The sequence below is a fragment of the Bacillus sp. MBGLi79 genome, assembly GCF_002953915.1.
Genome location: NZ_CP026521.1, coordinates 965,310 through 1,018,711 on the forward strand (window position 1 = coordinate 965,310; position 53,402 = coordinate 1,018,711).

The following is a 53,402-nucleotide window of genomic DNA, read 5'->3' on the forward strand; positions in this document are numbered from 1 at the left end:
CGTAAATATAGGATATTATGTTAATTCGTATTTCGATTTTTAATTGAACCTGCAATTGCAAAGCCGTTTAACACTGTCTTGATTCTTTCTTTTTCTGATACACAAGCTAATTTTGTCACTTTTTTGGTCTCTCACGCATTTCGAGGGAGAACTTACTATAACTCTTTCAGTCTTTTCTATGTATGAGATAAAGTTTATGTCTTGTTGAGATTCGAAGAGATATACAACTTTAACAAGGTGGTCAACAAGAACAAATTTAACTCTTTGTTAAGAGTATCTCGTGTGGAACATGAGAAGAATAACGTGTTTTTTTAGGTAAACATCAATTAAATGTAAGAATGAAATATTATAAGGGAAAATGAGGGCTGTCAAGTTTCTCGACAGCCCTAGGTATTCCTCTCCTTTTCATTTCGCCCGTAATTTCGGACATAGTCCCGTCGGCAGGCACATTGGCTTCTGGTCGATCGGGCTTCTCATGATGCAGCATTCCAAGCCGAAGACTTCACGGAAAAATGGCTGGGTAAATACATCTTCCGGCGTTCCGGCATTATATATTTTTCCATCCAGCACACTGATCAGATAGTCAGCATATTGAGCGGCTTGGTTTAAATCATGGAGCACCATGACAACGGTGCGGCCATGATCGCGGTTCAGCTTTTTCAGCAGCTCAAGCACTTCAATTTGATGTGAAATGTCTAAGTACGTGGTCGGCTCATCAAGCAAAAGCAAATCGGTTCCTTGCGCAAGTGCCATGGAAATCCAAGCTCTTTGTCTTTGGCCGCCTGAGAGGGCGTCCAGCGTCCGCTCCTTCAGCTCGATCATTCCCGTTGCGTTCAGCGCCCACTCTACCATGTCGTGATCCTCTTGGGTATGCTTGGATAACAGCTTTTTGTGAGGATGTCTGCCGAAATAGCATAATTCCTCTACCGTTAATCCTTCAGGAGCCTGAGGAGATTGTGGAAGAATGGCCAGTTTTTTTGCGACTTCTTTTGACGGCTGGCGGTGGATGTCTTTTCCTTCTAATAGCACTGTACCGCTTTTCGGGGCCATCAGCCTGGCAAGCGATTTGAGGATTGTTGATTTACCGCAGCCATTGGCGCCGATGAGCGCAGTGATTTTTCCTTCTTCTATCTTTAAGTCGACTCCGTCAATAATCACTGTGCTGTCATATGAAAGAGTGAGCTGGTCTGCAGCCAGTTTTCCCATGGTATCCTCTCCCTACTGTTTCCTCGCTTCGAATTTCAATAAATATAAGAAATAAGGCGCGCCGATCACGGCTGTCAGTATTCCGGCAGGTATTTCAACCGGGGGCATGAGGCCGCGCCCTAGAGTATCTGCAATTAATAATATAATAGCACCAATCAATGCCGATGCAGGCAGTAAATATTTAGCTTTTTCTCCGGCAAGCCGTCTGGCAATATGCGGTGCAAGCAAGCCGATAAAACCGATTGAGCCGACGACGGCTACACAGCTTCCCGCCAGCGCAACCGCGGTGAAAATCAGGATGAATCTCAGCCGGTTTGCGTTTTCTCCGAGACCCTGTGCAAGCTCATCACCGAGTGACATAAGATCCAGTTTCGGTATGAGAATGCAGACGATCGGAAAAAGAATCAAAAGCCATGGCGCAAGCAGCTTGACTTCTTCCCAGTTTCTTCCCCAGAGGCTGCCTGTCAGCCAAATGAGTGCAGCATTCACGTCGCCCGGAAACTTGACCATCATATATTGCATTCCGGCGTGGCAGACCGCGCCTAAGGCAATGCCTGATAAAGCCAGTGAAGAGGGCTGAATGCTCTTTTTTCGGGCTATCATTAACAATAGTACAGCAATAATGGCTGCTCCGGCAAATGCGGAGAACGGAAGCACGTATACCGGCGACTCAGGAAAGATGAGAATCACAGCCATCGCCGCAAGTCCGGACCCTTTTGAAATGCCGACAACGTCCGGGGAAGCGAGCGGATTTCGGATCACGCCCTGTAAAATCGCTCCGGCAGCGGCAAGACCTGCACCGGCCAAAATCGCTAAGATAATGCGGGGAAGTCGATATTGCTGAATGATAAATTCAAAGGAATGATCCAGACCCAGCAAATTCGTCACCACCGCCTCAGGTGAAATGTATAATGCACCGATTCCGATGCTGATGACGGACAGAACGATCAAAATCACGGCCAATATGAGTATCGCCAGCAAGGGGCGTTTTTGTTTTCTGGTTGTTTTCTTCATTTCAGGTGTCGCCCTTTCCTTGCCAAATATAAGAAAAACGGCGTTCCGATAATCGCGGTGACAATGCCGACCGGTGATTCATAAGGAAATGCAATCCATCTGGCCAGAACATCTGCGTACACCAGCAAAATGGCACCGAACAGTGCAGAAAACGGAAGCACGTATTGATAATGTTCTCCGATCAGCTTGCGGACAATATGCGGGACGAGCAGCCCGACAAAGCCAATCGGCCCGGCGACGGCTACGGAAGCGCCGGAAAGGATTAAAATAATCAAACTGATCAGAATCCGGATGCCGTTCATATTTTGTCCAAGCCCTTTTGCTGTTTCGTCTCCGAGACCGAGAACAGAAATAGAACCGGAAAATACGAGAGCAAGCCCGATGCCAATGACAGAAAACGGAGCGATGGTCAAGACGTCCTGCCAGTTGCTGCCGTCGATTGCGCCTGTCATCCAGTACAGAACATCCTCACCTGACTCATTTAAAATAATGATGGCCTGTGTCATGGAGGAGAGGAACAAGTGCACGGCCATTCCTGACAGCGCCAGCTTGACAGGTGTCATTCCGCCGGATGAGGCAATCATATACACAATCGCGCCGCCTGCTGCCGCACCCGCAAAAGCGAAAAGAACAGATGAATAGGGCGATGCCGGCAGAATGACGAGAGAAGCAACGACAAAAAGCGATGCACCCGCATTCACACCGAAAATTTGGGGTGAAGCCAGAGGGTTTCTCGTCATAGCCTGCATTAGCGCCCCTGCTACAGCTAGGCTGGCGCCGACAAAAACGCCGATTAATGTGCGGGGAAGGCGAAGAGTAGAGATGATGAGCTGTTCCTTTGAACCGTCCCATACAAAAAGATATTTCAATGAATCTATGATGCCGATGTCTGAGGCTCCTACTGAAAGATTCAGCCCAAGCCCAAATATAAAAATGATCAGTGCAATGATGAACATCATCAGTCTTGATGATGAGCGCCGTTTGGCTGAATGATACAACAGTCTCACTTCCTTACTGCGTCTGGTTGCAAAAACGAAGAAGCAAGGATTTCCCCTCGCTTCTCATTTGTCTTATTTATTATACACTTTTTTTAGCACATCTTTGGCGCTTGTTTCACTAGACTTGATGCCTCTGAATCTTGTCCAAGTGTCACGGTCCGCATCATAGACTTGTCCATTTTTCACTGCTTTGAGATTTTTCCAGAGCGGGTTCGTTTTCCATTCGTCTACAATGGTCTTGCCTTCGTTGGCTGAGATGAACAAAATATCTGGATCGATTTTGCTCAATTGCTCGAGGCTGACCTCTTGATAGGCGTTACCTGACTTCACAGCGTGTGTAAAGCCGAGCATTTTAAAGATTTCTCCGTCATAGGATGATGATGTATGGAGCTGGAAGGAATCCGCTCTTGCAACGCCGAGAACGATGTTGCGCTTTTCATCTTTCGGAAGTTCGGCTTTCAGGCCGTTGATGACTTTTTTGTGATCGGAAAGCTTTTCTTTTCCTTCATCTTCTTTATTTAATGCTTTTGCAATGGTTGTAAAGCTGTCGATGGTTTCGTCATATGTCGCTTCACGGCTTTTTAATTCAATCGTCGGGGCGATTTGTTTCAGCTGTTTATAAATGTTTTTATGGCGTTCAGCGTCAGCGATGATTAAATCAGGCTTCAAGGAACTGATGACTTCAAGATTCGGTTCGCTGCGTGTGCCTACAGATGTGTAATCAATGGAGCTGCCGACAAGCTTTTTAATCATATCTTTTTTGTTGTCATCGGCGATGCCCACCGGCGTCATGCCGAGATTGTGTACGGCATCCAAGAATGAAAGCTCAAGCACAACCACCCGCTTAGGTGTGCCGCTTATTGTCGTTTTTCCTTCTTCGTCATGGATCACTCTGGAATCCTTAGACTTGCTTCCGCTGCTTCCGTTGTTATTCTGGCTTGATGAACAGCCGGATACAATGAGGCAGGCGAGCAATAAAACACTCATGATGGCAATCAACTTGTTAGAATAGGTGCGCATGTCATTCTTCCTTTTTTTAGTTTTAGTAATGAGAATCATTATCACATGTAACACTATAATAGCATGGCTTATCATGTCAATATTTTTTTAGTAAAGAAAGCCGCTTTTTCACTGCTTTCTCATAAAAGCATCATCAGATACAAATAAGTGGTATGCAGCGTTACCGTGTCTTCGAGACAAAAACGCATGGGCATTGGCTTTAGAGGTTTCGAACATCTCAGCAGTGACATAAGGGAGGAGAGTGTTAAGATAACCGGACAATTTCGTTTCTATTTCGTCCGCAAGCGCAAACTCAATATCGCCGATATTCATAATAATCGAGAAAACAAAGTCGATATCGATATCAAAATGCTCCTCGGCAAAAACTGCAAGCTCGTGAATTCCTGGCGAACATCCGGCACGCTTATGGAAAATCTGTTTGACTAAATCACTTACAATCCAAGCATTGTATTGCTGTTCTGGTGAAAAATATTGCATTAGACATACCTCCTGCTCGTACGGATAAAGGCAGCAATTCATGGTCGTGTGCTCCGTGCAGCGGCTTCTCTTAGATTTTGACTTTTCTGAAAATAGGTCCCGATCCTATCACTTTACCATGGACGGAAAATAAATAGCTACTACCATTCTTCCTGTTTTTCTCTTCAATGTTCTGGAATCTGTTTCAGGTACAGACGAACGGGTATGAAAGAAATATAGAAAACAAGAAGGAGGAATATCGAAATGAAACCAGTTGTAAAAGAGTATACAAATGACGAACAGCTCATGAAGGATGTAGAGGAATTACAGCAAATGGGTGTGGCGAAAGAGGATGTATACGTCTTAGCTCACGACGATGACAGAACGGAACGCCTGGCAGACAACACGAATGCCAACACGATCGGAGCCAAAGAAACAGGTTTGAAGCATGCGGTAGGAAATATCTTCAATAAAAAAGGAGACGAGCTCCGCAATAAAATTCACGAAATCGGTTTTTCTGAAGATGAAGCCGCTCAATTTGAAAAACGCTTAGATGAAGGAAAAGTGCTTCTCTTTGTGACAGATAACGATAAAGTGAAAGCTTGGGCATAAAGCAGGGGAAAAAACCAAAGGGCCAATGGCGGCCTTTTGGTTTTTTTTGCGGTCTTTGCGGCGGATCTTCTGCAGAATGCCGCAATAAGATAGCGGAACATTTTCGGTTCTGGATGTCCCTCAATTTGCTATTATATTTTTGTGAGAAATTGGAATAAAATCTCACAAAACAGAAAATGGGGGTACATAGTGAATGAAAAAAGTGATGTTAGCTACGGCTCTGTTTTTAGGGTTGACTCCAGCTGGCGCGAACGCAGCTGATTTAGGCCACCAGACGTTAGGATCCAATGATGGCTGGGGCGCCTACTCAACCGGTACGACAGGCGGATCAAAAGCGTCATCTTCGAATGTGTATACCGTCAGCAACAGAAACCAACTTGTCTCGGCATTAGGGAAGGATTCCAATACAACACCAAAAATCATTTATATCAAGGGAACGATTGACATGAACGTAGATGACAATCTGAAGCCGCTTGGCCTAAATGACTATAAAGATCCGGAGTACGATTTGGACAAATATTTGAAAGCCTATGATCCTAGCACGTGGGGCAAAAAAGAGCCGTCGGGCACACAAGAAGAAGCGAGAGCACGCTCTCAGAAAAACCAAAAAGCACGGGTCATGGTGGATATTCCTGCAAACACGACAATTGTCGGTTCAGGGACTAACGCCAAAGTCGTGGGCGGAAATTTTCAAATCAAGAGTAATAACGTCATTATCCGCAACATTGAATTCCAGGATGCCTATGATTATTTTCCACAGTGGGATCCGACTGACGGAAGCTCAGGGAACTGGAACTCACAATACGACAACATTACGATAAACGGCGGCACGCACATCTGGATCGATCACTGTACGTTTAACGATGGCTCGCGTCCGGACAGCACATCACCGAAATATTATGGAAGAAAATATCAGCACCATGACGGCCAAACAGATGCTTCCAACGGTGCTAACTATATCACGATGTCTTACATCTATTATCACGATCATGATAAAAGCTCCATTTTCGGATCGAGTGACAGCAAAACCTCTGATGACGGCAAATTAAAAATTACGCTGCATCATAACCGCTATAAAAATATTGTCCAGCGCGCGCCGAGAGTCCGCTTCGGGCAAGTGCACGTATACAACAACTATTATGAAGGAAGCACAAGCTCTTCAAGTTATCCGTTCAGCTATGCATGGGGAATCGGAAAGTCTTCTAAAATCTATGCCCAAAACAATGTTATTGACGTACCGGGACTGTCAGCTGCTAAAACGATCAGCGTGTTCAGTGGGGGAACGGCTTTATATGACTCAGGCACATTGCTGAACGGCGCACAGATCAACGCATCGGCTGCAAACGGGCTGAGTTCTTCTGTCGGCTGGACGCCGTCTCTGCATGGATCGATTGATGCTTCTGCTAATGTGAAATCGAATGTTATAAATCAAGCGGGTGCGGGTAAATTAAATTAAGAAAGTGAAAAACACAAAGGTTGCTAACCTTTGTGTTTTTTAATTAATTAAAATGTTTATTAACTTAGTTAAGGAGTAGAATGGAAAAGGGGATCGGAAAACAAGTATATAGGAGGAGACCTATTTATGGCTTCAGAAAAAGACGCAGGAAAACAGTCAGCAGTAAAGCTTGTTCCATTGCTTATTACTGTCGCTGTGGGACTAATCATCTGGTTTATTCCCGCTCCGTCCGGACTTGAACCTAAAGCTTGGCATTTGTTTGCGATTTTTGTCGCGACAATTATCGGCTTTATCTCCAAGCCCTTGCCAATGGGTGCAATTGCAATTTTTGCATTGGCGGTTACTGCACTAACTGGAACACTATCCATTGAGGATACATTAAGCGGATTCGGGAATAAGACCATTTGGCTTATCGTGATCGCATTCTTTATTTCCCGGGGATTTATCAAAACCGGGCTCGGTGCGAGAATTTCGTATGTATTCGTTCAGAAATTCGGAAAAAAAACCCTTGGACTTTCTTATTCACTGCTGTTCAGTGATTTAATACTTTCACCTGCCATTCCAAGTAATACGGCGCGTGCAGGAGGCATTATATTTCCTATTATCAGATCATTATCCGAAACATTCGGATCAAGCCCGGCAAATGGAACAGAGAGAAAAATCGGTGCATTCTTATTAAAAACCGGCTTTCAGGGGAACCTGATCACATCTGCTATGTTCCTGACAGCGATGGCGGCGAACCCGCTGATTGCCAAACTGGCCCATGATGTCGCAGGGGTGGACTTAACATGGACAAGCTGGGCAATTGCCGCGATTGTACCAGGACTTGTAAGCTTAATCATCACGCCGCTTGTGATTTACAAGCTGTATCCGCCGGAAATCAAAGAAACACCGGATGCGGCGAAAATCGCAACAGAAAAACTGAAAGAAATGGGACCGTTCAAAAAATCAGAGCTTTCCATGGTTATTGTCTTTCTTTTGGTGCTTGTGCTTTGGATTTTTGGCGGCAGCTTCAACATCGACGCAACCACAACCGCATTGATCGGTTTGGCCGTTCTCTTATTATCACAGGTTCTGACTTGGGATGATATCAAAAAGGAACAGGGCGCTTGGGATACGCTCACTTGGTTTGCGGCGCTTGTCATGCTGGCCAACTTCCTGAATGAATTAGGCATGGTGTCTTGGTTCAGTAACGCCATGAAATCCTCAGTATCAGGATTCTCTTGGATTGTAGCATTCTTAATCCTAATTGTTGTGTATTTCTATTCACACTATTTCTTTGCGAGTGCGACAGCACACATTAGTGCGATGTATTCTGCATTCTTGGCTGTGGTCGTGGCAGCGGGCGCACCGCCGCTTTTAGCAGCGCTGAGTCTCGCGTTCTTCAGCAACCTGTTTGGATCAACGACCCACTACGGTTCTGGAGCGGCCCCGGTCTTCTTCGGAGCAGGCTACATCCCGCAAGGCAAATGGTGGTCCATCGGATTTATCCTGTCGATTGTTCATATCATCGTATGGCTTGTGATCGGCGGATTATGGTGGAAAGTACTAGGAATATGGTAGAAAGAAAAAGGCAGACGCGGTCTGCCTTTTTTTTATTTTCACTCCTTCGCAAGAAAACGGATTTTGAAAAATGAGAAAATTTCCTGTGAAAAATGGTATGATCTAGGTAGAAAGGACGGCTGGTGCTTGGTGAAAAAGCGGTTCCATTTTTCCCTGCAAACAAAAATAATGGGGCTGATTGCGGCTCTGCTGGTCTTTGTCATTGGTGTGTTGACCATTACGTTAGCCGTTCAGCATACACAGGAAGAACGGAGGCAGGCGGAGCAGCTGGCGGTTCAAACGGCGAGAACTATTTCCTATATGCCGCCGGCTAAAGAGCTCATTGAGAGAAAAGGCGGACATGCCGCTGAGACGCAAGACGTCATTGAACAAATGAAAGAACAGACTGGCGCGTATGCCATTTATATCTTGGACGAAAAAGGAGACATTCGCAGCGCCTCTGGAAAAAGCGGTCTAGAGAAGCTGGAGCGCAGCAGAGAGATTTTGTTTGGCGGCTCGCATGTTTCTGCAACAAAAGCGGATGGACGGAGAGTGATCAGAGGGAGCGCGCCGATTATGAAAGAGCAGAAGGGATACAGCCAAGTGATTGGCAGCGTGTCTGTTGATTTTCTGCAAACGGAGACAGAGCAAAGCATCAAAAAACATTTAAGAAATTTGAGCGTGATTGCCGTGCTTGTGCTGCTGCTCGGATTTGCTGGCGCCGCCGTGCTGGCCAAAAGCATCAGAAAGGATACGCTTGGGCTTGAACCGCATGAGATCGCGGCGCTATATCGTGAGAGGAACGCAATGCTTTTGGCGATTCGAGAAGGGATCATTGCCACCAATCGTGAAGGCGTCGTCACCATGATGAACGTGTCGGCGGCCGAGATGCTGAGGCTGCCCGAGCCTGTGATCCATCTTCCCATAGATGAGGTCATGCCGGGAGCCGGGCTGATGTCTGTGCTTGAACAAGGTGAAATACCGCCGAACCAAGAGGTAAGCGTCAACGATCAGGTGTTTATTATCAATACAAAAGTGATGAACCAAGGCGGGCAGGCGCATGGGATTGTTGTCAGCTTCAGGGAGAAAACAGAGCTGAAGAAGCTGATTGACACATTGACAGAGGTTCGTAAATATTCAGAGGATCTCAGAGCGCAGACTCATGAGTTTTCAAATAAGCTTTACGCGATTTTAGGGCTGCTTGAGCTTGGGGAATATGATGAAGCCATTGATTTGATTAAAGAGGAATACGCGATACAAAATGAGCAGCATGATCTTTTATTCCATAACATCCATTCGCAGCAGGTGCAGGCGATTTTGTTAGGGAAAATAAGCAAGGCATCTGAAAAGAAGGTCAAGCTGGTGATTGATGAAAACAGCTCACTCGCGCCTCTTCCTGCACATATCGGCTTGTCCCATCTTATTACGATTATCGGCAATTTAATTGATAACGCTTTCGAAGCTGTAGCGGAGCAACGCGTGAAGGAGGTTTTGTTTTTTATCACGGATATGGGCCGTGACATTGTCATCGAAGTATCAGACACAGGGACGGGTGTGCCGCCAGATAAGATGGAAGCTGTGTTTGAGAGAGGCTATTCTTCAAAGGGGATGAAGAGAGGCTACGGTCTGGCCAATGTGAAAGACTCAGTGCGTGAACTGGGCGGCTGGATCGAACTGGCGAATCAAAAAAACGGCGGGGCGGTTTTCACTGTGTTTATACCGAAGGATAAACAAGGGGGGAATCCATTTGATTCACATCGCGATTGCGGAGGATGATTTTCGAGTTGCGCAAATCCATGAGAGATTGATTAAACAGCTTGATGGATTCAAGATTATCGGCAAAGCGGCCAACGCCAAAGAGACAATGGCGCTTTTGAAGGAACACAAGGCTGATTTGCTTCTGCTGGATATTTATATGCCGGACGAGCTTGGGACCGCATTGATTCCTGAAATACGAAGCCGATTTCCTGAAGTGGACATTATGATTATCACAGCGGCAACAGAAACCCGTCATTTGCAGGAAGCGCTAAGGGCGGGGATTGCCCACTATTTGATCAAACCCGTAACGGCTGACAAGTTCAGGCAGGTGCTGCTTCAGTATAAAGAAAAAAGAAAGCTGCTCATGTCTCAGCCGGAGGTCAGCCAGTCCATGATCGATCATATTTTTGGAAACGGTGTGAAGACATCTTTGCCGGCAGAGAATTTGCCGACTGGCATTAATTCGATTACACTGCGAAAAATTAAGGAAGCGCTTCAGACTGCGTCAGAAGGATTGACAGCGGAGGAACTTGGGGAAAAAATGGGGGCGTCACGAACAACTGCCCGCCGTTATGCCGAGTACCTTGTGTCAAAGGAAGAAGCAAGAGCCGAGCTTGAATACGGGATTATCGGCAGGCCGGAGAGAAAATATTATTTGGCGGCGGATTAGATATGAAAAAATCTATAATCCTATTGATTATTCTATTGATCTTTATGCAGGGTGATATCAGGCAGGCGGCTGCGCCGCGCCTGCCGGACGGGCCGATAGAAATTGTCGTCCCCGCTGAGCCTTCCGGCGGCTGGGATGTCACAGCGCAGGCGATTCAATCGGTTTTGAGCAAGAAGCAGATTGTGAAGGGGGATGTTCAAATCGTCTATAAACCAGGCGGCGGGGGAGAGAAAGGCTGGAAATATGTCAACAATAGCAGCAAACAAACCATCAGCATGACGTCCAGCCTCATATTGAGCAATGATCTTCTCGGGCAAAGCAAATTAAAAATGGCCGATTTTACGCCGCTCGCCATTCTCTCCAAGGAATGGCAGACAGTTGCATTGCCAAAAGGATCAGCGTTAACAAACGGCAAGGATGTGCTAAATGAGATCAACATGCATCCCGGCAAGGTGAAAATCGGCTTTGCCCCGGGGTTTGGCAATGATGATCAGCTTTCGTTCGCCAGAGCGGCCGATATGTACGGCATTGACCCTTTTGACATTCAATTTTTACAGTATGACAGCAGTGAACAGCTCATTCAGGCGCTGATCAGACATGAGATAGAAGCAGCTTCCATGACCCTTTCTGAAGCGAAACCATATGAACGAAACGGCGATATTACGTTAGCCGCTGTAACATCTGATAAAAGACTTCCCGGTTTTCCAAAGGTACCGACGTGGAAGGAGCAGGGAATCCCGTTTGTTTTTTCTCATTGGAGAGGGATTTTGGGCCCGAAAAATATGTCTGAGGAAGAGATTTCTTACTGGGATCAAGCGCTCAAGAAGGTCACCTCCTCACCTGAATGGAGGCGGAAAATAAACGAACAGGACTGGGAAAGCTTTTATTTGAACAGCAGGGAAACGAAACGGTTTCTTGAACAGCAATCTGCTATTTATCAAAGCATAATGACAGGAAATTAAGATCCCGGCATCCCGGGATCTTTTTCATGCCGGAAAATGATCAAAAAGAACAAAACGGTTTTAAAAAATTAAAAATACAAAAAAACCAAATTATTTACTTGCGGTTGGTTTTCCCATACGATGGCAAAAAGGCAAGACAAAAGGGGAGTAAGGGATAAAAATGTAAGCGGATTCATTTAAGGGGGAATGGATGTGTTAGCAATCTTAGGCTTTCTCATGATGCTTGTGTTTATGGCATTGATCATGACAAAACGGCTTTCTGTTTTAACAGCATTGGTTTTAACGCCGATTGTGTTTGCGCTGATCGCCGGATTTGGATTTACTGAAGTTGGGGACATGATGATTTCGGGGATTCAGCAAGTCGCGCCGACAGCTGTCATGATTATGTTTGCGATCTTATATTTTGGAATTATGATTGATGCAGGACTGTTTGATCCGATGGTTGGCAAAATTTTAAGCATGGTCAAAGGGGACCCTTTAAAAATTGTTGTCGGGACAGCGGTTCTGACGATGCTCGTCGCATTGGACGGAGACGGTTCGACAACGTATATGATTACGACAAGCGCCATGCTTCCGCTCTATTTGCTGCTTGGTATTCGGCCAATTATCTTGGCGGGAATCGCGGGCGTCGGCATGGGAATCATGAACACGATTCCATGGGGTGGCGCGACGCCGCGGGCGGCTAGCGCGCTGGGGGTTGATCCGGCTGAGCTTACAGGGCCGATGATTCCTGTCATTGCAAGCGGGATGCTTTGCATGGTGGCGGTTGCGTATGTGCTTGGAAAAGCGGAACGAAAACGCCTTGGTGTGATTGAACTGAAACAGCCGGCAAATGCCAATGAACCGGCGGCTGCGGTTGAAGATGAGTGGAAACGGCCGAAGCTTTGGTGGTTCAATTTATTGTTGACGCTTTCTTTAATAGGATGTTTAGTATCGGGTAAAATCAGTTTAACCGTTCTGTTTGTCATTGCGTTCTGTATTGCACTGATTGTGAATTATCCCAATCTCGAGCATCAGAGACAGCGCATCGCGACGCATTCCAGCAACGTGCTGGCTATTGGTTCAATGATTTTTGCGGCCGGGGTATTCACGGGGATTTTGACAGGCACGAAAATGGTTGATGAAATGGCGATCTCGCTCGTGTCCATGATACCGGAACAAATGGGTGGATTGATCCCGGCGATTGTGGCCTTAACAAGCGGCATTTTTACATTCTTGATGCCGAATGACGCGTATTTCTACGGGGTGCTGCCGATTTTATCAGAAACAGCAGTCGCATACGGCGTGGATAAAGTTGAAATTGCCAGAGCCTCTATTATCGGCCAGCCGATTCATATGCTGAGTCCGCTTGTGCCATCCACTCATTTGCTTGTCGGGCTTGTCGGGGTTTCTATTGACGACCACCAAAAATTCGCATTAAAATGGGCAGTTCTCGCAGTGATCGTCATGACGGCTTGCGCTCTATTGATCGGTGCGATCTCTATTTCCGTATGATAATTCAGGCGTAATGACACACACTAACGGCATACAACATTCCGGAGGTGTCATTATGAGTGATCCTTATATGCCGCTGACTTCGGTCAGAAGCGGAACGGGGTTCGAAGCGGCAAAAGGGGTGCACGGCTTGACTGTGCAAATTGCGAATGTCTATTTTATTCAGCTGCCTTCTGAACCTCACTCATTTGTTTTAATTGATGCCGGCATGCCCCAATCAGCCGGCATGATTGTCAATGAAGCCAAGCAAAGATTCGGTGAAGGTTTTCAGCTGAAGGCTGTTATCCTTACACACGGGCACTTTGACCATATTGGGGCAATCGAAGAGATCCTTGAGCATTGGGATGTACCTGTTTATGTCCATTCTCGGGAAATGCCCTATGTAACAGGTAAAGAGGATTATCCTCCGGCTCGTCCTGACAGCAAGAGCGGGCTGGTCGCCAAGCTGTCGCCGCTGTTTCCGCGGCATTCCATCGATATTTCCTCACAGGTACATGAACTGCCGGAAGACGGCTCAGTTCCATTTCTTGACGAGTGGATGTGGATCGCGACACCGGGACACACGCCGGGCCATATTTCGTTATTCCGCGATGACGGTCGCGTGCTTGTGGCAGGTGATGCTGTTATTACGGTGGAACAGGAGAAAATGGCTGACGTCTTGATTCAAAAACAGGAGCTTCACGGGCCGCCGGCTTATTTCACGCCTGACACAGAGACGGCCGCGGAGTCCATTCTAAAGCTGGCCGCTCTTGAACCGGAAGCGTTATTGACCGGGCACGGCATACCGATGACCGGCAAAAACTTTCGTCACGACTTAACTGAATTGGCAAACCGTTTATCGTCTATTTGACACCTGCACTACGCGGGTGTTTTTTATTGTTTTCCTAGAAGTTGCAGAAAAATCATTGTCTTGCCGCTTAAAAACGATACAATGAAAAGCATGAAGTGAAGTGAAGGGGAGAGTTTGTTGGAAGAAAAAGAAATACTCTGGAACGAAGCGAAAGCGTTTATTGCCGCATGCTATCAGGAATTGGGAAAGGAGGAGGAAGTGAAAGACCGTCTTGCTGACATTAAAAGTGAAATTGACCGGACCGGAAGCTATGTACATACGAAGGAAGAGCTGGAGCACGGAGCGAAAATGGCTTGGAGAAACAGCAACCGCTGCATCGGCAGGTTGTTCTGGAATTCGCTGAATGTCATCGACAGACGAGACGTCCGGACGAAGGAGGAAGTGCGTGACGCCCTCTTTCACCATATTGAAACCGCCACCAATAACGGGAAAATCAGGCCGACCATTACGATTTTTCCTCCGGAAGAGAAAGGTGAAAAGCAAGTCGAGATCTGGAATCATCAGCTGGTCCGGTATGCCGGATATGAGTCAGACGGAGAAAGAATCGGCGACCCGGCTTCCCGTTCCCTGACAGCAGCCTGCGAAGAGCTCGGCTGGCGCGGAGAGCGAACGGATTTTGACCTGCTGCCGATCATTTTTCGCATGAAAGGCGACGAGCAGCCGGTCTGGTATGAGCTGCCGCGCTCACTTGTGATCGAGGTTCCAATCACACATCCCGACATCGATGCGTTTTCTGACTTGGAGCTGAAGTGGTACGGCGTGCCTATCATTTCTGATATGAAGCTTGAGGTTGGCGGCATTCATTATAATGCCGCGCCGTTTAACGGCTGGTATATGGGCACGGAGATCGGAGCGAGAAACCTCGCAGATGAAAAGCGGTACGACAAGCTCAAAAAAGTAGCCTCCGTGATCGGCATCGCCGCTGATTACAATACGGATTTATGGAAGGATCAAGCGCTTGTTGAATTGAATAAGGCTGTGCTGCATTCGTATAAAAAGCAGGGGGTCAGCATCGTTGACCATCATACAGCCGCAAGCCAGTTTAAACGGTTTGAAGAACAGGAGGAAGAAGCGGGCAGAAAGCTGACGGGGGACTGGACGTGGCTGATTCCGCCGATTTCACCCGCCGCCACGCATATCTTCCACCGATCCTATGACAACTCAATCGTTAAGCCGAATTACTTTTATCAGGATAAGCCTTACGAGTAAACAATGGAAAATCGATGATGGCCTTCGAGTCTGCGGGATTCAGTGACAGAGATGTCGGTAACCTTTGAGAAAGGGCTTCCTTTCTTTACAGCCTCAAGAAACGATTGCAGGGCGTTTTCCGGCCCCTCTGCCAACATCTCAACACGCCCGTCATCACGGTTTTTGACCCAGCCGGCCAGTTTTCGCTTATCAGCTTCCATTTGAACAAAATAGCGAAAGCCCACACCCTGAACCCGGCCGTCTACAATGATTCGGTATTGAAGCATGTAAAAACCACCTTTTCTTTTTATGATAATCAATTATTTTACAGCCTGTAAAGGGGATGTGTTCGCATGAAACCAGAGCGCTATACAGTTCTTTCTCTTAATCTGGGAAAACCGCAGACGCTTGAATATGACGGAAAGAAGATCGAAACCGGCATCATGAAGCGGCCGGCTGATTCCGCCGTTATGCTGCACCGCGAGAATTTTGAAGGAGACGGACAGGCGGACATCGTCAACCATGGCGGACCTGATAAGGCTGTTTGCGTCTACCCGGCGGAGCATTATCCGTTTTGGGAAGAGTTCCTCTCAAGACCGCTGCCAAGCGCCGCATTTGGAGAAAATTTGACGGTCGCGGGCCTGACTGAGGAGACAGTTTGCATAGGGGATGTGTTCAAGCTTGATGAAGCTGTTGTTCAGGTCAGCCAGCCGCGCCAGCCGTGTGTAAAGCTGGCGAAAAAGTTTGGCGTAAAAGAAATGGTGCTGAAGGTTCAGCAAACAGGCTATACAGGGTATTATTTTCGCGTGCTGGAGGAGGGCAGGGTGTCACCAGGCGCCAAGCTTGAATTGCTATCCAGAGGAGAGAAAGGCATCTCCGTCCAGTTCGCCAACCGCATCAACTATCATGATGCAAAAAATCTCACCGCCATTGACCGGATTTTAAGTGAGGATGCCTTATCGAAAAGCTGGAGAGCGTCCTTTATGAAAAAAAAGGCCAGGCTGCTGCCGGTTGAATAGAAAAAAGCCGCGCATATCAACGTGCGCGGCTTTGCTATCTTTAAGATTGTTTTTTCTTTGTTTCAAGCAGGTTGGCAAGAAAATAGGTTTTATAGCTTTGAAGCTTTCTTCCCTCATGGTGCGTGATCCCCTGCTTTTTTAGTTCTGCCACATACCAGCCTTTACTGCCGTAATGCATGTTAGAAAACTCCTTTCCCTATCTGATTTCGAAACGATTGGCATTGTAACATCTATAAAAAGATGCTGAAAAGAGATGTGGGGAAAACTGAGCCTTTCGCACTAGATATGCGAATGTTCTTCTGTATGTATATGCGGAGTAAAAGCCGAATATGATTTAATGGCCGGTCAATTTGAGCATAACAACGCCAAATGTCATAATGGCGAAAACAATGCCGATATATGTGAGCATCCCGTTTTTTTTCTTTACACCGTAAACGGTTATTAAGATGCCTTCAATGAAAAAAATGATGCCGAAAATTATAAACCACATGCAGATAAAGGCTCCTTTCACAGACATAATAGTAGTGTAGCATATCTGGAAGAGCCGGGCTGTGACAATATCAAGAAAGCCGGGCGCATATATCGCCCGGCTCATGTTTTATTGTTTATCAACCAATTTGACCAGAAGCTGTGCCAAATGTGTTTTCTCATTTTCGTCCGCAATGCTCCAAAGCTCTTGCAGCAGCATTTCTTCACCGTTTTGCGGCTCTTCATGCTTTGCGAGGTAGTCTCCCAGGATGGCGGCGCTTTTCACCAGCTTGCCGTCATCCAATCCCAGCTTTTTGCCTCGATTGACTTGTTTTTTCAAGTAGTCTTTAAATTCCTCAAAGTCTTTTAAAATGTCTTCTTTTGTTGTGCCGTGCATCGCGTTCATTTCGTTTTCAATTTGGATTTTTTCTTGATCTCTGTTCATTGCAAGTCCTCCTCGTGCAGAATAATGTTGTTTTACCTGCAATTCGAGGAGGCTAAACCTGCCGGAAGTCCGGAATGTGTTTTACAGCTTCGTCAGGATAATCGGTTCGTCTTTTGTGATAACGATCGTGTGTTCAACTTGGGCAACCATGCTTTTATCCGGCGTCTTGAACGTCCAGCCGTCTCCAGCTTCAACAATCGTTTCCGCTTTCGTAGAAATAAACGGTTCAAGCGCGATCACTGTGCCGTTTTTGAAAAGCGCGTTATCAAACGGATCATAATAGTTCATGATGTGGTTCGGCGCTTCATGCAGGCTTCGGCCGATTCCGTGGCCGGTCAGTGTTTTGATAACGGTAAAGCCTTGAGAGCGTGCTTCATGATAAACGGCTCTTCCGATCTGGTTTTGGCGCTTGCCTGCTTTTGCCTGCTGAAGGCCCTTTTGAAAAGCGTCTTCCGCGCATTGGCAAAGCTTATGAAGGCGTTCTTCTCCATCACCGAGTACAAATGAGATGCCTGTGTCGGAATAGAACCCGCCAAATTCAGCAGAGATGTCGATGTTGACAAGGTCCCCTGCTTTTAAAATCTTGGAAGTGCTTGGTATGCCGTGAGCCACTTCATCATTTACGCTGATGCATGTCACACCTGGAAAATCGTATTCCTTCTCAGGAGCTGAAACGGCGCCATGCTCATCAAGCACAGCTTTTCCGATAAGGTCAAGGTCTTTTGTGCTCATGCCGGGCTCTGCTTTTCGCTTCATTTCTTCACGCGCAAGCGCGACGATTCTTCCGATTTTTTTCAGGCCTTCTAATTCTTGATCGTTTGTTACAATCATCTGTCATTCCCGCTTTCTTTTTAAATAATCTAGATTAAGCTTACCACAACTGTCTTAAAAATAGGAAACACACGGACCTGGGAAAAAAGAAATGCCTTGGGAAAATTGGTATAGATCACTAGATATCTTATATGGTATATTTGAAAAAAAAGGGTATGAGGGGGATGGGTATGCTTGCATTTTTACAAAAACTCGGGAAGTCATTTATGCTCCCGATTGCGGTTCTGCCTGCGGTTGGAATCATCCTTGCGCTTGGCAGAGAGGATGTATTTAATATCCCGTTTGTCTATCAAGCGGGGACGGCGGTTTTTGATCATCTGCCGCTTATTTTCGCGATTGGAATTGCCATCGGCATTTCGAAGGACAGCAATGGGGCCGCGGGTTTATCAGGAGCGATATCGTATCTGATGCTTGACGCGGCGACAAAGACAATTGACAAAACAAATAACATGGCGGTGTTTGGGGGAATTATTGCCGGTTTAATTGCCGGTTACACCTATAACCGCTTCAAGGATACAAAGCTGCCAGAATATCTTGGATTCTTCAGCGGAAGACGGCTTGTGCCGATTATAACTGCCATCATTACGATCATTTTAGCCGGCATATTCGGAGTCGTCTGGCCGCCGATTCAATCGTGTATAAACTCATTTGGAGAGTGGATGCTCGGGCTCGGTGGCATCGGGGCAGGCATATTTGGCCTTTTCAACAGGCTGTTAATTCCGCTTGGCCTTCACCATGTGCTGAACAATATTTTCTGGTTTCAATTCGGAGAATATAACGGAGTGACAGGGGATCTGGCGCGCTTTTTCGCGAAAGATCCGACAGCGGGCACATATATGACCGGATTCTTCCCAATCATGATGTTCGGTCTTCCGGCGGCATGTCTGGCTATGGTTGTGACTGCGAAGCCGTCAAAACGGAAAGCTACGGCTGGAATGATGATTGGGTTTGCTTTAACGGCGTTTATCACAGGGATTACGGAGCCGATTGAGTTTGCATTTATGTTTTTATCTCCGCTTTTATACGCTGTTCACGCGATCTTAACAGGGTTATCTTTATTTATCGTCAACTGGCTCGGTATCCGCTCAGGCTTCTCTTTTTCAGCCGGAGCTATTGATTATGTGCTTAGCTACGGAATCGCAGAAAAACCGCTGCTTCTGCTTTTTGTAGGTATATGCTATGCGGCAGTATACTTTATCGTGTTTTATGTACTGATTAAGGCTTTGAATTTAAAAACGCCGGGACGGGAAGATGATGATGTGGATGAAGTGCTGGATGAAAATACGGTTCAGGATGTAAATGAAAACATCATGCTGAAAGGGCTCGGTGGAAAAGAAAATCTTCAAACCATTGATCATTGCGCCACAAGGCTGCGACTGACTGTGAAGGATACCGCTTTGGTGGATGAAGCGCTTTTGAAGAAAGCAGGCGCAAAAGGGGTTGTCAAATCTGGCGGACAATCGGTTCAAGTCATTATTGGGCCGAATGTGGAATTTGCAGCTGAGGAATTGAGAGCTAACGTCAAATAAAAAAGCGGAGAGGGCAACCTCTCCGCTTTTTCTTATTTATCTTCGTTATCCTTTGACGTTTCGGAAGAATCTTCGTCATGTTTTGTGTAATCATAATCAGAAGGATTTACCTTCTTAAAACCTTTCGGCTCGTAGAATCGCAGTAGGTCTCCGTTTATGATTTTATCGGACATTTCAAGTTCCTTCTTGACGAGTGAGTCTTCTGACTTGTCGATTTCGGATTCATCGAGTTCTTTGCCGGTTTTCGTATCGTAATACTTACCGGATATTTTCGTGTACTTCGGTGAAATAAAGTCTCCGTTTCGGAACGGAATCACTTCACGGTGTTCTTTCGATAAAATATCAGACCCGGACATCAGATAGTCTTTCGTATCCACTCCGAGCAGATGCAGAATGGTAGGAGCCACATCGACGTCTCCGGCATATTTATGAACCTTCTCGCCCTTCACGCCGGCAGCGTGGATAAAGAGCGGCACCCGTTGAAGCTGGGCATTGTCGTAATCAGTGATTTCATCTTTGCCAAGCACTTTCGCCATCGCTTTATTGTGGTTTTCAGAGATGCCGTAGTGGTCTCCGTACATCACAATAACCGATTTATCATATAACCCGTCTTTTTTCAGATCATTGAAGAATTGTTCAATGGACTGATCAAGGTAATGGGCTGACTGGAAGTAGTTATCGACGACAGAGTCACCAAAGTCTCCAGCCGGGAAGTCTGTATCCCCCTCATCCATTCCGAATGGGAAGTGGTTGGACAGGGTAATGAACTTCGTATAGAACGGCTGCGGCAGGCTTTCCAGCAGCGGCATTGATTCTTTGAAGAACGGTTTGTCTTTCATACCGTAGTTTTTCGTGTTTTCTTCGTTCATGTCATAGTAGGCAGAATCAAAGAATTTATCAATGCCTTCCGCTTTGTACATTTCGTTACGGTTCCAGAACGTCTGCGTGTTCCCGTGGAACGCGGCAGATGTGTAATTCTTAGACTTCAGAATCGCCGGAACGGATTGCAGCGTGTTTTGCGCTTTGTTTACGAAAACTGAACCTTGAGCCAGCGGGTACAGAGAGTTTTCCATCATAAATTCAGCATCAGATGTTTTACCTTGTCCCGTTTGGTGGAAAAAGTTATCAAAGTAGAACGTTTCGTTATCATGTGCCAGTTTATTTAAGAACGGTGTCACTTCTTTGCCGTCAATTTTATAGTCGATGATAAATGACTGCAAAGATTCAAGTGAAACGTAAATGACGTTTTTTCCTTCCGCTTTGCCGAAATACACGTTATTCGGCACATCGTAATTGGCTTTCATATAGTTTTCTACGTCCGTCACGTCGCTGGAATCGGCAAGCGCGCGCTGGCTGTTGGACTTGATATTCTGTACAGCGTCATAAATTGTGAAATTGTATGTTCCCAAGTATTTCACAAGATAGTTCCGGTCGAATGATCTTGTCAGCAATTCAGGACGGTCTGATTCCGCAACTGCCAGGTTGATCAAGAACACAAGAATCGAAGACGCTAAAATAATTCGGAACGATTTTTTGCTTGACGTTTCGGCAGGCTTGTTCACTTTGATCGCCAAGATGATTAGGATGATCGTGTCGATAAAGTAAAAGGCGTCAGTCGGTCTCATCAGCGAAAATGCGCTGTCACCGAGTTGGCCGCCGTTTGTTTTAGCCTGCATAATGACCGGAATTGTAATAAAATCATTGAAAAATCTGTAGTACACAATGTTTGCGTACAGTAAAAAAGACATTAAAAAATGAATCACTATAATGGCTGTCCGCTGTAATTTTTTCTTGAACAAGAGTCCAAAGCCAAGAAAGAACAAGCTTGAGCTAAGAGGATTCACAAAAAGCAATATTTTTTGTATCGTGTTGTCTATTCCTAAGTTGAAGTTCAGGACATAACCGACATACGTTTTGATCCATAACAGGACGACCGCGATGAAGAAGAAGGCCAGTCCTCTTTCTTTTATAAATGTTTTCATTGTTACACTCCTTTTTTCCGATCCAGTTCGAGCGAAACGATAGAAAAAACGAACGTATCCAATATAACACGAATCAGCAGATTAGAAAAGTGAAAATCGTATGATGGAGAAAGTGGCGAAAAACGCCGTCGAATCAACGTTTCGCTTTGAAATGACCAAATGTAAAACAAGGTATCTTTCTAGAAATAAAGGAATAAAATGGTACAATGATCATTATATGATAAAATAAACGGAATAGATGAAAAGAGGTGGAAGGATGGATTTTTCCCATATTGTGTCTGAAGATAAAATTAAGCGCGCCATCAAAGACGGAGACTTTCAAAACCTCCCGGGAATGGGAAAGCCGCTGCCGAAAGATGACGCGGCACACTTGCCGGAATCGCTGCGCATGGGCTACCGTATTATGAAAAATGCGGGAATGGCTGAGGACGAGGGCGCGCTCAAAAAAGAGCTTATGACCATCGACCATTTAATCGAAAAGTGCTATGACGAAAAAGAACGAGAGCAATTAATCAGAACAAAATCTGAAAAGCAATTGCTGCTTGATAAGCTTGTTGACAAAAAAGACATGTTTTCAAAGCCAGCATCCGCTTTTTATAAGAATAAAGTATATGACCGGCTTGGACGAAACAGACCTTCTTCCAGCTGATTTGTCTTGTCTGCAGGATGGCGATTGAGAGAAGCCATCCTTTTTATATTCCAAGTTCTATGTCTAAAGGTTTATGTTTTTCCATCTATGGGAAATGACTCATAAACGAAAAAAGGGTGATGGGATGGAACGACTATTAGAGTGGATAGAGCATATATCTGATTGGCTGTGGGGCCCGCCGCTAATCATCCTGCTGACGGGGACGGGGTTGTATTTCACTATTTTGCTGAAAGGTTTTCAATTTCGCTATCCTTTATACATTTTCAAACAGACAATTGGCAGCGTAGGAAAAAAGCCGAAGGGAGAGGGCACAGTCACACCGCTTCAGGCATTGACCTCGGCTCTCAGTTCAACGATCGGTGCAGCGAACATTGTCGGTGTGCCTGCCGCTATTATGTTTGGAGGGCCGGGAGCGGTTTTTTGGATGTGGCTGATTGCCTTATTTGCCATGGCGATTAAGTTTTCTGAGAGTGTTCTTGCTGTTCATTACAGGGAAAAAAATGAGCAGGGTGAATTCGTCGGGGGACCGATGTATTACATAACAAAAGGGCTGCGCATGAAATGGCTCGGCGTATTCTTCTCTGTTGCGCTGATTGTGGAGCTGATCCCGAGCATTATGGTTCAGGGAAATTCGGTTTCAGTCTCGCTTGCCGAGACGTTTTCTTTCAATAAAATATACGCAGGAATCGGAATTGCATTTTTGATTGGGTTAGTGGTGATAGGAGGGGTAAAGCGGATCGGAAAAGTAACAGAGTTTGTCGTGCCTCTTATGGCAGGGGCATACGCGGGAGCCGGTCTCCTGATTGTTCTCATGAATCTATCATCAGTGCCGGCGTTTTTCTCTCTCATCTTTTCAAACGCGTTTACCTCTTCTTCAGCAGTTGGTGGGTTCGCTGGTGCTGCTCTGGCTGAAACCGTTCGCTGGGGATTTGCCCGCGGGCTGTATTCTAATGAAGCCGGAATGGGCACAGCCCCGATTGCACACGCGGCAGCTATGACTGATCACCCTGTGCGGCAAGGGTTTTGGTCTGTGATCGGCATTGTCATTGACACCTTGATCATCTGTACGACTACCGCTTTTATCGTCCTTGCATCCGGTGTATGGACAGGGAAGAACGCCTCAAATGACCCGGCAGCACTGACAACGGCCGCATTTCAGCACTATTTCGGTTCTGGAGGAGGATACTTCGTTTCGGTTTCCCTGGTCTTCTTTGTCGTATCAACCATTATGGTTGTCATTTTTTACGGCGTAAAGCAAGCTGAATTTCTGTTCGGGCGGCTGGCAGGACATGTGATTAAATTCGTTTATTTAGCGGCTATTATCATAGGTGCCGCAGGCGGAGCAAAAGCCATTTGGGGCGTATTGGACTTAGCATTGGTTTTTATTGTTGTCCCGAATGTGATTGCGCTCTTGTTATTGAGCAGAAAGGTAAAAGCGCTGTACACCGAATTCTTTACATCTGAACAGTACTACCTGAAAGATATAAGAAAAACGAAACAAAAGCCTGTTTATCCAACAAAAGAAGCTAAAAATTCCTAGTGTTTTGCTTTTGCGCCGAACAATGCTTTGCTTTTTATGATCAAATAAATGAGTAAAGGCAGCAAAAGAGAAATCACTACATTAATGATTGGTTTGATTCTGTTAAAGTCGATTAGCTGATTTGTATTTAAAAAGAACCAAAAGCCGCATACGACTGAGAACATGCCGGTTGGTGTATACATGGCTTTCGGGTCGATTTTTGAGTGTAAAAACGAAAGGCCGTATACCACGATATATAGGGAACCTGCTATCTTCACCATAATGACCGGAATCCAAAAGGCCGCGATGATCAGGTCTGAGCGATCCAGAAAATCCGTAATGCGGATCTGCCTGATGACCATATAAGCAGGATCAAAGAAAGTAGATGTCAGGTTGGGACCAAAGACAGAAATTGAAGAAAATAACATCACGGCCAGCAATAAAGCGCCCAGCAGTATCGCGAAAATGGTGTATTTTAGCGGGACGCTCCGGTTTGAGAAGAGAAGCGGAAGGATAATCAATTCCCCCATTGTCCCAAACGCGTAATAGCCTGATTGAAGGTATGGGATTAGACCTTCAAAAACAGGTGTCAAGTTTTGAAGCTCAATTTGTGTGGCCAGCGTAAATGGAAGGAACAAGACCAGGATGCCGAATGGAAATAGGAATATCTGCGCCATTCTGGTCAATGTTTCTTTTCCCTCTCTGGCAATACAGATCGCCACAAAGATAATAACACCGCCAAGAACAGCCATTGGTGTTCTCGGGAGAAATAAAATGTTAATCAAATTGATGAAAAAACGTATATCATGAGCATTGATTAACAGGAAATACAAAGAAAACAGTAAAATGATAATCCGGCCTGCGATTGGTGAGGAATCGCTCAGCAGCTCATAGATATTTTTATCCTGATGCTTTTTCATCAGCCTATGCATGAGCCAGAGTGCCGGAATCACGATGACAACGCCGAGGATGTAGCTGTGCCAGGCATTTTGTTTTGCTGATTCGATCATGAGAATCGGAGCATGCTTTAATCCGACCGCTAACGTATACAGAGCTCCGAAAAATAATCCTTGGTATGCAGAGGTCTTGTCCATAAAGCACATCCTTTCTGTCATGTTCAAAACGGAATATATTTAAACAGGTGCCCCAGCCGCGGAAACAGGGGATTCACTCTCATATAAATCCATAGAAAAGCACTTCCTGCAATCAGCAGGCTGAAGGCCCATTTTGTTAGATTGTTAGCGGAACGAAAATTCTTCCACTCATATGCGTATATGGCAATGCACACAATCAATGTCTGTACGATATAGCTGATCATGCTGACGCACCTCCATTAATGGCTGATCGTTTTGTATAGGACACCGCCCTGCTCAATCGTCACAATTGGGACGACGTGAACCTCCATATCCTTATATACCTCTTCCCATTCCTTTTTCAGCAGATTCTTCGTGGTTGCCGTGCTTCTGATGGTCCTGTCTTGAAAGCCGGCCGGGTCCGCCTTTAGCTTTTGCAAACGATGAACGGTGCTGATCACGTCCTTCTTTATGGTTCTGTTTAATGCTTTTTGAATGATGTAATACTGGTCATTTTCTCTCGTCTCATAGGTTGATTGGTTTTCCATAATTATTCCTTTGGCTCTGATCTCGATTGTCATTGACAGCTTTCCGTTTTTTTCAGCGGCATGAAAGGATGCATTGGACTTTTGAAGCTGAATGGATGCTTGTCCCATTTGATTCGGCAGGTCTACTATGAATTCTGGCTGGCGGGCTTGATTCAGCAACATCAGGGCTGCTGTCATGTGTTCATCTTTGAAAATATCCATCAATCTGTCCTTTTTAAAGATCGCAAGCCCGTCAATTTTCAAATTAGATTTGCCTTTCCCTCCAGGTTTTGTTTTAGATTCAGAGATGACCGGTGCATACGGATCACTGCCTATTTCTACTAGATCAGACATGAATCTGCTTAAGAAAACGGGGCGGCTCGTTGCGATAATGGCCAGCTCACGAATCATTTCCGCCGGAAACTGTTCAAGCTGGACATCGGTATTTAAAATGTCCCGCGCTTCTCCCCGGCTGACTAAAATGAGCGCCGTTAATCTGTTCTGCGGATTTCGGGTTAAAATATCAAAGACTGGGGCAACGCCGTCTCTCGCCATATCCTCTCCAATAATGACTGTACGTCTGTGGGACGTATTGATTGTCCGTGACAAGGAGGTTTGCAGCTTGTTGTTCGCTTCTCTGATCGTAGTGCCGGAAGCTGAATCAACATACCATGTTTTTGAACCGGCAGTTCCGCCGCCGCCCCCTGTTTGTCCGCCTAATTGGCCGACCAAGGGAATCTGCATGGCCACTCGATACTGATCTTTTTTCTTATCAATGGCTGAGCTGACAACAAATGCAATGTCATTGATTTCTGTCCGGTCCCAGCACCCCGTTAGAAGGATACAAATGAGAAGCGGCAAAACACACTTATATATTGTTTTCTTCATCTTTTGGGTCCTCTCTTTTCGCTCCCTTCTGTCCGTTGCCGCGCGAATACGTGCCCGGCCTTCTGGTCATCGTCCACCAAGGCGCCCTGACAAAAATATCTTTTACTTCATCTCGTTTAAACGGAGAAATCCCGGATAAATAAGGAATGCCGAAAGATTGCAGCTTGCATAAATGAAGCACTAAGATAATCGTGCCGAGCATAATGCCGAATATCCCAAAAATACTCGCCAAAAACATAAGCGGGAAACGAAGCATCCTGATGGAGATAGCTAAGTTAAACCGCGGAATTGTGAATGACGCGATCCCTGTTAACGATACGATGATCACCATGGGGGCAGACACAATTCCCGCTTCAACAGCTGCTGTCCCAATGACTAGGGCCCCGAGAATACTGACGGTCTGGCCGATGGTTTTCGGCAGGCGCACTCCCGCCTCACGGAGAGCCTCAAAAGAAATTTCCATAATCAATGCTTCTATGATGGCGGGGAAAGGAATCGGTTCACGCGCGGAGGCCACACTGAACATTAAGTTTGTCGGCATTAAGTCCTGGTGGTATGTAATAACGGCAACATAAATAGCCGGCAAATATAAAGCAACGAATAAAAACATATAGCGAAGCCAGCGGATTAAGTTAGACATCAAATAACGCTCATAGTAATCTTCACTGGCCTGCATAAGCTGCCAAAACGTAATCGGGCCTGTTAAGACAAAGGGCGTATTATCCGTGAAAATGGCAAATCGGCCTTCGAGAAGCTGGGCGGCGACGGTGTCCGGCCTTTCTGTGTATTGCAGCTGGGGGAATGGCGAGTACGTGTCGTCTTCGATAAACTCTTCAATATATCCGCTTTCTAAGACAGCATCAATCTTTATCTTTTTGATTCTTTTTTTTACTTTGTCAATGACCTTTGGATCGGCAAGCCCGTCAATATAGGCCAAGACAACATCTGTTTTGGTTTTCGTGCCGATTTTAAACGAGATCATTTTAAGCTGAAACGTTTTGACGCGAAAGCGCACAAGAGCGGTATTGACCCTGAGGCTTTCAGTGAAGCCCTCTCTTGACCCTCTGATGGTCGATTCTGTTATCGGCTCTTCAATGCTTCTTCTTTGTCCGCCTTTTATATTTAAGATCAGGCCTTTTGAGTGCCCGTCGGCAAATAAAACCGCGTTCCCCTCAATGATGGATGCAGCCACTTTGCTCATACTCGTTTCTATTGCAACACTTGAAATGGATAGAGTATTTTGCAGCGCCTCTTCATGTTCATCTATTTGATCCGTCAAATGCATTAAGAAAGGGCGGAGGGCGTGATCCTGAATATGTTCAGATTTTACAATTCCTTCGATATAAATAATAAATCCGCACAGCCCGTTTCCAAAGTCAAATTGTCTAAATACGATGTCTGAGCAGCCTTCTGTTAATAAGGTCAGATTATCGAGGTTTTCCTTCAAATTGGGAGAGATCGGTCTGTCCTGATTGTCTTCAAGCTCTTTGATGAGCTGAAGCGCTTTGTCGCGTTTATTCATAGAGGCTCACCCTGCTTTTTAATGTCATATTCAATAAGTGCTTGTGACTTTTAGGGTAACCTTGTCTGTTTCATATATTCCAGACTAGGATGAAAGCGCTATAAAAAAGTGTTGACTACCTGTATATACAGGAATACAATATGATTATAAGTTGTATATACAAGTTATAAAAACGGATACGGAGGGGTTGGCATGGGGGAACTGAACAAATCGGCACGTCAGATTGTCGAAGCAGTCGGCGGTGCTGAAAATATTGCAGCGGCAACTCATTGTGTTACACGTTTGCGTTTTGCTTTAATAGATGAAAGCAAGGTTGACCAAGAGATGCTTGATCAAATTGATGTGGTAAAGGGATCATTCTCGACAAACGGACAGTTTCAGGTCGTAATCGGCCAGGGAACTGTCAACAAAGTATATGCTGAACTGGTCAAGGAAACGGGAATTGGCGAGTCAACAAAGGATGAAGTGAAGAAGGCCTCAGAAAAAAATATGAATCCTTTGCAGCGTGCTGTGAAAACGCTTGCAGATATTTTTATTCCAATATTGCCTGCGATTGTCACGGCGGGTCTTTTAATGGGGATCAATAACATTTTAACGGCGGAAGGCATTTTCTTCAGCACAAAATCGATTGTGCAGGTTTATCCGCAGTGGGCGGATCTTGCTAATATGATTAACCTGATTGCAGGCACGGCCTTTACGTTTTTGCCTGCGTTAATCGGATGGTCTGCCGTTAAGCGGTTCGGCGGCAATCCGCTTCTCGGCATTGTGCTCGGGGTTATGCTCGTGCATCCTGATTTGCTCAATGCGTGGGGATATGGCGCGGCAGAACAAAGCGGAGAGATCCCGGTATGGAATCTATTCGGCCTAGAGGTGCAGAAAGTTGGCTATCAGGGCCAGGTGCTCCCCATTTTGCTTGCTTCTTATATGCTGGCGAAAATTGAGATGTTTTTAACAAAACGCACACCTGAGGGCATACAGCTGCTCGTTGTCGCACCAATTACGCTTCTCTTAACAGGATTTGCCTCTTTTATCATTATCGGCCCGATTACATTTGCGATCGGTAATGTACTGACTTCAGGGCTTATTTCGGTGTTTGGTTCTTTTGCCGCACTGGGCGGTCTGTTATATGGCGGCTTCTACTCAGCGCTCGTGATTACCGGTATGCATCACACGTTTCTTGCCGTTGACCTGCAGCTCATCGGATCAAAGCTCGGCGGCACCTTTTTATGGCCGATGCTGGCGCTTTCTAATATCGCCCAAGGTTCGGCCGCGCTGGCCATGATGTTTATCGTGAAGGATGAGAAACAAAAAGGCCTCTCCCTCACGTCAGGGATTTCTGCTTATCTTGGCATTACAGAGCCTGCCATCTTCGGGGTGAATTTGCGATACAGATTCCCATTTATCATCGCAATGGTCAGCTCTGGGCTGGCCGGAATGTATATTTCTTCTCAAGGTGTGCTGGCCAGCTCCGTCGGTGTGGGCGGCGTGCCGGGGATTTTCTCAATCATGAGCCAGTACTGGGGCGCATTTGCAATCGGGATGGCCATTGTATTGATCGTACCGTTTGCCGGAACGTATGCGTATGCAAGATTTAAACATAAATAACCAATGGGGAGCGGGACGTGTTTAGCGTTCCCTTTTCCCGTTTATCATTTAAAAATCGGTGGTGGAAACAGATGAAAACAGAACAAACGCCATGGTGGAAAAAAGCTGTGGTCTATCAAATTTATCCGAAAAGCTTTAACGATACGACAGGAAACGGTGTAGGTGATCTGAACGGCATCATCGAAAAGCTCGATTACTTAAAAACACTCCAGGTGGATGTGCTTTGGCTGACGCCGGTTTATGATTCTCCGCAGCATGATAATGGATATGATATTCGTGATTATTACTCGATTTATCCTGAATACGGAACGATGGAGGATTTTGAAAGGTTACTATCCGAAGCACATAAAAGAGACTTGAAAGTCGTCATGGACCTTGTCGTCAATCATACGTCAACAGAGCACAAATGGTTCCGCGAGGCGATTTCTTCAATCGACAGCCCATACCGTGATTTTTATATATGGAAAAGCCCGCGGGAAAACGGTTCTCACCCGACGAACTGGGAATCGAAATTCGGCGGCCCGGCATGGGAGCTTGATGAAGCATCGGGCCAATACTATTTGCATCTGTTTGATGTGACGCAGGCTGATTTGAATTGGGAAAATGAAGAGGTCAGAAAGCATGTCTATGACATGATGCATTTTTGGTTTGAAAAGGGGATAGACGGCTTCAGGCTTGATGTCATCAACCTGATTTCTAAAGACCAGCGCTTTCCGGATGCGCAAGCCGGAGAAGACGGCCGTGCCTATTACACTGACGGGCCGCGGGTGCACGAATATCTGCATGAAATGAACGAAAAGGTGTTTGCACATTATGACAGCATGACGGTCGGTGAGATGTCTTCAACGACGGTAGACCATTGCATCCGATACACGAATCCTGCCAATAAGGAACTAGACATGACGTTCAGCTTCCATCATCTCAAGGTTGACTATCCAAACGGCGAAAAATGGGCCTTGGCGCCGTTTGACTTTTTAAAGCTGAAGGAGATCCTATCCGATTGGCAAACGGGGATGCACGCAGGAGGGGGATGGAACGCTCTGTTCTGGTGCAATCATGATCAGCCGCGCGTTGTATCAAGATATGGAGATGATGGCGCGTATAGAGTGAAATCGGCGAAAATGCTTGCTACGGCCATTCATATGATGCAGGGCACGCCTTATATTTATCAGGGTGAGGAGCTAGGGATGACAAATCCGAAGTTTACTGACATCAGCTCCTATCGGGATGTCGAATCGCTGAACATGTATCACGCCTTGAAGGACAAAGGAATGGCTGATCAAGAGATCACAGCGATTTTACAGGCGAAATCCCGTGACAATTCCAGAACCCCCGTTCAGTGGGATGCTACGGAGAATGGCGGTTTTACAACGGGCACACCATGGATACCGGTTGCCGGCAATTATCGGGAAATCAATGCTGAAGCGGCGCTGAGGGATCAAAATTCGGTGTTTTACCATTATCAAAAATTGATTCGGATTCGCAAAATGTATGACATTGTGACAGAGGGAACGTATGAGTTAATCGCAAAGGATGATCCGAGCATTTTTGCGTATCTCAGACACGGCAGCAATGAAAAGCTGCTCGTGATCAATAATTTTTACGGGACAGAGGCAGCCTTTACACTGCCGGACTCTTTAGCGCCTGACGAATGGAAGGCAGAGGTGCTGCTGACGAACGATGATGTAAGGGAAGGGCTTCAGAACATGACGCTTCGCCCGTATGAGTCCATTGTTTATCGTTTAACGAAACCGTGTTAAACTAAGCTGGGTGGTCCATAATGAAGGTGAATAAATTCATCACAATTTATAAAGACATCGCACAGCAAATCGAAGGCGGCCGATGGAAAGCGGAGGAGATTCTTCCGTCTGAACATGAGTTGACCGCACAGTACGGTACATCAAGAGAAACGGTCCGAAAGGCGCTTCATATGCTCGCGCAAAACGGTTATATCCAGAAAATCAGGGGAAAAGGCTCCATCGTGCTCAACCGTGAAAAAATGCAGTTTCCCGTTTCGGGTCTTGTCAGCTTCAAGGAGCTCGCGCAAACGCTTGGCAAAGAAACGAAAACAACTGTACACAAATTCGGGCTGGAGCCTCCGTCAGAGCTGATCCAGAAGCAGCTCCGGGCCAATCCGGATGACGACATCTGGGAAGTCATCAGGTCTAGAAAGATTGACGGGGAACATGTGATTTTGGACAAGGATTACTTTTTCAGAAAGCATGTCCCTCACCTGACGAAAGAAATTTGTGAAAACTCCATATATGAATATATAGAAGGAGAACTCGGTCTTTCGATCAGTTACGCCCAAAAAGAAATTGTCGCCGAGCCGTGTACGGACGAGGATAGAGAGCTGCTCGATTTACGCGGCTATGACCATATGGTCGTGGTGAGAAACTACGTCTTTTTGGAGGATACCAGTTTGTTTCAATATACGGAAAGCAGACACCGTCTCGACAAATTCCGGTTTGTCGATTTTGCGCGGCGGGGAAAGTGAAAGAGGCGCCTGCCTGTGGCAGCGCGCTTTTTTGTTTGGTATCAAAATTGATACTATCCAACAAAAATGTGCGTACTTTTACTTTTTATCATAATGGCTACAATAGAGTAGAGAGTAACCTAAAGGAGAGGTGTTTAACATGGCAGATCTAAAGAAACAAATTTTGGATGCATACCATTTCAGACATGCGACAAAGGAATTTGATCCGAATAAAAAAGTGTCAGACAGCGATTTTGAATTTATTTTAGAAACAGGAAGACTGTCTCCAAGCTCACTCGGCCTTGAGCCTTGGAAATTTGTCGTCGTCCAAAATCCGGAATTCCGCGAGAAGCTTCGCGAATACACATGGGGCGCGCAAAAACAGCTGCCGACCGCAAGCCATTTCGTCCTGATTCTCGCACGTACAGCGAAGGATATGAAATATAATGCAGACTACATCAAACGTCATTTAAAAGAAGTAAAACAAATGCCTCAAGACGTGTACGAAGGCTATCTAAGCAAAACAGAAGAATTCCAGAAAAACGATTTGCATTTGCTTGAAAGTGACAGAACATTGTTTGACTGGGCATCAAAACAAACCTATATCGCGCTTGGCAACATGATGACTGCCGCTGCGCAAATTGGTGTTGATTCCTGCCCGATCGAAGGTTTCCAGTATGATCACATTCACCGCATTCTTGAAGAAGAAGGGCTTCTGGAAAACGGAAGCTTTGATATTTCTGTGATGGTGGCATTCGGCTACCGAGTGAGAGACCCTCGTCCGAAAACAAGATCTGCTGTTGAAGATGTTGTGAAGTGGGTTTAAATAAAGAAAGCTGCTCGCATAGCGAGCAGCTCTTTTTTTATGCCTGATTCGCTCTATTCTGTTTTCTTCTTTGATGTAAGTACAATGCCGTGCCGAGTGCACTGATCAGAAATCCGGCCAACAGGATCGAGTACATGGATGTGGCTGTGTCCGGAAGCAGGCCGCCAGCCGGACCGTCTGTTCCTGACCCGCCCGAACCGTTAGTCGGTTGAGTGCCAGGAGGCGTATCATTTCCGCCGTTCCCGTCAGTCGGCTGTTTTCCGCCTGGTTTGTCGGAGCCGCCGCCATGATTGCCGTCATCCCCGCCTGTCGGTTGATCTGACGGGAATGCCGGCGGTTTGTTGTTCTCTCCGGAATTTAAGATCGTGTATTCGCTGAAGTGGTTTGTATATCCTGTCACCATATCATCGTCAACTGATCCGTGATCTGTCTTTGTGAAAGCTTTCTTTTTTCTGTCGACGTGATAAATGGCAGGATTATGGGCTTCTTCAATATCAAACATGCGAAGCGAAAGCTGAACGGGCTCCTTGAAGGATTTTATCTCTTTTCCTTTTTGCTTTACTGTAAAGTCATATACATCTGCCAATGACACATCCAACTCTCCCGTCGACTTGATTCCGATTGCAGTGTCTGCGGTTTTAAGGTTCGCCATCGGCATCTTCATGCTGTACCAGTAATTGAACACCGTCAATGAAGGATCTGACTCTCTTTCTTTCAAAAGTTTGACCTGATCTTTCTTCACTTTAAGATTGATAGGCTTCTCTTGTGATCCTTCATGTGTTCCATAATAGACAAACGGCGTGTTGGCATTTTTAGCGTAAATCGCAAATTTGTCTTCATCAAGTGTCCAGCTGCCGTCCTTCTGCTTTGTCGGCAGGAATACTTCTTTGATCCGTCCTTCAACTTTAGGAGAGACCTTGTTTCCTAGTTTTTTCAGCTGTTCAGTGAAAATCTCATAATCAACGTAGCCAAGGTCTTCACCATGGGAGGCTTCTGTAAAGACAGAATATCCGTCTCCGCCGGCGCCGACAAAATTATTTGTTGCCACGCGGTAGGTATCATCCGTATTTATAGCAACTTTGTCTCCGTTAGGCAATTCAATTTTCACGTCTAACACACGGTGTCCAGGTTCATTGTTTAATGTAAAGGTATATTCGATTCCGGCTACCTGAGGGAAAGCGCCGCCGCCATTTTCCACATTGCTTAGGCCTTGTTCAAGTGCTTCTTTAATTTGTTTTCCGGTTAAATCGGCCACGTAAAGCGTATTGCCGAACGGCATCACGTTGAGCACCTCGCCGAGTGTGATATCCCCTTTGTCAATGCCGGCTCTGATGCCGCCGCCATTTGTTATCGCTATTCTGGCGCCGGCTGCTTCTTTCGCTTTTGCCAGCATACCGTCCGCGATGAAGTTTCCGAGATTCGTTTCTTTCGTACGCACATGCTCACGCTGGCCGTCAAGCGCCACATCCGTATAGCCGACTTTTTCATTTTTTACGTCTTCTAATTCACTCTTGAACTGATCGAGCTCTTGTTTTGCTTCTGCGTTTTCTTCTGTATGTTCATCAATTGGCAGCACGCTCAGATTTGATTTGTCTGTTTGCACAACGCCATTTTTATCAAACGCGACATCAACGCGCCCTAAGAATTGGCCGTATTCTTTTGCCTGCGCCACGATCGTCGGTTCTTCGTTGTCCACGACCTCCATTTTGTCTACGAGGGTGTGAGTGTGTCCGCCGATGATCAAGTCAATGCCTTTTACTTTTTTGGCGAGCTCAAGGTCTCGGTTATGCCCGATATGGGTTAATGCAATAATTTTATTTACTTTTTCTTCTTCCTGAATCGCTTTGACAGTATTTTGTGCTGTTTCAAAGGCATCATTGAATACGATGCTTTTGCCCGGACTTGAGGTGGTGGCCGTATCTTCCGTTGTCAGTCCGAATACGGCGACTTTCTCCCCGTCAACGTCTAACAAAATGTAAGGGTGGATGCCGGCCTCTTTCTTTTCACCTGCCGTAAAGGTTTGCGGCTTTTTGACAAATGATTTCAGTTTGGGCTCATTTGACACATCTACGTTTGCGCTGACAATCGGAAATTCCGGCGCTTCAAAGTGATAGCGGTTCGCTGGATCAACGGTTGCGCTGTTTCCGCTTAGAAAATCAGAAAGCACTGTCGGGCCTTTGTCAAATTCATGGTTTCCGAAGGTCATGGCGTCATAGCCCATCATATTCATCATTTTCAAATCGGCCAAACCGTTCCATTTTGTGAAATACAGATCACCGGAAAACACATCTCCCGCATCAAGGAGAATGTTGTGGTTTGTTTCGCTGCGCACTTCGTTAATTTTCGTCATTCGTCTCGCTGCGTCATCGAGATGGGCGTGCGTGTCATTCGTGTGCATGACAGTCAGATCCCACAGTCCGTCTTTAGGTGGATCTGGATTTGAATCATCATCGAATTGCAGCTTATACACACCATAGCCTTCATTCGCAGACTTGCCTACATAAGCGACGTCGTCTGCTTTATCGGCAAATGGCTTGGCCAAAAGCGAGGATTCAAACGTCATATTCGCACCGGAAACAGACGCGATTGACCAGTTGTTGTCAGCTTTTGGATTGACTATTTTTTGTTCAATAATGTAATCCATCAGCACCTGCCTGTTTTCAACCGCAGAGCCGTGGACAATTTTATCGCTCGTCAGATGAGGGAACCCGCCGCCTCCGGACGCACGATAGTTATTGGTGACCACGAGAAATTCCTGGCTTAGGCTGATTGGTTTGCCTTCATAGGAAAGGTTGATGATCCGGGATGAATCCGCATTGACCACTTTTCCGTTCTCATTGTATTTAGCCGGTTTTGTCACATCGACCTGATATGTGACACCGTCAATCACGTCAAAATTATAGGAGCGGAAATTCTCGTTCAGCAAGGCCTGATCGCCGCCTTTAGCTGGATCAATTTGATTGAATTGGCCTGCTGACATCTCCAGCCAGTCCTTGACCTCGCTGCCTGTCAGCTTGACGATTTGAACGGTATTATCGTAAAGATACAAGTCACCGACATTTTTAATCGCAAGATCTCCGGCTGGAATGTTTGTATAGTAATTGGCTCCGTTTCTGCCGCCTGCTTTAAACGGCGCTCCAGCGGATAAAATCGGCAGGTCCTTGTACTCGGTATCCTTCATTTCTTTTTCGGCATACCATTTTTGCGCGTCAGTCACGATCTGAATGGAAGGATCATCTTTGACCTGGGCAAAGAAGCTGTTAATATCGGCTTCGGTTTTGCCGACTGGCTTTCGAACATACTCCAGTGTGTTTTGGTGTGTTTGCTGTATGGTGTTTGTAACGGTTTCGTTTCTGGATGTGACGGTGCCGGCAATAGATTCAATACTGCCTTTGGAATCTGCAACCTTCCATGAGCCGTCCGCCTTTTCAAGTTTGAGGTCAATCACGCCTAAGTATTTGCCCCAGCTGCTTGGCATGACGACAGGAATGCCGTTAATCGTTCCTTTTTCCACATCGAATTGAGCAACACCCGCATACTCGGCGGAAGGAAAGAGTCCGTGCTGATGGCCCGAGATAATCGCGTCAATGCCTTTCGTTTTAGTGGCAAGGTCAAACACGGCGTTTTCTGCACCTGATGATTGTGACTGCTTTTCAATGCCGGTGTGGGCGAGGGCAATAATGACATCTGCGCCTTCCGCCTTCATTTTCGGGATCGTTTCATTGGCGGATTCTACGATATCCTGCACCTGAACCTGCCCCTCGAGATTTTTTTTGTCCCATGTCATGATTTGCGGCGGGACAAAGCCTATGTAACCGACTTTTACTTTCTGTTTATTGCCGTTTCCGTCAGTGACCGTTTTCTCTTTTATCACATACGGCGTATAACGGTTTTCGCCGCTAGATGTTTTGACGTTGGCATTGACAATCGGGAAATCGGCTCCTTTGATTGTGCCGTCGAGAAAGTCAAGTCCGTAGTTGAATTCGTGATTGCCAAGCGTCCCGGCGTCGTATTTCAGCGCATTCATGACGCTGATAATCGGATGGGTTTTCGCGCCGGAGATAATGTCGTCTTTTTGATATTTCACCGCGTATTCACCCAGCGGATTTCCTTGAATCAAGTCGCCGTTATCGACAAGCAGAGTGTTAGGGTTTTGCTCGCGGTGCTTTTGGATCATCTGCGCCGTTCTTGCCAGCCCGAAATCCGTCGTTTCTTTGTCGCTGTAGTAATCATAATCCATCATATTGGCATGAATATCAGTCGTGGCCAAAATACTCAGATGCACCTGAGGAGCCGCGCTTTCTTCTGCATGAATGGGTGGTGTTGGGAGGATTAGGCTAAGTATCATAATTGGGGGCAAAAGAATACGGAGAATGTTTCCGACGTGTGTTCGTCTTTTCTGTATTCTCACCAGTTCTCCACCTTTCAACGAAATTTGTGTTACAGCTCCTATTGTAAGAATATTTTGTAACTATTTGTAGGTGTTTCTTTATGATTATTGTAAAAGGGAGAAAAATGAGTACTATGTAGCAGCTTCAAACGACAAAAGCTGGGTATTTATGCTTATCGTTTGTCCATATTCGCAAAATGTTTATTTTAGTGTGGCTGGGGTAGAGTGTTTTATGTAGACATCTAAAGCGGGAGGTTATGAACCATGGGGAAAAAAATTGCAGTTGTTTTGACAGATTACTTTGAGGACAGCGAGTACACTGAGCCTGCGAAAGCTTTTAAAGAAGCGGGACATGAACTGACTGTCATCGAAACTGAAAAAGGAAAAACAGTAAAAGGCAAGCAGGGGAAAGCGGAAGTGACAGTTGACGCTTCCATTGACGACATAAACCCTTCAGACTTTGATGCGCTTTTGATTCCTGGGGGATTTTCGCCAGACCAGCTTCGCGCTGACGATCGTTTCGTCCAATTTACAAAATCGTTTATGACTGACAAAAAACCGGTGTTCGCCATTTGCCACGGCCCGCAGCTTTTAATCAATGCGAAAGCGCTCGACGGCCGAAAAGCAACAGGCTATACGTCCATTCGTGTTGACATGGAAAACGCCGGTGCCGACGTTGTGGACAAGGAAGTGGTTGTTTGCCAGGATCAATTGGTCACTAGCCGCACACCGGACGACATTCCGGCATTTAACCGCGAATCATTGGCACTGCTTGAGAAATAAGAAAAACGGACGCTCCCGGGCGTCCGTTTTTTTGTTGCTTAGGCTTGAGCGCCTGTCAGCTTCTTGTACCTGTAATACAAGAAAGCCGCTGCAGCCGTTCCGATGACCGCAATGCCGAAGTCGAACATGAAAATATGGGCGATGCCTCCAGCTTTTGCGATAAGGCCTGTTGCAATCGGAAGCAGAATCGATGCAAGGCTTGAAGCGGTCGCTACAATTCCGGTAACGGTTCCTTTTCGCTTCCAGAACAGCTCTGTCATTAACGTAATGGTCATTTGAAACACACCTGCAGTAGAAAAGCCTAAGAAAAAGGCAGTGATGTCCAGCACGACTGGGGTATGAACCGTCAGCATAACTGCGAGCGTACATAAAGTAATAATAGGATATAAGAGCGTTATGAAGACAGGTTTGACCCATCTGTTCAGCAAAACGGCTAATAATAAAACAGATGCCAGAGACCCTATACTATAATAGCTCAGCAATTGTACGGATGCTGATTCAGCTAACCCGGCTGCCTTTTGCGCGTAGCTCGGGAGCCAGATTTGAGAAACCGTAAATAAAGCCGTGGATGTAAAACCGATGATAATCAGTGCGGTGCCTTCTTTTTGAAAAACAGGTTCAGACAAGAAAACGGAAGATTCCTGTTGACCGCTATCAGTTGGTTTCTTATGTTTTTTAGGAAACGAAAGCGTTGATAAATAAATAATATTCAGGAGATAGACCGCTGCCGGCAGATAAAAAGCAAATCCGTAAAACATGCTGTGGTCTGCTAAAAGTGTGATCAAAAGCGGCAAAAGGGCTGCCCCGACAGACATAAAGGCTTTGACCAAGACATTCGCCGAACCGGAAGCAGACGGAAAGAGCTCGGTTAGGGCCGGATATGTTCCGGCATCCATCGCTGAATTTGCGACTCCGGCTAATAAGGCGAACACAAACGCCAGCTCATAGCTCGGTGATAAAGGAATACCGACTAAAAAAACGGCCATAATTCCCGCAGAAGTGACAACAAGCGGCTTTCTGCCGATTTTATCAGATAAAACCCCCGAAATGCCGTATGTCAGCAGTTTGCCGAACCCGATAGCGGCAATGACATAACTGATGCCGGTCGGATCGGTATTCCATTGTTTTGTTAAAGAGGGCATATTGGATGCGAGAATGATATTGACCATCCCCAGAAAGAAGTAGTTGATATACATTCCGGATGCTGTTTTGATATGTGACGTTTTCATGCTTGTACTCCTTCACAACTTATTCGAACACTGTCATGAGTATCATGTTTGGCAGCCTGTTTCTTCGAATGCAAAAATTAAGCAGATATAAATGGCGCCTGTTAAGGAAAATTGGTTTTGAGGCAATGATAAAAAAGACTCGCCGAGTTTCCGGCCAGTCTCCATTATTTGCGAAGCGAGGCTAGTTCCTGAGCAATTGCCTGCATTTCACTTGGGCTGAATGATTCTTTTTTCATCACCATGCGGTGAAGGTACGTGAGGTCTTCGATCTTCTCATCACTGAAATCCTCCGCTTTGATCACGCCGACGTTCAGCATGTTCAGCTTTTGGGAAATCTCTTCAATCATTTGAGTTAATGTCTCTGTATTTGGGCTGGACAAATGATTCCTTCCTTTCTTTACGCAATATAGGTATGTTTTATTCTAACAGAATTCCTTCAGAAAAAAACCCTATTCTAAAAGCAGGCTGTTTATTCCAAAAAAGTGAAGACATCAGTTGAAAAGGAAATGAACATCCTACTAAGATATTCATGAAGGTTTCTTTTTAGAGAAATAGGGGCAAAGAATAGGGAGGTTGCACAACATGATAAGTGTGTTATTTGTTTGTTTAGGAAACATTTGCCGGTCTCCGATGGCGGAAGCGATTTTTCGGGACTTGGCAGCCAAAAAAGGATTAGCGGGGAAAATCAAGACGGACTCAGCCGGTATTGGCGGCTGGCACATCGGCAACCCCCCGCATGAGGGAACGCAGGAGATATTGCGAAGAGAAGGAATCAGCTTTGATGGCATGCTGGCGCGTCAAGTCAGCGAACAGGATCTGGCCGATTTTGATTACATCATTGCAATGGATGCAGAAAATATCGGAAGTCTCAGAAGCATGGCGGGATTTAAAAACACCTCGCATATCAAAAGGCTTTTGGACTATGTTGAAGATTCAGATCTGGCCGACATTCCTGATCCTTACTACACGGGGAATTTTGAAGAGGTTTGCCAATTAATCAAATCGGGCTGTGAGCATCTGCTTGCGTCGATTCAACAAGAAAAACAATTGTGAGTGAAAGGAGAATTTGCATGAACAACGAACGTTTAATGCTGAAAGGGATATTTCTCGGAGCTGCGGCAGGCGCGGCGTTATCACTGCTCCATAAGCCGACAAGACAGGCGTGCGGCATGAGATGGCTGACATGCAAGCATAAACTTTCACTGTATAAAAGCAATCCGGAGCTGTTAAAAAACACTGTCATCACAAAAGTGGATGAGGCCAAAAAGCTCGCCCAAACGCTTTCAAAGGAAGTCGACTTTGTGAATCAGCAGGTGAAAGAGCTGAAGAAAACAACACCGCAAGTGATGGAACTTGTGCAAGAAACGAAAGAGCATTTTTCAAAAAAATGATCAAACATGCGAGGTGAGGCGACATGAGTTTTTTAAAAGAGCTTTTCAGCAGGTACACCCTTCACGAAGGACAAAGCAAATCAGCGGAGCTGGCGTATTTTTTTCTATTGTCACTGTTTCCGTTTTTGATTTTTATGCTGACGCTCACCGCGTATCTTCCGCTTTCTACCGATGATGTTTTAGGAGTCATAGAACAATATGCTCCTGCCAGTGCGATGTCTCTCGTTGAATCCATTACCCATCAAACCTTAAATAATCGAAATGGCGGTTTGCTGTCCTTCGGGATTATCGCCGCATTATGGTCAGCGTCTAATGGAATGAACGCGATCGTCCGGTCGTTAAACCACGCGTATGATGTGGAAGAAAACCGCTCTTTTATCATTGTTCGTCTAACCTCGATTTTTTTGACGATTGCCATGGTATTTACGATTTTAGTGGCTTTGCTTCTGCCGGTATTTGGCCGGGAGATTGGAAGGCTCGCTTCTGACTTTGTCGGCGCGTCGGATCTGTTTTTATCCGTCTGGGCAGCCATTCGCTGGGGTGTCAGCCCTCTTGTGCTTTTGATTGTTTTTTCCGCGCTGTATGTGATTGCACCGAACAAAAAGCTGTCTCTCCGGTTTGTCATGCCGGGTGCGGTCTTTGCGACCCTCGGCTGGATTATTGTCAGCACATTGTTTTCGTTTTACGTCAGCACGTTTGCGAACTATAGCGCCACTTACGGGAGCATCGGGGGAATCATCGTTCTGATGATTTGGTTTTACTTGAGCGGTATTTTAATTATCCTAGGCGGAGAAATCAACGCTCTTTTACATAAACGTAAAAAGCTTCCTGATGAAAACCCCTACCATTAGCGCATCCTATAAACGAACTTCGGTTCAAAAAGAAGTCGGGGGGATATCGTGATGACCAAGCATACGAAAAAAGGCGGAAGCCATAACAAACAAAATTCAAAAAGCAAATCGAGCCATAAAACAAGCGGAAGCGCCAACGGACAAAACGGCTACCATTAGCATCAAAGCCTCCTGACATCATGTCGGGAGGCTTTTTGATTAGGAAGATGAAGAATAGGTTTCAGCCGGTGACCAGCTTTTCGGTTTGCCCAGCACAAGGGCCAGCCATACAGCGCTAAGCGTAAGAGTAATGAAGTAGAACAAGTTTGCGCTTTCAAATGTCTGCATATACCAGCCGCCGGCAATTGGGCCGAGAATGCTGCCAAGACTGAATGTAATACCGCAAAGCAGGTTACCCGCGGGCAGGAGATGAGGCGGGAGAAGATCTGTCATATAGCTGATGCCAAGTGTAAAGGTTGATCCGACAGCCATTCCCGCAATAAAAAAGCAGCAGCCGATCACGTAAGGCAAAGGGAATATACCGGCGATCAAAAAGCAAAGAGCCCCAGTCAGTAAAATCACCAGCAGCACATTCCGCCTGCCGTATTTATCGCTGAGGATGCCGAGCGGAAACTGAAAGATAATGCTTCCAATCGCAAATGCGGGAAGGATGATCGCTACTGCGTCTACTGATATCCCCAAACGGAGCGCGTAAACGGGAAAGCTTCCGTTCAGCGCCGTCTCCAGAAACCCGTAGCCAAATGTAGGCATAAAGGCAACCCATCCAAACAGCATGGCCTGATAAAACCGCCTGAAACTATTGTCAGATTTGGTTTCATGAGGACTGGTTTGCGGGTATGCATTTTGTAGAAAGAAAACAAAAAGCCACGCAAACAGACTGATGCAGCCGGACACGATAAAAGGAAGCGACGGACTCAGCTTGACAAGCGGCACCATGAACGGACCCGCGGCAAATCCAAGGCCAAAGGAAAGCCCGTAAATAGACAGGTTTTTTCCGCGATTTTGTTTTGATGACATGGAGGTTACCCACGTTTGCGTAGAAAAGTGAAGCATATGGTCGCCGATTCCAATAAACAGGCGAAGCAGGAACCAGACCCAAACTGACTGAAGCCAAATAAATCCGAATAAGCTTAAAATGACAATGCTTCCGCCCATGACGATCAGCGGCTTGAATCCGAGCTTTCTGAGCGGCGCTTCCATAAACGGCGAAGCCAAAAGCACGCCGATATACAGTCCGGTCGCATGCAGGCCGTTGACAGCAGCGGATTCTCCATTTGTTTCAAAAATGATTGAAATGACAGGCAGCAGCATGCCTTGTGAAAACCCGGAAATGGAAACGAGCAAGACAAGGATAAAGAAATGAAATCGTGACATCGTGTCAGTTCTCCTTATGTGGAATCTATGTTGATCGTACAATGTTTTCCAAAAGCAGGCAACCTGAAAAAAGCCTATATCACGCTATACATTTGCCCTCGTGTAATCATGAAGGTTTTTGTGAAGAATAAAAATAAAACAAGTCATAAAAAAGGAGCTATTTCACCATGAATCGTATTTTTTTTATTTTAGTGGCGGCCGGTGTTCCGCTTTCTGTGATTGGCAGTTTGATGCATTGGCCTTCCGCGGTTCTTTTTGCCGTTTATTGCGTGACGATTATCGCGCTTGCAAGCTATATGGGGAGGGCGACAGAATCACTGTCCATCATTGCAGGACCGCGAATAGGCGGTTTGTTGAACGCCACCTTCGGAAATGCGGTTGAACTGATTATTTCCCTTTTTGCATTAAAGGAAGGCCTGACAGGAATCGTGCTTGCCTCTTTAACCGGTTCAGTGCTGGGAAACCTGCTGCTGGTCGCGGGCCTATCGTTTTTTGTCGGCGGTTTAAAGTATAAGCGCCAAGAGTTTAATATTCATGATGCGCGCCATAATTCAGGGCTTTTGATTTTTGCCGTCATTGTCGCCTTCGTGATTCCCGAAGTATTTTCTATTGGAATGGGAGACGCGAGCAAGCTCAATTTAAGCATCGGCATCAGCATTATCATGATTCTGTTATATGTCGCGGCGCTGTATTTTAAACTCGTCACGCACCGCGGAGTTTATCAGCCAAACAATGCCGCCCAGCATGAAGAGGAGGAACAGCCGGAATGGTCAGGGAAGATTGCGACGATTGTGTTGTTTGCAGCAACGATTGTCGTGGCATACATATCCGAAAACCTTGTCCACACATTCCACTCAGTGGCTGAGCAGTTCGGCTGGAGCGAGCTGTTTATCGGGGTCATCATTGTGGCGATTGTAGGAAATGCGGCGGAGCACGCGTCAGCGATTATTATGGCCTTCAAAAATAAAATGGACATTGCGGTTGAAATTGCAGTCGGCTCTACGCTGCAGATCGCTATGTTTGTCGCACCGGTTCTCGTCATCTGTTCTATCTTTTTTCCGACAAGCATGCCGCTTGTCTTTACATTGCCTGAGCTCGTCGCGATGGTATCAGCGGTTCTCTTGATGATCGCGATTTCGAATGACGGGGATTCCAACTGGTTTGAAGGGGCGACACTGCTTGCCGCATATGTCATTATGGCGATCGGCTTTTTCCTTCTTTAACCTGAAAAAATGTTGGATAACAACAAAGCGGGATGAAAAGACTAAGGGAAAATGCCATAGAAAGAGTGATATGATGAAAAAGCTATTTCATTCCACACTTATCGTGTTGTTATTCTTTAGTTTTTTCGGCGTTCAGCCCATCCACGCGAAAAAGCAGTTTAAGGTTCCTAATTCTGTCGCAAGCATTTCAAAGGAAAACACGTATCCGAACGCTTCACAGGATCAGCCAATGCTTCAGCCGAGCAAGCTGGCAAAGGAATTGCTCGATCATTCTGAGGTGGAGATTGAAAACCCGCATCTCATCAAAATGCTGAATGAATCCAACATATCCGGCACACCGCTTGCAGTAGGGTACCGTGCGACAATATTTCTCGGGAAATGGGCGCTCGGCTATGAATCAAATGAAACAGTCGCAAACTGGGAATATAAAAAAATCAATACAAACCGTGCAGATAACCGCGGCGGGAAGGAAACGGCTGAAATGCATTATGCCCAGGAACAGCAGTACAGAGTGAAGGGCGGCCTGACAGCTAAAGTTCCGAATGCTGAAGATGTCAAAAGCATGATGATGCAAAAAGCGATGAAGAAAACGAACCTTCCGCTGGCATTTGAGACGGTCATCGGGGCTGGCACAAAACGGGATCAGATTTATAAAGTCGCTCCTAAAAAAATCGGTTATCTACATGCATATGCACCGGCTGTGAATGAAAAAGGAAAAGTGACTTATGGAGAAGTGTACTTAGTGTTAAAAGGAAATAAACGAAAACTCGTCGTGAAAAATGTCACGTCACAGGGAATCGGCGCATGGATTCCGGTTCAAGATCATGTCACGTTTGGCTTTCAGCTTTCCTCACTGCTCAGATAAATAAAAAACTGATTCCGACTCGGAATCAGTTTTTTTGTTTATTGGGTTCTCTCAATTCGGACCGCTTCCTCAAGCATTTGTACATTGTTTTGGTAGAGCTGGCGAACGAGTATTCGTCGTACTGCAAGGCTGGCGCTGAAATAATCATCATCCTTCACCATGCCTTTCACCGTAAATTCGACGCCGCGATTGATTTTATTCAAAGCGGTGATGCCGTGGACTTGAAACGGTTCTGCCGGATTGCCGAATTCATCCCGCTTCAATGAATCACGAAGCTCTTCATTCAGCATGTCACATGCCTCTTCCAACACGCTGTACACGCGGTCTGGATCTTCTTTAAAGCTGATGAGAAAGGATTCGATAATCCGCATAAAATGGATATTATAGTTCTCTATCTGCCTGACCTCGCCGTTGCTGATGGTGAGCAGTTTGCCGCTCCATTCCCGGATTTGCAGCGAGCGAAGGCCGATCTCCTCCACTGTCCCGTTAAACAAGTTGTTGACGGTGACATAATCGCCTTTGTGCAGCTGGCGTTCATATATTAAGAAGACGCCGGCCAGCACATCTTTGATCAGAGATTGGGCGCCAAAACCGATCACGATACCTGCAACGCCCGCTCCGGCTAATATCTTGCCGAAATCATGCACAAATAAAGAAATAACGTAAAAAATAAAACCAATCGTCGCCGTATATTGGGTGACAGAACGGACAAGGCTTTCAATCGTTTTTTCCTTTTTTTCTTCAATAAAGTCCGTCCGTTTAAAAAACAGCTGTACCAGCCGGTTGATGATAAAGACACCAATCCAAAGGATAACGGCAACGAGGAGAATATCGACGATTTTATTCTGGAAAATCTCTGTAAGTGTTTCTTCCATCCGCATCTAACTCCTGGCTTGACGTTTTGTGAAATCTGTATCCTGATAATAAGTGTTTTTGACAAGAACATTCGGTCCGAGGCACCGGACATTCGGGCAGTGGCAACTCAGTTCTTTCGCAAGCTTGGTCTCTCTCCATTTTTCATAGGCGGAAGGGAGGCTGTCCGTCTGAATATTGCCAAGCGGCGGAGTATCGCCGAAATCGGTCACGATAATGTTTCCGTCGAAAATGTTTACATTCAGGCGAGAACGGCCGTCAGGGTCATTTCGCACGGTAACGTTTTTCGCCGCGCGAAGCCGGCGAAGCAGCTTTTGGTCGTCTTTGTCCGGACTGCAGGCATAAAACGGCAGCGTTCCGAACAGCATCCACGTATTTTCATCACGAATATCCAGCAAGCGGTGAATGGCCTGTCTCATCTCTTTCAGGCTGAGGGATTCAAGAGCGCTTGCGAAATCGCTTGGATACATTGGGTGGACCTCATGACGCTGACATTTCATATCTTCTGTGATTTGGCGGTGAATATGCTCAATATGCGGAAGAGTTCGTTTGTTCAGCATCGTTTCCGCAGATACCATTACTCCGGCATCCACGAGCGTGCGGCTGTTTTCGATCATTTTTTCAAAATAGCGCGCGCGCTGTTCGAAGGTCGGTTTTCTGTCCATCATGGCGAAGCCGATTTCAGCAAAATCTTCAACTGTACCCCAGTTATGAGAAATATGTAGCACATCGAGATACGGAATGATCCATTCGTACCGCTCGATGTCGAGGGTCAGGTTTGAATTAATTTGCGTCCGCACACCCCGTTCATGGGCGTATTTCAATAAAGGAACGACATATTCCTTTACTGATTTCAACGAAAGCATCGGCTCTCCGCCTGTAATGCTGATGGAGCGCAGGCGAGGGATTTCCTCCAGCCGTTTTAACAGAAGATCTATTGGCAGAGCATTCGGGTCTTTAGGCTGCAATGTATAGCCTACAGCACAATGCTCGCATCTCATATTGCAAAGTGTCGTCGTTGTGAATTCAACGTTTGTCAGCTGCATGTCTCCGTATTGGTCAACATCCATATAGGCTTCCCAAGGATCAAACTCAGGCGTAATCGGACGCAGCTTCGTGTTTTGTGTCATGACTATCTAACTCCTTTATAAATGGGCATACTAACGCTGCCAACAGTTAATTTTAGACCTGATTTGCCAAGATCGCAAGTAGCGCGGCGATTGAAAAACCGCAAAAAATGAGCTACCATAATAAAAAATGAATGGAGGAACAGCATGGGGAACGCCGTAAACAATAAAGATCAGCAGATTGATTATTTAAAGAACAGACTTGACATGTTTATGAACGTCATCGATTCATTAGACCCTGAAGCAACCGACGTTGAAGATATAGATAGGCTCATCAGCATGCTTGATGACCTGGAAGCCAAATACGAACGTTTTAAAAAAGATTGGGAATAAAACCGCGCGCCGCGCGGTTTTTTCTATTGGCATAAAGCAACAGTATAAAACAAAGCCCCTATCTGTAAAATAAGAAAAAATGCAGAAGGAGCGCTGGCCATGAAGTGGATGTGTTCAATATGCTGCGCCGCCGTATTGCTTGCCGGAGGTGCAGCACAGGCGGAAGCGGTGCCGAATGAGCCGATTAATTGGGGCTTTAAACGAAGTGTCAATCATCAGCCGCCAGATGCCGGGAAGCAGCTGAATCGTTTAATTGAAAAATATGATGCGTTTTATTTAGGGAATACAAAGGAAAAAACGATTTACTTAACGTTTGATAACGGGTATGAAAATGGCTATACGCCAAAAGTGCTTGATGTCTTAAAAAAACATCGCGTAACAGGAACGTTTTTTGTCACCGGGCATTTCGTAAAGGACCAGCCTCAGCTGATTAAACGAATGTCAGATGAGGGCCATATTATCGGCAACCATTCCTTTCACCATCCGGATTTAACGACAAAAACAGCTGATCAGATTCAGGATGAGCTTGATTCAGTCAACGAAGAGGTTTATAAAATTACGGGAAAGCAGGACAACCTGTACTTGCGCCCGCCGCGCGGCGTGTTTAGTGAGTACGTACTGAAAGAAACGAAACGCCTCGGCTATCAAACCGTTTTCTGGTCGGTCGCTTTTGTTGATTGGAAAATCAATAACCAGAAGGGAAAGAAATATGCCTACGATCATATGATCAAGCAGGCGCACCCAGGAGCTATATACCTGCTTCACACTGTATCAAGGGACAATGCTGAAGCACTGGATGATGCGATCACAGACCTGAAAAAACAAGGCTACACTTTTAAAAGCATTGATGATCTGATGTTTGAGAAAGAAATGAAGATGCCGTCCTTGTAATGAAAAAAGCCTCTCCTGAAACGGAGAGGCTTTTCTTTATTTTAAACATTTAATCAATGCGGCCCAATCCAGATCTCCGAAACCTTGTTCAATCCCGCTTTCAAAATGGCTCTTGGCCAGCTCGGCAAGAGGAAGATTTGCAGAAACCTGTTTTGCGGCGGCGAGTGCCAGGTTGGTATCCTTCAGCCCTAATGACATTTTGAAACCGGCCGGCTCAAATTTCTGCTCGGCCATGATGGTTCCGTAATTTTGGTAGACAGGGGAGCCGAAAAGCGCGCTGGCAATTTCTAAAAATTGTTTTTGTTCTAAGCCGTACTTCTCCATCATTAAGAAAGATTCAGATAACGCCTCCAGCATAGACACGAGTAAGAAATTGATGCTGATTTTCGCTGCATTTGCTGTCTTGCTTTCTTCGCCGACGTCAAATACCTGCTGGCTGAGGCTGTCGAGCAGAGGCTTGGCGGTTTGCTTCGCTTCCGCCGGTCCTGCTGTTATGATGCGAAGCGCGGCTTTGGCTGCGGCATCCGGTCTGCCAAGGACGGGAGCGGCGAGAAAGGATTGTCCTTTCTCTGCATGAGCCGCTGCGAGCTTCTCTGAGAATTCAACACTGATCGTGCTCATCGAGATGTGAATGCCATCCTTTGCTAATCCTTCAAGCAGCCCGTCTTCTCCAAATGTCACGGCGCTTACAGAATCATCATCTGCAAGCATTGTCATGACAATATCAGCGGACTTTGCCGCCAGCCGCGGCGTATCAGCTGCCTGTGCGCCTTCTGTGACAAGTTCTTCCGTCTTTTGTTTCGTCCGGTTATATACAGTCAATTCGTAGCCTGCTTGAAGAACATTTCGGGCAATGGGCTGTCCCATATTGCCGAGTCCGATGACAGCAATTTTCAATCTGATCACTCCCTGAATATTTTTTCCATTATAAACAATATAAACAGAATATGCATAGCAATCGGCTTACAATAAAAAAGAACAGCCTCCCGCTGCCCTCATTTAAAAATATTGAACCATCCTTTATGTACAAACCAAATCAGCATCCCGATCACAAGCGCGGCCATCAGGCCAAGTACAGCAAAATATCCGTATTTCCAATGCAGCTCCGGCATGAAGTCGAAATTCATACCGTATACACCGGCAATAAAGGTGAGCGGGATGAAAATGGTCGACACGATCGTCAGTGTCATCATAATCGCATTCATCCGGTTTGAGTTTAGCGTCACGTAGCTGTCACGCAAGTCGGACGTCATGTCCCGGTTGGATTCCACAATTTCAGACAACTTTAACAAATGATCGTAAATGTCACTGAAATAGGCTTTCGTTTCCCGCTGCTCTTTCACATGGTCAAGGCTTAAAATCCGATAGAGCAAATCACGCATCGGGATAATTGTCCGTCTTAAATGCAATAGGTCTGTTCTGAGTTCAAACACCTCGTTCATCAGCGTTCCATACGTTTTGTGGGGGCGGCTTTCTTCAATTTCATTCAGCCGGTCCTCAATTTTATACACGAGGGGAAAATATTCATCGACAAGCTGATCCATGATCATATAAGAAATATGCCCAGGCCCTTTTTTCAATATGTCCGGTGAAGCATACAAACGCTCCCGGACTTTGGCGATACCGGGCGTTTCGTGTAAATGAAAGGTAACGATAAATTGTTCGCCCTGAAAAATATCGACTTCCTCCGTCTCTAGTGTTTCCTTATTCAGCGCATGAATCACGTAAAAACGATAGCCGTCATAATGGTCAAGCTTCGGCCGCTGCATGTGCTGGAAGCAATCCTCAATGGCAAGCGGATGAAAATGAAAAAAATCTCTCAATAACGCCGTTTCCGTATCTTCCGGGCCGTAAAAATCAACCCAGTACCATGCAATATCAGGCTGTTCCACTCGTTCAATCGGTATATTTTTCAGCAGCTGATGCTCTGTTGTGATTGCGGTAATGTTGATCATAAACAACCCTCCACCTGCCATTATATCATGCGGTCTTTATGAGAAAAGTATACGGTACTCTCTGCCTGTTTCCAGCGGCATGTTATACTGAACAAAAACGGAAAAAGGGTGGATCACATGTGGAAGGAAAAAGTATCTGTCACGCCGCCGTATCATTTTGACCGCGTATTGGACAGGCTGTCTTTAGACCCCCTCAATGCTGTCGATCGAGAGGCGAGAGAAGTCCGCGTGCCGATCAGAAATCATGCGGGAGACGTATGTATTGTAAAAGTACAGGCGTTAGGCCATGCTGACGAGCCTGAGTTTCTCGTTAGCGGGGAAACGGATCAGGATGAGATGATGAAGGAAATCAAGCGGATTTTTCAATGGGAACATCATTTGCAGCACGTTCTGGATCATTTTTCAAAAACGAGTCTGTCCGCCATTTTTGAAGAGCATGCCGGGACACCGCTTGTTCTGGACTACAGTGTGTACAACTGCATGATGAAATGCATCATCCACCAGCAGCTCAATCTGTCCTTCGCTTACACGCTAACAGAACGGTTTGTTCATGCATTTGGCGAGCAGAAGGATGGCGTGTGGTGCTATCCAAAGCCGGAAACGATTGCAAAACTCGATTATCAGGATCTGCGTGATCTGCAATTCAGCATGAGAAAAGCGGAATACACCATTGATACATCAAGGATGATCGCAGAAGGCACACTCAGCTTGTCAGAACTGACGCATATGGCGGATGAAGACATTATGAAAAAACTGATCAAAATCAGGGGCATCGGCCCGTGGACCGTGCAAAACGTCCTCATGTTCGGACTTGGCCGTCCCAATTTATTCCCGCTTGCCGATATCGGCCTCCAGAATGCCATCAAACGCCATTTTCAGCTGGACGATAAGCCGGCAAAGGATGTCATGCTGGCGATGAGCAAGGAGTGGGAGCCTTATTTAAGCTATGCGTCTTTATATTTGTGGAGGAGTATTGAATAATTCATCTGACAATGAAGGAAAACCTGCAAACGTGTTATACTAGTTAGATGTGAAAAAACATTTCACTTTCTGCCATCCGCAGAAAGCTTCATATAGAAACGGAGAGAAAAACGTGAACCAACAAAAGAAACAGGCGCCCGTCGAACTGAAGGTCGGACAAACCTTTCCGCTGACGATTAAGCGTCTCGGCATTAACGGAGAAGGTGTCGGCTATTTTAAGAAAAAAGTCGTCTTCGTGCCCGGCGCGCTTCCTGGTGAAGAGGTTGTGGTGCAGGCCACAAAGGTCCAGCCTAAGTTTTCGGAGGGCCGCATTAAGAAAATCCGCAAAGCGTCTGAGCACCGGGTGGCACCGCCTTGCCCCGTGTACGAACAATGCGGCGGCTGTCAGCTCCAGCACCTTGCATACAGCCAGCAGCTTCGGGAAAAACGCGACATCGTCATTCAGTCTCTTGAACGCCATACGAAGTTTAAAGTAGAGAACATGGAAATCAAAGAAACGATTGGCATGGACAATCCGTGGAATTACCGCAACAAAAGCCAATTCCAGATCGGGCGCTCGCAAAGCGGCAGCATCATCGCCGGCTTATACGGCCTTGATTCTCATGACATCGTTCCGATTAAAGACTGTATCGTTCAGCATCCGGCAACCAACAAAACAACAGGCATTGTCCGCCGCATTTTAGAGGACTTCAATGTGTCTGTTTATAATGAAAGAAAACTAAAAGGTGACGTTCGCACGATCGTGACGAGAGTCGGCTTTGAAACAGGCGAAGTGCAGGTCGTACTTGTAACCGCAAAAGAAACGCTTCCGCACAAGGAAGAAATCGTCAAAGCCATTCAAAAGCGATTGCCAGAGGTCAAATCCATTATTCAGAATGTAAACGGGGAGAAAACCTCAGTGATTTTCGGTGAGAAAACGAAACCGCTCGCCGGAAAAACAGTGATCCAAGAAGTGCTCGGCGATGTATCCTTTGAATTGAGCGCCCGCGCTTTCTTCCAGCTCAATCCCGAACAGACCGTCAAGCTGTATGACGAAGTGAAAAAAGCGGCGCAGCTGACCGGAAAAGAAAAAGTCGTAGATGCGTATTGCGGCGTCGGCACTATCGGCATGTGGGTGGCGGACGGAGCGAAGGAAGTCCGCGGCATGGACGTCATCAAGGAATCAATTGACGATGCCAAGAAAAACGCCAAAAAACACGGCATGGCAAATGCCACATACGTAACAGGAACAGCCGAGCACTGGCTCCCGAAATGGACGAAAGAAGGCTTCCGCCCGGACGTCGTCATCGTAGACCCGCCAAGAACCGGCTGTGACAGAACGTTCCTGGACACGATCAAAAAAGTCAAACCGAAACGCTTCGTCTACGTTTCCTGCAATCCATCCACGCTTGCGAAGGATTTGCAGACGCTCTCGAAGGACTATCGCGTGGACTATATTCAGCCTGTCGATATGTTTCCGCAGACGGCTCATGTTGAAGCAGTGGCGAGGCTTGTATTAAAATCGTCTCATTAAGTCCTAATCAGATCTGGATTTCGGTAGAATGAACATTGTCGACTTCCGGGTCTTTTTCATGTGCAGCCCTAGTTCTGACTGTCTTTCTCAATTCACTAGTGACTTACTTAGCGATCTCTATCTTCTTTATCTTTTTTTGATAAGAAAGTAGATAAACTTAAATTAATTACGTTCATATCAACGCCCATAAAAGTCTTGTGTATTATCTTCATCATAATTTGATTCTTCAGCGTGAGCTTATAGGCTGACTGGATACAATTACAAATATGAAAACCATCGAAATTCTTCATTTTTTATACTCTATTTCCTTTATGCATTTTATTAAATAATAAGATTGTATATAATTTGTCCCCCTTCTAAAAAATAAAATATAAGCAAAACATTAAATATATATTTTTCTAATTAGCAGTAATTATCCCGAAAAAATTAGCTTAAGTATGATTGAATTTCATGAGTAGAATAATGTAAAATAAAAGATGTATTTTCATAATTTGTAAAATCGTATATTGACTTGCAGTTATTATGTGTGAAATATTGTTTATGGAAATGTAAGGAAAGGTATGGAATTAGATGGATAAAGTGTGCGAAAAACGACCGTTATATAAAAGAAGTTGGTTTCAAACGTTTTTGGCATTTTTAGTTTCGCAGCTTTATTTTAATGTTGTAGAATTAACGGGATGGGGCCCTAAGTATAGAGAAATGAATGGGTTCCCAGCAAACATAGTTGAACTGGATTTCTTTCAAACATATCTTTCATTCTATGATCATCCATGGTTTAATATTATTACTGTTTTCTTGGGAGTTTTCACTATTATACAAATAATCACAGGGATCACAAAGGATATTCGAAATTAAAGCAATGCCTTATTTAATGATGAAAGAAAATGTACACTTTCTTAATTATCTTATGAGTGAGACTGCGACACTTAGTCAGCAGTCTATTTTATTGGTTCTGGATCAGGATTACCGTCCTCACCCTCAAGCGGTAAGTTAAAGCTTTTTCATTCTCTCGAGTACTCAGATATGCCATCCCAACTC

The 53,402-nt window shown here is 45.8% G+C and carries 52 protein-coding genes; 29 read left to right on the forward strand and 23 right to left on the reverse strand.

Annotation, left to right across the window (positions count from 1 at the left end; translation table 11 throughout):
* Positions 1–405 precede the first annotated feature (405 nt).
* The 5 genes from yfmF to C1T29_RS04830 all read right to left on the reverse strand — a co-directional run bounded on the left by yfmF (position 406) and on the right by C1T29_RS04830 (position 4,715).
* A complete protein-coding gene (yfmF, locus tag C1T29_RS04810; RefSeq protein ID WP_071580763.1) occupies positions 406–1,206 on the reverse strand; it encodes a Fe(3+)-citrate ABC transporter ATP-binding protein YfmF in 801 nt (266 codons plus the stop codon).
* Between the two features lie 12 nt (positions 1,207–1,218).
* Positions 1,219–2,220, reverse strand: coding sequence for a Fe(3+)-citrate ABC transporter permease YfmE (yfmE, locus tag C1T29_RS04815; RefSeq protein WP_040083856.1), 1,002 nt, complete (start codon positions 2,218–2,220; stop codon positions 1,219–1,221).
* Positions 2,217–3,218 carry a Fe(3+) dicitrate ABC transporter permease FecD gene (gene fecD / locus C1T29_RS04820; protein WP_040083854.1) on the reverse strand — a complete coding sequence of 334 codons (1,002 nt, stop codon included), beginning with the start codon at positions 3,216–3,218 and terminating at the stop codon, positions 2,217–2,219. Before fecD ends, yfmE begins: the two co-directional genes overlap by 4 nt.
* Before the next feature lie 72 nt (positions 3,219–3,290).
* Positions 3,291–4,238: a Fe(3+)-citrate ABC transporter substrate-binding protein YfmC gene (yfmC, locus tag C1T29_RS04825; RefSeq protein WP_103750022.1), complete on the reverse strand. Its 948-nt coding sequence runs from the start codon at positions 4,236–4,238 to the stop codon at positions 3,291–3,293.
* A gap of 108 nt (positions 4,239–4,346) precedes the next feature.
* The gene (locus tag C1T29_RS04830; RefSeq protein WP_014663176.1) at positions 4,347–4,715 is read right to left on the reverse strand and encodes a DUF3212 family protein; all 369 of its coding nucleotides are present in this window, start codon (positions 4,713–4,715) and stop codon (positions 4,347–4,349) included.
* Between the two features lie 243 nt (positions 4,716–4,958).
* Here C1T29_RS04830 and C1T29_RS04835 point away from each other — a divergent pair, with 243 nt between their 5' ends.
* The 9 genes from C1T29_RS04835 (at position 4,959) to nosA (ending at position 15,247) form a co-directional block, all read left to right on the forward strand.
* The gene (locus C1T29_RS04835; RefSeq protein ID WP_095432194.1) at positions 4,959–5,306 is read left to right on the forward strand and encodes a YflT domain-containing protein; all 348 of its coding nucleotides are present in this window, start codon (positions 4,959–4,961) and stop codon (positions 5,304–5,306) included.
* A gap of 193 nt (positions 5,307–5,499) precedes the next feature.
* Positions 5,500–6,762 (forward strand): pectate lyase, encoded by a 1,263-nt coding sequence (locus C1T29_RS04840; RefSeq protein ID WP_103750021.1) that lies wholly within the window; start codon positions 5,500–5,502, stop codon positions 6,760–6,762.
* 126 nt (positions 6,763–6,888) lie between these two features.
* Positions 6,889–8,325: an anion permease gene (locus C1T29_RS04845; RefSeq protein WP_040083848.1), complete on the forward strand. Its 1,437-nt coding sequence runs from the start codon at positions 6,889–6,891 to the stop codon at positions 8,323–8,325.
* Positions 8,326–8,451: 126 nt separating this feature from the next.
* On the forward strand, positions 8,452–10,080 hold the full coding sequence (gene yflR, locus C1T29_RS04850) for a two-component sensor histidine kinase CitS (protein ID WP_103750091.1): 1,629 nt from the start codon (positions 8,452–8,454) through the stop codon (positions 10,078–10,080).
* On the forward strand, positions 10,052–10,732 hold the full coding sequence (gene citT, locus C1T29_RS04855) for a two-component response regulator CitT (protein ID WP_103750020.1): 681 nt from the start codon (positions 10,052–10,054) through the stop codon (positions 10,730–10,732). Before yflR ends, citT begins: the two co-directional genes overlap by 29 nt.
* 2 nt (positions 10,733–10,734) lie before the next feature.
* Positions 10,735–11,694, forward strand: coding sequence for a tripartite tricarboxylate transporter substrate binding protein (locus C1T29_RS04860; RefSeq protein ID WP_103750019.1), 960 nt, complete (start codon positions 10,735–10,737; stop codon positions 11,692–11,694).
* Positions 11,695–11,886: 192 nt separating this feature from the next.
* The gene (gene citM, locus C1T29_RS04865) at positions 11,887–13,188 is read left to right on the forward strand and encodes an Mg(2+)/citrate complex secondary transporter CitM (RefSeq protein WP_071581252.1); all 1,302 of its coding nucleotides are present in this window, start codon (positions 11,887–11,889) and stop codon (positions 13,186–13,188) included.
* Between the two features lie 55 nt (positions 13,189–13,243).
* Positions 13,244–14,038, forward strand: coding sequence for an MBL fold metallo-hydrolase (locus tag C1T29_RS04870; RefSeq protein ID WP_071581253.1), 795 nt, complete (start codon positions 13,244–13,246; stop codon positions 14,036–14,038).
* Positions 14,039–14,155: 117 nt separating this feature from the next.
* Positions 14,156–15,247 carry a nitric oxide synthase gene (gene nosA, locus C1T29_RS04875; RefSeq protein WP_071581254.1) on the forward strand — a complete coding sequence of 364 codons (1,092 nt, stop codon included), beginning with the start codon at positions 14,156–14,158 and terminating at the stop codon, positions 15,245–15,247.
* Here nosA and C1T29_RS04880 read toward each other — a convergent pair.
* Entirely contained in the window at positions 15,238–15,513 is a 276-nt protein-coding gene (locus tag C1T29_RS04880) for an acylphosphatase (RefSeq protein ID WP_040083751.1), read from the reverse strand. The two genes, nosA and C1T29_RS04880, sit on opposite strands and share 10 nt — an antisense overlap.
* Positions 15,514–15,579: 66 nt before the next feature.
* Here C1T29_RS04880 and C1T29_RS04885 point away from each other — a divergent pair, with 66 nt between their 5' ends.
* On the forward strand, positions 15,580–16,245 hold the full coding sequence (locus C1T29_RS04885) for an MOSC domain-containing protein (protein ID WP_014663187.1): 666 nt from the start codon (positions 15,580–15,582) through the stop codon (positions 16,243–16,245).
* 40 nt (positions 16,246–16,285) lie between these two features.
* On the opposite strand, the gene C1T29_RS04890 is transcribed toward C1T29_RS04885, so the two are convergent.
* The 4 genes from C1T29_RS04890 to map all read right to left on the reverse strand — a co-directional run bounded on the left by C1T29_RS04890 (position 16,286) and on the right by map (position 17,989).
* Positions 16,286–16,423 (reverse strand): YflJ family protein, encoded by a 138-nt coding sequence (locus tag C1T29_RS04890; protein ID WP_003239885.1) that lies wholly within the window; start codon positions 16,421–16,423, stop codon positions 16,286–16,288.
* 156 nt (positions 16,424–16,579) lie between these two features.
* Positions 16,580–16,735 carry a hypothetical protein gene (locus tag C1T29_RS04895; protein WP_014663188.1) on the reverse strand — a complete coding sequence of 52 codons (156 nt, stop codon included), beginning with the start codon at positions 16,733–16,735 and terminating at the stop codon, positions 16,580–16,582.
* Between the two features lie 108 nt (positions 16,736–16,843).
* On the reverse strand, positions 16,844–17,158 hold the full coding sequence (locus C1T29_RS04900) for a DUF3243 domain-containing protein (RefSeq protein WP_014663189.1): 315 nt from the start codon (positions 17,156–17,158) through the stop codon (positions 16,844–16,846).
* Positions 17,159–17,239: 81 nt separating this feature from the next.
* Positions 17,240–17,989, reverse strand: a complete 750-nt coding sequence (gene map, locus C1T29_RS04905) for a type I methionyl aminopeptidase (RefSeq protein WP_064813858.1) — start codon at positions 17,987–17,989, stop codon at positions 17,240–17,242.
* Positions 17,990–18,159: 170 nt separating this feature from the next.
* Here map and nagE point away from each other — a divergent pair, with 170 nt between their 5' ends.
* Entirely contained in the window at positions 18,160–19,518 is a 1,359-nt protein-coding gene (nagE, locus tag C1T29_RS04910; protein ID WP_103750018.1) for an N-acetylglucosamine-specific PTS transporter subunit IIBC, read from the forward strand.
* 32 nt (positions 19,519–19,550) lie between these two features.
* On the opposite strand, the gene ltaS is transcribed toward nagE, so the two are convergent.
* Positions 19,551–21,500, reverse strand: a complete 1,950-nt coding sequence (gene ltaS / locus C1T29_RS04915; protein ID WP_103750017.1) for a lipoteichoic acid synthase — start codon at positions 21,498–21,500, stop codon at positions 19,551–19,553.
* 100 nt (positions 21,501–21,600) lie between these two features.
* On the opposite strand from ltaS, the gene C1T29_RS04920 reads away from it, so the two are divergent.
* The 3 genes from C1T29_RS04920 (at position 21,601) to C1T29_RS04930 (ending at position 23,689) form a co-directional block, all read left to right on the forward strand.
* The gene (locus C1T29_RS04920; RefSeq protein WP_080478180.1) at positions 21,601–21,729 is read left to right on the forward strand and encodes a hypothetical protein; all 129 of its coding nucleotides are present in this window, start codon (positions 21,601–21,603) and stop codon (positions 21,727–21,729) included.
* Positions 21,730–21,756: 27 nt separating this feature from the next.
* A complete protein-coding gene (locus tag C1T29_RS04925; RefSeq protein ID WP_069149167.1) occupies positions 21,757–22,149 on the forward strand; it encodes a DnaJ family domain-containing protein in 393 nt (130 codons plus the stop codon).
* Between the two features lie 124 nt (positions 22,150–22,273).
* On the forward strand, positions 22,274–23,689 hold the full coding sequence (locus tag C1T29_RS04930; protein ID WP_069149168.1) for an alanine/glycine:cation symporter family protein: 1,416 nt from the start codon (positions 22,274–22,276) through the stop codon (positions 23,687–23,689).
* Here C1T29_RS04930 and C1T29_RS04935 read toward each other — a convergent pair.
* The 4 genes from C1T29_RS04935 to C1T29_RS04950 are packed head-to-tail and all read right to left on the reverse strand — an operon-like array spanning position 23,686 to position 27,678.
* On the reverse strand, positions 23,686–24,762 hold the full coding sequence (locus C1T29_RS04935; RefSeq protein ID WP_003243872.1) for an endospore germination permease: 1,077 nt from the start codon (positions 24,760–24,762) through the stop codon (positions 23,686–23,688). The genes C1T29_RS04930 and C1T29_RS04935 overlap by 4 nt on opposite strands.
* Before the next feature lie 23 nt (positions 24,763–24,785).
* The gene (locus tag C1T29_RS04940; RefSeq protein ID WP_103750016.1) at positions 24,786–24,986 is read right to left on the reverse strand and encodes a hypothetical protein; all 201 of its coding nucleotides are present in this window, start codon (positions 24,984–24,986) and stop codon (positions 24,786–24,788) included.
* Between the two features lie 15 nt (positions 24,987–25,001).
* Positions 25,002–26,156 carry a Ger(x)C family spore germination protein gene (locus C1T29_RS04945; protein ID WP_103750015.1) on the reverse strand — a complete coding sequence of 385 codons (1,155 nt, stop codon included), beginning with the start codon at positions 26,154–26,156 and terminating at the stop codon, positions 25,002–25,004.
* A complete protein-coding gene (locus C1T29_RS04950) occupies positions 26,137–27,678 on the reverse strand; it encodes a spore germination protein (protein WP_095432326.1) in 1,542 nt (513 codons plus the stop codon). Before C1T29_RS04950 ends, C1T29_RS04945 begins: the two co-directional genes overlap by 20 nt.
* Before the next feature lie 192 nt (positions 27,679–27,870).
* On the opposite strand from C1T29_RS04950, the gene treP reads away from it, so the two are divergent.
* From treP to C1T29_RS04970, 4 genes are all read left to right on the forward strand, one after another.
* The gene (treP, locus tag C1T29_RS04955) at positions 27,871–29,283 is read left to right on the forward strand and encodes a PTS system trehalose-specific EIIBC component (protein ID WP_103750014.1); all 1,413 of its coding nucleotides are present in this window, start codon (positions 27,871–27,873) and stop codon (positions 29,281–29,283) included.
* A 71-nt stretch (positions 29,284–29,354) separates the two neighbouring features.
* A complete protein-coding gene (treC, locus tag C1T29_RS04960; RefSeq protein WP_103750013.1) occupies positions 29,355–31,043 on the forward strand; it encodes an alpha,alpha-phosphotrehalase in 1,689 nt (562 codons plus the stop codon).
* A 20-nt stretch (positions 31,044–31,063) separates the two neighbouring features.
* Positions 31,064–31,780 (forward strand): trehalose operon repressor, encoded by a 717-nt coding sequence (treR, locus tag C1T29_RS04965; protein ID WP_095432323.1) that lies wholly within the window; start codon positions 31,064–31,066, stop codon positions 31,778–31,780.
* Between the two features lie 139 nt (positions 31,781–31,919).
* Positions 31,920–32,585 (forward strand): NAD(P)H-dependent oxidoreductase, encoded by a 666-nt coding sequence (locus C1T29_RS04970; RefSeq protein ID WP_014663198.1) that lies wholly within the window; start codon positions 31,920–31,922, stop codon positions 32,583–32,585.
* A 37-nt stretch (positions 32,586–32,622) separates the two neighbouring features.
* On the opposite strand, the gene C1T29_RS04975 is transcribed toward C1T29_RS04970, so the two are convergent.
* Positions 32,623–36,996 carry a multifunctional 2',3'-cyclic-nucleotide 2'-phosphodiesterase/3'-nucleotidase/5'-nucleotidase gene (locus tag C1T29_RS04975; protein ID WP_103750012.1) on the reverse strand — a complete coding sequence of 1,458 codons (4,374 nt, stop codon included), beginning with the start codon at positions 36,994–36,996 and terminating at the stop codon, positions 32,623–32,625.
* Between the two features lie 243 nt (positions 36,997–37,239).
* On the opposite strand from C1T29_RS04975, the gene yfkM reads away from it, so the two are divergent.
* Positions 37,240–37,758, forward strand: a complete 519-nt coding sequence (yfkM, locus tag C1T29_RS04980) for a general stress protein 18 (RefSeq protein ID WP_103750011.1) — start codon at positions 37,240–37,242, stop codon at positions 37,756–37,758.
* Between the two features lie 38 nt (positions 37,759–37,796).
* Here the strand turns inward: yfkM and C1T29_RS04985 are convergent, their stop codons facing one another.
* Both C1T29_RS04985 and C1T29_RS04990 read right to left on the reverse strand, forming a co-directional pair.
* The gene (locus tag C1T29_RS04985; protein ID WP_071581259.1) at positions 37,797–38,987 is read right to left on the reverse strand and encodes an MFS transporter; all 1,191 of its coding nucleotides are present in this window, start codon (positions 38,985–38,987) and stop codon (positions 37,797–37,799) included.
* A gap of 164 nt (positions 38,988–39,151) precedes the next feature.
* On the reverse strand, positions 39,152–39,367 hold the full coding sequence (locus C1T29_RS04990; RefSeq protein ID WP_003243712.1) for a DUF1128 domain-containing protein: 216 nt from the start codon (positions 39,365–39,367) through the stop codon (positions 39,152–39,154).
* A gap of 202 nt (positions 39,368–39,569) precedes the next feature.
* On the opposite strand from C1T29_RS04990, the gene yfkJ reads away from it, so the two are divergent.
* From yfkJ to C1T29_RS05005, 3 genes are read left to right on the forward strand one after another with little or no spacing between them, the layout of a single operon-like run.
* Positions 39,570–40,040, forward strand: a complete 471-nt coding sequence (yfkJ, locus tag C1T29_RS04995; RefSeq protein ID WP_071581260.1) for a protein-tyrosine-phosphatase — start codon at positions 39,570–39,572, stop codon at positions 40,038–40,040.
* 17 nt (positions 40,041–40,057) lie between these two features.
* Positions 40,058–40,378, forward strand: coding sequence for a hypothetical protein (locus C1T29_RS05000; RefSeq protein ID WP_003233665.1), 321 nt, complete (start codon positions 40,058–40,060; stop codon positions 40,376–40,378).
* Between the two features lie 23 nt (positions 40,379–40,401).
* Complete coding sequence (locus tag C1T29_RS05005) at positions 40,402–41,229, forward strand: YihY family inner membrane protein (RefSeq protein WP_014663205.1); 828 nt, start codon at positions 40,402–40,404, stop codon at positions 41,227–41,229.
* Positions 41,230–41,427: 198 nt separating this feature from the next.
* Here C1T29_RS05005 and C1T29_RS05010 read toward each other — a convergent pair whose 3' ends face one another.
* Positions 41,428–42,603 carry an MFS transporter gene (locus C1T29_RS05010; RefSeq protein ID WP_071581261.1) on the reverse strand — a complete coding sequence of 392 codons (1,176 nt, stop codon included), beginning with the start codon at positions 42,601–42,603 and terminating at the stop codon, positions 41,428–41,430.
* 167 nt (positions 42,604–42,770) lie between these two features.
* Between C1T29_RS05010 and cax the strand changes: the two genes are divergently transcribed.
* Positions 42,771–43,826 carry a calcium/proton exchanger gene (gene cax, locus C1T29_RS05015; protein WP_103750010.1) on the forward strand — a complete coding sequence of 352 codons (1,056 nt, stop codon included), beginning with the start codon at positions 42,771–42,773 and terminating at the stop codon, positions 43,824–43,826.
* Positions 43,827–43,896: 70 nt separating this feature from the next.
* Positions 43,897–44,691, forward strand: coding sequence for a YfkD famly protein (locus C1T29_RS05020; protein WP_103750009.1), 795 nt, complete (start codon positions 43,897–43,899; stop codon positions 44,689–44,691).
* Positions 44,692–44,729: 38 nt separating this feature from the next.
* Here C1T29_RS05020 and mscC read toward each other — a convergent pair whose 3' ends face one another.
* A complete protein-coding gene (gene mscC / locus C1T29_RS05025; protein WP_103750008.1) occupies positions 44,730–45,572 on the reverse strand; it encodes a mechanosensitive ion channel protein MscC in 843 nt (280 codons plus the stop codon).
* Positions 45,573–46,694, reverse strand: coding sequence for a radical SAM/CxCxxxxC motif protein YfkAB (yfkAB, locus tag C1T29_RS05030; protein ID WP_095432317.1), 1,122 nt, complete (start codon positions 46,692–46,694; stop codon positions 45,573–45,575).
* Positions 46,695–46,838: 144 nt separating this feature from the next.
* Between yfkAB and C1T29_RS05035 the strand changes: the two genes are divergently transcribed.
* Positions 46,839–47,024, forward strand: coding sequence for an SE1561 family protein (locus C1T29_RS05035; RefSeq protein ID WP_003223132.1), 186 nt, complete (start codon positions 46,839–46,841; stop codon positions 47,022–47,024).
* Between the two features lie 99 nt (positions 47,025–47,123).
* A complete protein-coding gene (gene pdaA, locus C1T29_RS05040) occupies positions 47,124–47,915 on the forward strand; it encodes a delta-lactam-biosynthetic de-N-acetylase (protein WP_069149179.1) in 792 nt (263 codons plus the stop codon).
* Between the two features lie 36 nt (positions 47,916–47,951).
* Here the strand turns inward: pdaA and C1T29_RS05045 are convergent, their stop codons facing one another.
* Both C1T29_RS05045 and corA read right to left on the reverse strand, forming a co-directional pair.
* Complete coding sequence (locus C1T29_RS05045; RefSeq protein WP_103750007.1) at positions 47,952–48,812, reverse strand: NAD(P)-dependent oxidoreductase; 861 nt, start codon at positions 48,810–48,812, stop codon at positions 47,952–47,954.
* A 98-nt stretch (positions 48,813–48,910) separates the two neighbouring features.
* Positions 48,911–49,870, reverse strand: a complete 960-nt coding sequence (corA, locus tag C1T29_RS05050) for a magnesium/cobalt transporter CorA (RefSeq protein ID WP_095432315.1) — start codon at positions 49,868–49,870, stop codon at positions 48,911–48,913.
* 117 nt (positions 49,871–49,987) lie between these two features.
* Between corA and C1T29_RS05055 the strand changes: the two genes are divergently transcribed.
* The 3 genes from C1T29_RS05055 (at position 49,988) to C1T29_RS05065 (ending at position 53,219) form a co-directional block, all read left to right on the forward strand.
* On the forward strand, positions 49,988–50,851 hold the full coding sequence (locus C1T29_RS05055; RefSeq protein ID WP_103750006.1) for a DNA-3-methyladenine glycosylase family protein: 864 nt from the start codon (positions 49,988–49,990) through the stop codon (positions 50,849–50,851).
* 112 nt (positions 50,852–50,963) lie between these two features.
* Positions 50,964–52,364, forward strand: coding sequence for a 23S rRNA (uracil(1939)-C(5))-methyltransferase RlmD (gene rlmD / locus C1T29_RS05060; protein ID WP_103750090.1), 1,401 nt, complete (start codon positions 50,964–50,966; stop codon positions 52,362–52,364).
* Between the two features lie 570 nt (positions 52,365–52,934).
* On the forward strand, positions 52,935–53,219 hold the full coding sequence (locus C1T29_RS05065; protein ID WP_103750004.1) for a YfzA family protein: 285 nt from the start codon (positions 52,935–52,937) through the stop codon (positions 53,217–53,219).
* The last annotated feature ends 183 nt before the right edge of the window (positions 53,220–53,402 follow it).

What these genes read in the sequence shown, in the direction of transcription:
- cax (WP_103750010.1), top strand. Translation starts at nt 42,771, where the DNA reads ATGAATCGTATTTTTTTTATTTTAGTGGCGGCCGGTGTTCCGCTTTCT.
- yfmC (WP_103750022.1), bottom strand. Translation starts at nt 4,238, where the DNA reads ATGCGCACCTATTCTAACAAGTTGATTGCCATCATGAGTGTTTTATTG.
- C1T29_RS05035 (WP_003223132.1), top strand. Translation starts at nt 46,839, where the DNA reads ATGGGGAACGCCGTAAACAATAAAGATCAGCAGATTGATTATTTAAAG.
- C1T29_RS04970 (WP_014663198.1), top strand. Translation starts at nt 31,920, where the DNA reads ATGGCAGATCTAAAGAAACAAATTTTGGATGCATACCATTTCAGACAT.
- C1T29_RS04950 (WP_095432326.1), bottom strand. Translation starts at nt 27,678, where the DNA reads ATGAATAAACGCGACAAAGCGCTTCAGCTCATCAAAGAGCTTGAAGAC.
- pdaA (WP_069149179.1), top strand. Translation starts at nt 47,124, where the DNA reads ATGAAGTGGATGTGTTCAATATGCTGCGCCGCCGTATTGCTTGCCGGA.
- C1T29_RS05020 (WP_103750009.1), top strand. Translation starts at nt 43,897, where the DNA reads ATGATGAAAAAGCTATTTCATTCCACACTTATCGTGTTGTTATTCTTT.
- yfmF (WP_071580763.1), bottom strand. Translation starts at nt 1,206, where the DNA reads ATGGGAAAACTGGCTGCAGACCAGCTCACTCTTTCATATGACAGCACA.
- C1T29_RS05005 (WP_014663205.1), top strand. Translation starts at nt 40,402, where the DNA reads ATGAGTTTTTTAAAAGAGCTTTTCAGCAGGTACACCCTTCACGAAGGA.
- C1T29_RS04940 (WP_103750016.1), bottom strand. Translation starts at nt 24,986, where the DNA reads ATGATCAGCTATATCGTACAGACATTGATTGTGTGCATTGCCATATAC.
- corA (WP_095432315.1), bottom strand. Translation starts at nt 49,870, where the DNA reads ATGATCAACATTACCGCAATCACAACAGAGCATCAGCTGCTGAAAAAT.
- nagE (WP_103750018.1), top strand. Translation starts at nt 18,160, where the DNA reads ATGCTTGCATTTTTACAAAAACTCGGGAAGTCATTTATGCTCCCGATT.
- C1T29_RS04945 (WP_103750015.1), bottom strand. Translation starts at nt 26,156, where the DNA reads ATGAAGAAAACAATATATAAGTGTGTTTTGCCGCTTCTCATTTGTATC.
- yfkM (WP_103750011.1), top strand. Translation starts at nt 37,240, where the DNA reads ATGGGGAAAAAAATTGCAGTTGTTTTGACAGATTACTTTGAGGACAGC.
- C1T29_RS04880 (WP_040083751.1), bottom strand. Translation starts at nt 15,513, where the DNA reads ATGCTTCAATACCGAATCATTGTAGACGGCCGGGTTCAGGGTGTGGGC.
- ltaS (WP_103750017.1), bottom strand. Translation starts at nt 21,500, where the DNA reads ATGAAAACATTTATAAAAGAAAGAGGACTGGCCTTCTTCTTCATCGCG.
- treR (WP_095432323.1), top strand. Translation starts at nt 31,064, where the DNA reads ATGAAGGTGAATAAATTCATCACAATTTATAAAGACATCGCACAGCAA.
- treP (WP_103750014.1), top strand. Translation starts at nt 27,871, where the DNA reads ATGGGGGAACTGAACAAATCGGCACGTCAGATTGTCGAAGCAGTCGGC.
- C1T29_RS04835 (WP_095432194.1), top strand. Translation starts at nt 4,959, where the DNA reads ATGAAACCAGTTGTAAAAGAGTATACAAATGACGAACAGCTCATGAAG.
- C1T29_RS04830 (WP_014663176.1), bottom strand. Translation starts at nt 4,715, where the DNA reads ATGCAATATTTTTCACCAGAACAGCAATACAATGCTTGGATTGTAAGT.
- treC (WP_103750013.1), top strand. Translation starts at nt 29,355, where the DNA reads ATGAAAACAGAACAAACGCCATGGTGGAAAAAAGCTGTGGTCTATCAA.
- C1T29_RS04935 (WP_003243872.1), bottom strand. Translation starts at nt 24,762, where the DNA reads ATGGACAAGACCTCTGCATACCAAGGATTATTTTTCGGAGCTCTGTAT.
- C1T29_RS04840 (WP_103750021.1), top strand. Translation starts at nt 5,500, where the DNA reads ATGAAAAAAGTGATGTTAGCTACGGCTCTGTTTTTAGGGTTGACTCCA.
- C1T29_RS04920 (WP_080478180.1), top strand. Translation starts at nt 21,601, where the DNA reads ATGATGGAGAAAGTGGCGAAAAACGCCGTCGAATCAACGTTTCGCTTT.
- C1T29_RS04895 (WP_014663188.1), bottom strand. Translation starts at nt 16,735, where the DNA reads ATGTGGTTTATAATTTTCGGCATCATTTTTTTCATTGAAGGCATCTTA.
- C1T29_RS05000 (WP_003233665.1), top strand. Translation starts at nt 40,058, where the DNA reads ATGAACAACGAACGTTTAATGCTGAAAGGGATATTTCTCGGAGCTGCG.
- yfkJ (WP_071581260.1), top strand. Translation starts at nt 39,570, where the DNA reads ATGATAAGTGTGTTATTTGTTTGTTTAGGAAACATTTGCCGGTCTCCG.
- yfkAB (WP_095432317.1), bottom strand. Translation starts at nt 46,694, where the DNA reads ATGACACAAAACACGAAGCTGCGTCCGATTACGCCTGAGTTTGATCCT.
- yfmE (WP_040083856.1), bottom strand. Translation starts at nt 2,220, where the DNA reads ATGAAGAAAACAACCAGAAAACAAAAACGCCCCTTGCTGGCGATACTC.
- C1T29_RS04985 (WP_071581259.1), bottom strand. Translation starts at nt 38,987, where the DNA reads ATGAAAACGTCACATATCAAAACAGCATCCGGAATGTATATCAACTAC.
- map (WP_064813858.1), bottom strand. Translation starts at nt 17,989, where the DNA reads ATGATTGTAACAAACGATCAAGAATTAGAAGGCCTGAAAAAAATCGGA.
- C1T29_RS04890 (WP_003239885.1), bottom strand. Translation starts at nt 16,423, where the DNA reads ATGCATTACGGCAGTAAAGGCTGGTATGTGGCAGAACTAAAAAAGCAG.
- C1T29_RS04870 (WP_071581253.1), top strand. Translation starts at nt 13,244, where the DNA reads ATGAGTGATCCTTATATGCCGCTGACTTCGGTCAGAAGCGGAACGGGG.
- C1T29_RS04930 (WP_069149168.1), top strand. Translation starts at nt 22,274, where the DNA reads ATGGAACGACTATTAGAGTGGATAGAGCATATATCTGATTGGCTGTGG.
- C1T29_RS05055 (WP_103750006.1), top strand. Translation starts at nt 49,988, where the DNA reads ATGTGGAAGGAAAAAGTATCTGTCACGCCGCCGTATCATTTTGACCGC.
- C1T29_RS04845 (WP_040083848.1), top strand. Translation starts at nt 6,889, where the DNA reads ATGGCTTCAGAAAAAGACGCAGGAAAACAGTCAGCAGTAAAGCTTGTT.
- C1T29_RS05010 (WP_071581261.1), bottom strand. Translation starts at nt 42,603, where the DNA reads ATGTCACGATTTCATTTCTTTATCCTTGTCTTGCTCGTTTCCATTTCC.
- C1T29_RS04885 (WP_014663187.1), top strand. Translation starts at nt 15,580, where the DNA reads ATGAAACCAGAGCGCTATACAGTTCTTTCTCTTAATCTGGGAAAACCG.
- C1T29_RS04925 (WP_069149167.1), top strand. Translation starts at nt 21,757, where the DNA reads ATGGATTTTTCCCATATTGTGTCTGAAGATAAAATTAAGCGCGCCATC.
- C1T29_RS04860 (WP_103750019.1), top strand. Translation starts at nt 10,735, where the DNA reads ATGAAAAAATCTATAATCCTATTGATTATTCTATTGATCTTTATGCAG.
- C1T29_RS04900 (WP_014663189.1), bottom strand. Translation starts at nt 17,158, where the DNA reads ATGAACAGAGATCAAGAAAAAATCCAAATTGAAAACGAAATGAACGCG.
- C1T29_RS05065 (WP_103750004.1), top strand. Translation starts at nt 52,935, where the DNA reads ATGGATAAAGTGTGCGAAAAACGACCGTTATATAAAAGAAGTTGGTTT.
- mscC (WP_103750008.1), bottom strand. Translation starts at nt 45,572, where the DNA reads ATGCGGATGGAAGAAACACTTACAGAGATTTTCCAGAATAAAATCGTC.